Annotated in this window: 53 protein-coding genes and 1 pseudogene (2 of these 54 running past the window's edge); 26 read left to right on the top strand and 28 right to left on the bottom strand. The window is 68.2% G+C overall.

Annotated features, from left to right (window positions below):
- From OG300_RS25555 to OG300_RS25535, 5 genes are all read left to right on the top strand, one after another.
- Positions 1–337: the 3' portion of a TetR family transcriptional regulator gene (locus OG300_RS25555; RefSeq protein ID WP_405485574.1), read on the top strand. It extends 299 nt beyond the left edge of the window; only the last 337 of its 636 coding nucleotides appear in the window; its start codon lies off the left edge, out of view; the stop codon is at positions 335–337.
- Positions 338–370: 33 nt separating this feature from the next.
- Complete coding sequence (locus OG300_RS25550; RefSeq protein ID WP_405485573.1) at positions 371–1,306, top strand: ATP-binding cassette domain-containing protein; 936 nt, start codon at positions 371–373, stop codon at positions 1,304–1,306.
- Positions 1,303–2,964 (top strand): ABC transporter permease, encoded by a 1,662-nt coding sequence (locus OG300_RS25545; RefSeq protein ID WP_405485572.1) that lies wholly within the window; start codon positions 1,303–1,305, stop codon positions 2,962–2,964. The genes OG300_RS25550 and OG300_RS25545 overlap by 4 nt, the downstream gene beginning before the upstream one ends.
- A gap of 201 nt (positions 2,965–3,165) precedes the next feature.
- Complete coding sequence (locus tag OG300_RS25540; RefSeq protein ID WP_405485571.1) at positions 3,166–3,381, top strand: hypothetical protein; 216 nt, start codon at positions 3,166–3,168, stop codon at positions 3,379–3,381.
- Between the two features lie 61 nt (positions 3,382–3,442).
- The gene (locus OG300_RS25535; protein WP_405485570.1) at positions 3,443–3,898 is read left to right on the top strand and encodes a hypothetical protein; all 456 of its coding nucleotides are present in this window, start codon (positions 3,443–3,445) and stop codon (positions 3,896–3,898) included.
- 28 nt (positions 3,899–3,926) lie between these two features.
- Here OG300_RS25535 and OG300_RS25530 read toward each other — a convergent pair whose 3' ends face one another.
- Both OG300_RS25530 and glgC read right to left on the bottom strand, forming a co-directional pair.
- Positions 3,927–5,111: a hypothetical protein gene (locus OG300_RS25530; protein WP_405485569.1), complete on the bottom strand. Its 1,185-nt coding sequence runs from the start codon at positions 5,109–5,111 to the stop codon at positions 3,927–3,929.
- A gap of 96 nt (positions 5,112–5,207) precedes the next feature.
- Positions 5,208–6,422: a glucose-1-phosphate adenylyltransferase gene (gene glgC, locus OG300_RS25525; RefSeq protein WP_405485568.1), complete on the bottom strand. Its 1,215-nt coding sequence runs from the start codon at positions 6,420–6,422 to the stop codon at positions 5,208–5,210.
- Between the two features lie 202 nt (positions 6,423–6,624).
- Here glgC and glgA point away from each other — a divergent pair, with 202 nt between their 5' ends.
- The gene (gene glgA / locus OG300_RS25520) at positions 6,625–7,794 is read left to right on the top strand and encodes a glycogen synthase (RefSeq protein ID WP_405498673.1); all 1,170 of its coding nucleotides are present in this window, start codon (positions 6,625–6,627) and stop codon (positions 7,792–7,794) included.
- Between the two features lie 13 nt (positions 7,795–7,807).
- Here glgA and OG300_RS25515 read toward each other — a convergent pair whose 3' ends face one another.
- Positions 7,808–8,308: a GNAT family N-acetyltransferase gene (locus OG300_RS25515; protein WP_405485567.1), complete on the bottom strand. Its 501-nt coding sequence runs from the start codon at positions 8,306–8,308 to the stop codon at positions 7,808–7,810.
- Positions 8,309–8,377: 69 nt separating this feature from the next.
- On the opposite strand from OG300_RS25515, the gene OG300_RS25510 reads away from it, so the two are divergent.
- Complete coding sequence (locus OG300_RS25510) at positions 8,378–9,274, top strand: LysR family transcriptional regulator (RefSeq protein ID WP_405485566.1); 897 nt, start codon at positions 8,378–8,380, stop codon at positions 9,272–9,274.
- 21 nt (positions 9,275–9,295) lie between these two features.
- Here the strand turns inward: OG300_RS25510 and OG300_RS25505 are convergent, their stop codons facing one another.
- The 9 genes and pseudogenes from OG300_RS25505 to OG300_RS25465 all read right to left on the bottom strand — a co-directional run bounded on the left by OG300_RS25505 (position 9,296) and on the right by OG300_RS25465 (position 17,774).
- On the bottom strand, positions 9,296–10,555 hold the full coding sequence (locus OG300_RS25505) for a methyltransferase domain-containing protein (RefSeq protein WP_405485565.1): 1,260 nt from the start codon (positions 10,553–10,555) through the stop codon (positions 9,296–9,298).
- 14 nt (positions 10,556–10,569) lie between these two features.
- Positions 10,570–10,737 (bottom strand): DUF3117 domain-containing protein, encoded by a 168-nt coding sequence (locus OG300_RS25500; protein ID WP_083869218.1) that lies wholly within the window; start codon positions 10,735–10,737, stop codon positions 10,570–10,572.
- A gap of 165 nt (positions 10,738–10,902) precedes the next feature.
- Positions 10,903–11,475: a DNA-3-methyladenine glycosylase I gene (locus tag OG300_RS25495; protein WP_405485564.1), complete on the bottom strand. Its 573-nt coding sequence runs from the start codon at positions 11,473–11,475 to the stop codon at positions 10,903–10,905.
- Between the two features lie 205 nt (positions 11,476–11,680).
- Positions 11,681–11,954 (bottom strand): annotated as a pseudogene (locus OG300_RS25490) (DivIVA domain-containing protein); the annotation flags it as partial.
- Positions 11,955–12,053: 99 nt separating this feature from the next.
- Positions 12,054–13,190 carry an Mrp/NBP35 family ATP-binding protein gene (locus tag OG300_RS25485; protein ID WP_405485563.1) on the bottom strand — a complete coding sequence of 379 codons (1,137 nt, stop codon included), beginning with the start codon at positions 13,188–13,190 and terminating at the stop codon, positions 12,054–12,056.
- A gap of 30 nt (positions 13,191–13,220) precedes the next feature.
- Complete coding sequence (locus tag OG300_RS25480; protein ID WP_405498672.1) at positions 13,221–14,087, bottom strand: lytic murein transglycosylase; 867 nt, start codon at positions 14,085–14,087, stop codon at positions 13,221–13,223.
- Between the two features lie 176 nt (positions 14,088–14,263).
- Positions 14,264–15,709, bottom strand: coding sequence for a lytic murein transglycosylase (locus tag OG300_RS25475; RefSeq protein ID WP_405485562.1), 1,446 nt, complete (start codon positions 15,707–15,709; stop codon positions 14,264–14,266).
- 155 nt (positions 15,710–15,864) lie between these two features.
- Positions 15,865–16,440, bottom strand: coding sequence for a DUF1003 domain-containing protein (locus OG300_RS25470; protein ID WP_405498671.1), 576 nt, complete (start codon positions 16,438–16,440; stop codon positions 15,865–15,867).
- Positions 16,441–16,448: 8 nt separating this feature from the next.
- Positions 16,449–17,774, bottom strand: coding sequence for a magnesium transporter MgtE N-terminal domain-containing protein (locus tag OG300_RS25465; RefSeq protein WP_405485561.1), 1,326 nt, complete (start codon positions 17,772–17,774; stop codon positions 16,449–16,451).
- A gap of 84 nt (positions 17,775–17,858) precedes the next feature.
- On the opposite strand from OG300_RS25465, the gene OG300_RS25460 reads away from it, so the two are divergent.
- Genes OG300_RS25460 through OG300_RS25450 form a run of 3 tightly spaced genes read left to right on the top strand, consistent with a single transcriptional unit; the run spans position 17,859 to position 19,917 of the window.
- Positions 17,859–18,785 carry an HpcH/HpaI aldolase/citrate lyase family protein gene (locus tag OG300_RS25460; RefSeq protein ID WP_405485560.1) on the top strand — a complete coding sequence of 309 codons (927 nt, stop codon included), beginning with the start codon at positions 17,859–17,861 and terminating at the stop codon, positions 18,783–18,785.
- Positions 18,786–18,845: 60 nt separating this feature from the next.
- The gene (locus tag OG300_RS25455; RefSeq protein WP_405485559.1) at positions 18,846–19,337 is read left to right on the top strand and encodes a general stress protein; all 492 of its coding nucleotides are present in this window, start codon (positions 18,846–18,848) and stop codon (positions 19,335–19,337) included.
- A gap of 4 nt (positions 19,338–19,341) precedes the next feature.
- Entirely contained in the window at positions 19,342–19,917 is a 576-nt protein-coding gene (locus tag OG300_RS25450; RefSeq protein ID WP_405485558.1) for a suppressor of fused domain protein, read from the top strand.
- A 33-nt stretch (positions 19,918–19,950) separates the two neighbouring features.
- Here the strand turns inward: OG300_RS25450 and corA are convergent, their stop codons facing one another.
- Entirely contained in the window at positions 19,951–21,021 is a 1,071-nt protein-coding gene (gene corA, locus OG300_RS25445; RefSeq protein WP_405498670.1) for a magnesium/cobalt transporter CorA, read from the bottom strand.
- Between the two features lie 70 nt (positions 21,022–21,091).
- Between corA and OG300_RS25440 the strand changes: the two genes are divergently transcribed.
- The 4 genes from OG300_RS25440 (at position 21,092) to OG300_RS25425 (ending at position 25,569) form a co-directional block, all read left to right on the top strand.
- A complete protein-coding gene (locus OG300_RS25440; RefSeq protein WP_405485557.1) occupies positions 21,092–21,946 on the top strand; it encodes a PHP domain-containing protein in 855 nt (284 codons plus the stop codon).
- Positions 21,947–21,987: 41 nt separating this feature from the next.
- A complete protein-coding gene (locus OG300_RS25435) occupies positions 21,988–22,209 on the top strand; it encodes a hypothetical protein (protein ID WP_405485556.1) in 222 nt (73 codons plus the stop codon).
- Between the two features lie 51 nt (positions 22,210–22,260).
- Entirely contained in the window at positions 22,261–23,814 is a 1,554-nt protein-coding gene (locus OG300_RS25430) for an FAD-binding protein (protein WP_405485555.1), read from the top strand.
- Between the two features lie 537 nt (positions 23,815–24,351).
- A complete protein-coding gene (locus tag OG300_RS25425; RefSeq protein ID WP_405485554.1) occupies positions 24,352–25,569 on the top strand; it encodes an NADP-dependent malic enzyme in 1,218 nt (405 codons plus the stop codon).
- An 84-nt stretch (positions 25,570–25,653) separates the two neighbouring features.
- Here the strand turns inward: OG300_RS25425 and OG300_RS25420 are convergent, their stop codons facing one another.
- Positions 25,654–26,535, bottom strand: coding sequence for a sterol desaturase family protein (locus OG300_RS25420; protein WP_405485553.1), 882 nt, complete (start codon positions 26,533–26,535; stop codon positions 25,654–25,656).
- Between the two features lie 140 nt (positions 26,536–26,675).
- Here OG300_RS25420 and OG300_RS25415 point away from each other — a divergent pair, with 140 nt between their 5' ends.
- Both OG300_RS25415 and OG300_RS25410 read left to right on the top strand, forming a co-directional pair.
- Positions 26,676–27,839: a sensor histidine kinase gene (locus OG300_RS25415; protein ID WP_405485552.1), complete on the top strand. Its 1,164-nt coding sequence runs from the start codon at positions 26,676–26,678 to the stop codon at positions 27,837–27,839.
- Positions 27,836–28,486, top strand: coding sequence for a response regulator (locus OG300_RS25410; RefSeq protein ID WP_405485551.1), 651 nt, complete (start codon positions 27,836–27,838; stop codon positions 28,484–28,486). Before OG300_RS25415 ends, OG300_RS25410 begins: the two co-directional genes overlap by 4 nt.
- Positions 28,487–28,688: 202 nt before the next feature.
- On the opposite strand, the gene OG300_RS25405 is transcribed toward OG300_RS25410, so the two are convergent.
- From OG300_RS25405 to OG300_RS25375, 7 genes are all read right to left on the bottom strand, one after another.
- Complete coding sequence (locus OG300_RS25405) at positions 28,689–29,021, bottom strand: hemophore-related protein (protein ID WP_405485550.1); 333 nt, start codon at positions 29,019–29,021, stop codon at positions 28,689–28,691.
- A 150-nt stretch (positions 29,022–29,171) separates the two neighbouring features.
- On the bottom strand, positions 29,172–30,548 hold the full coding sequence (locus OG300_RS25400; RefSeq protein ID WP_405485549.1) for a sensor histidine kinase: 1,377 nt from the start codon (positions 30,546–30,548) through the stop codon (positions 29,172–29,174).
- Positions 30,545–31,216: a response regulator transcription factor gene (locus tag OG300_RS25395; protein ID WP_405485548.1), complete on the bottom strand. Its 672-nt coding sequence runs from the start codon at positions 31,214–31,216 to the stop codon at positions 30,545–30,547. The genes OG300_RS25400 and OG300_RS25395 overlap by 4 nt, the downstream gene beginning before the upstream one ends.
- 4 nt (positions 31,217–31,220) lie before the next feature.
- Positions 31,221–31,922, bottom strand: a complete 702-nt coding sequence (locus OG300_RS25390; protein ID WP_405485547.1) for an ABC transporter permease — start codon at positions 31,920–31,922, stop codon at positions 31,221–31,223.
- Positions 31,919–32,638: an ABC transporter permease gene (locus OG300_RS25385; RefSeq protein WP_405485546.1), complete on the bottom strand. Its 720-nt coding sequence runs from the start codon at positions 32,636–32,638 to the stop codon at positions 31,919–31,921. Before OG300_RS25385 ends, OG300_RS25390 begins: the two co-directional genes overlap by 4 nt.
- Positions 32,635–33,780, bottom strand: a complete 1,146-nt coding sequence (locus OG300_RS25380) for an ABC transporter ATP-binding protein (protein WP_405485545.1) — start codon at positions 33,778–33,780, stop codon at positions 32,635–32,637. Before OG300_RS25380 ends, OG300_RS25385 begins: the two co-directional genes overlap by 4 nt.
- A 15-nt stretch (positions 33,781–33,795) precedes the next feature.
- Complete coding sequence (locus OG300_RS25375; RefSeq protein WP_405498669.1) at positions 33,796–34,692, bottom strand: ABC transporter substrate-binding protein; 897 nt, start codon at positions 34,690–34,692, stop codon at positions 33,796–33,798.
- 304 nt (positions 34,693–34,996) lie between these two features.
- Between OG300_RS25375 and OG300_RS25370 the strand changes: the two genes are divergently transcribed.
- The 3 genes from OG300_RS25370 (at position 34,997) to OG300_RS25360 (ending at position 38,175) form a co-directional block, all read left to right on the top strand.
- The gene (locus OG300_RS25370; protein WP_405485544.1) at positions 34,997–35,938 is read left to right on the top strand and encodes a glycine betaine ABC transporter substrate-binding protein; all 942 of its coding nucleotides are present in this window, start codon (positions 34,997–34,999) and stop codon (positions 35,936–35,938) included.
- Positions 35,939–36,098: 160 nt separating this feature from the next.
- On the top strand, positions 36,099–36,611 hold the full coding sequence (locus OG300_RS25365; protein ID WP_405485543.1) for a hypothetical protein: 513 nt from the start codon (positions 36,099–36,101) through the stop codon (positions 36,609–36,611).
- Between the two features lies 1 nt (position 36,612).
- Positions 36,613–38,175: an MFS transporter gene (locus tag OG300_RS25360; protein ID WP_405485542.1), complete on the top strand. Its 1,563-nt coding sequence runs from the start codon at positions 36,613–36,615 to the stop codon at positions 38,173–38,175.
- Between the two features lie 34 nt (positions 38,176–38,209).
- Here OG300_RS25360 and OG300_RS25355 read toward each other — a convergent pair whose 3' ends face one another.
- Together OG300_RS25355 and OG300_RS25350 are read right to left on the bottom strand one after the other, a co-directional pair.
- On the bottom strand, positions 38,210–38,878 hold the full coding sequence (locus OG300_RS25355; RefSeq protein WP_405485541.1) for a phosphoribosylanthranilate isomerase: 669 nt from the start codon (positions 38,876–38,878) through the stop codon (positions 38,210–38,212).
- A 50-nt stretch (positions 38,879–38,928) separates the two neighbouring features.
- Entirely contained in the window at positions 38,929–39,582 is a 654-nt protein-coding gene (locus tag OG300_RS25350) for a TetR/AcrR family transcriptional regulator (RefSeq protein ID WP_405485540.1), read from the bottom strand.
- A gap of 87 nt (positions 39,583–39,669) precedes the next feature.
- Between OG300_RS25350 and OG300_RS25345 the strand changes: the two genes are divergently transcribed.
- The 4 genes from OG300_RS25345 (at position 39,670) to OG300_RS25330 (ending at position 44,890) form a co-directional block, all read left to right on the top strand.
- Positions 39,670–41,190 (top strand): flavin-containing monooxygenase, encoded by a 1,521-nt coding sequence (locus tag OG300_RS25345; protein WP_405485539.1) that lies wholly within the window; start codon positions 39,670–39,672, stop codon positions 41,188–41,190.
- A gap of 37 nt (positions 41,191–41,227) precedes the next feature.
- A complete protein-coding gene (locus OG300_RS25340) occupies positions 41,228–42,058 on the top strand; it encodes an SDR family NAD(P)-dependent oxidoreductase (RefSeq protein ID WP_405485538.1) in 831 nt (276 codons plus the stop codon).
- 11 nt (positions 42,059–42,069) lie between these two features.
- On the top strand, positions 42,070–42,984 hold the full coding sequence (locus OG300_RS25335; RefSeq protein ID WP_405485537.1) for an alpha/beta hydrolase: 915 nt from the start codon (positions 42,070–42,072) through the stop codon (positions 42,982–42,984).
- Between the two features lie 112 nt (positions 42,985–43,096).
- The gene (locus tag OG300_RS25330; protein WP_405485536.1) at positions 43,097–44,890 is read left to right on the top strand and encodes an AMP-dependent synthetase/ligase; all 1,794 of its coding nucleotides are present in this window, start codon (positions 43,097–43,099) and stop codon (positions 44,888–44,890) included.
- Positions 44,891–44,942: 52 nt separating this feature from the next.
- On the opposite strand, the gene OG300_RS25325 is transcribed toward OG300_RS25330, so the two are convergent.
- Positions 44,943–45,833, bottom strand: a complete 891-nt coding sequence (locus OG300_RS25325) for a LysR family transcriptional regulator (protein WP_405485535.1) — start codon at positions 45,831–45,833, stop codon at positions 44,943–44,945.
- A 78-nt stretch (positions 45,834–45,911) separates the two neighbouring features.
- Between OG300_RS25325 and OG300_RS25320 the strand changes: the two genes are divergently transcribed.
- From OG300_RS25320 to OG300_RS25310, 3 genes are all read left to right on the top strand, one after another.
- A complete protein-coding gene (locus OG300_RS25320; protein ID WP_405485534.1) occupies positions 45,912–47,309 on the top strand; it encodes an MFS transporter in 1,398 nt (465 codons plus the stop codon).
- 79 nt (positions 47,310–47,388) lie between these two features.
- Positions 47,389–49,050: a molybdopterin-dependent oxidoreductase gene (locus OG300_RS25315; RefSeq protein WP_405485533.1), complete on the top strand. Its 1,662-nt coding sequence runs from the start codon at positions 47,389–47,391 to the stop codon at positions 49,048–49,050.
- A gap of 169 nt (positions 49,051–49,219) precedes the next feature.
- The gene (locus tag OG300_RS25310; protein WP_405485532.1) at positions 49,220–49,840 is read left to right on the top strand and encodes a Uma2 family endonuclease; all 621 of its coding nucleotides are present in this window, start codon (positions 49,220–49,222) and stop codon (positions 49,838–49,840) included.
- 82 nt (positions 49,841–49,922) lie between these two features.
- On the opposite strand, the gene OG300_RS25305 is transcribed toward OG300_RS25310, so the two are convergent.
- The 4 genes from OG300_RS25305 to OG300_RS25290 all read right to left on the bottom strand — a co-directional run.
- Positions 49,923–51,419: a DHA2 family efflux MFS transporter permease subunit gene (locus OG300_RS25305; protein ID WP_405485531.1), complete on the bottom strand. Its 1,497-nt coding sequence runs from the start codon at positions 51,417–51,419 to the stop codon at positions 49,923–49,925.
- Between the two features lie 12 nt (positions 51,420–51,431).
- On the bottom strand, positions 51,432–52,121 hold the full coding sequence (locus tag OG300_RS25300; protein ID WP_405485530.1) for a PadR family transcriptional regulator: 690 nt from the start codon (positions 52,119–52,121) through the stop codon (positions 51,432–51,434).
- Between the two features lie 175 nt (positions 52,122–52,296).
- A complete protein-coding gene (locus tag OG300_RS25295) occupies positions 52,297–53,730 on the bottom strand; it encodes an FUSC family protein (RefSeq protein ID WP_405485529.1) in 1,434 nt (477 codons plus the stop codon).
- Between the two features lie 121 nt (positions 53,731–53,851).
- A protein-coding gene (locus tag OG300_RS25290; protein WP_405485528.1) for a multifunctional oxoglutarate decarboxylase/oxoglutarate dehydrogenase thiamine pyrophosphate-binding subunit/dihydrolipoyllysine-residue succinyltransferase subunit crosses the window boundary here: on the bottom strand, positions 53,852–57,308 show its 3' portion. Its footprint extends 299 nt past the window's final position; the window shows 3,457 of its 3,756 coding nt (coding positions 300–3,756); the start codon falls outside the window, past its right edge — the gene reads right to left on this strand; it ends in the stop codon at positions 53,852–53,854.

The following is a 57,308-nucleotide window of genomic DNA, read 5'->3' as shown; positions in this document are numbered from 1 at the left end:
GCGCAGCTTCCAGGCGGGCGGCGCCCTGATGAAGACCTTCTTCGAACACATGGTGACCGACACCGAGCAGTACCTGCGGGCGGGCATCGAAGGCGGGAGCATCAAGCCGCTGCGTGACGTGCCCGCCACCGCGCGCTACATCGCCACCAACAACGGCGGCGGCATGATGATGTTCCTGCAGCTCTACGCCACCGAGCACGCCGGGCCCACCGACTTCCGCAAGGCCCTGCGCGACTATGCCGAGAGCATGATGCTGCCCGCGCTGGAGCTCTACACCAACGGCCTGCTCACCGACTCCACCGCGCTCGACGCGGTGATCGCTCACTCCGAGCAATAACCCATCAACGTCGTTTTCCTCCAAGGAGATTCGATGAACGTCCCTGCCGCCCCGGCTATCCAGGTCCGGGATCTGCACAAGAACTTCGGGCAGGTGCACGCCCTCGACGGCCTCGACCTCGAGGTCGCCGAGGGGGAGGTGCACGGCTTCCTCGGACCCAACGGGGCCGGGAAGTCCACCACCATCCGCGTGCTGCTGGGCATCCTGTCGCGCAGCTCCGGCGACGCCGTGGTGCTGGGCCGTGACCCGTGGTCCGACGCGGTCGCCCTGCATCGCGACATCGCTTATGTGCCAGGCGATGTCACGCTGTGGCCGGCACTGTCCGGCGGCGAGACCATCGACCTGCTGGCGCGCATGCGCGGCGGCGTCGATCAGGCTCGGCGCGCGGATCTGATCCGGCGCTTCGAGCTCGACCCGAGCAAGAAGGCGCGCACCTACTCCAAGGGCAATCGGCAGAAGGTCGCACTGGTGTCGGCGTTCTCGTCGAACGCGCGACTGCTGCTGCTCGACGAGCCGACCTCCGGCCTGGATCCGCTGATGGAGCAGGTATTCGCGGAGTGCGTGGGGGAGGCGTCGGCGCGCGGGGTGACCGTGCTGCTGTCCAGCCACATCCTGTCCGAGGTGGAGAAGCTGTGCCAGCGGGTCACCATCATCCGGGCGGGCAGGACCGTCGAGACCGGGACGCTGGCCGAGATGCGGCACCTGTCGCGCACCTCGATCACCGCCGAGATGACCTCCAGCCCAGGGGATCTCAGCCGGATCGCCGGGGTGGAAGACATCAGTGTCGAGGGCAACACGCTGCACTGCCAGGTGGACAGTGAACACCTCGGCGAGCTCATCCGGGTGCTCGGCGACGCGGGGGTGCGCAGCCTGATCAGTCAGCCGCCCACTCTGGAAGAGCTGTTCCTGCGCCACTATTCGCTCGACGGCGCGACCGCTGAGCACGCACCGGAGCGGGTGTCGAAATGACCGCCGCCACCGTCACCGCACCACGCGCCTTCGAATCACCCCTGCGGGCAGCGGATTTCACCGGCACCGGGCAGATGCTGCGGCTGACGCTGCGACGCGACCGGTTGGTGCTGCCGCTGTGGATCCTGCTGCTGTCACTGCCACTGGGCAGCGTCTACATCAAGAGCATCGAGAAGCTCTACCACACGCCCGCCGACCTGCGGAGTCTCGCCGACAGCATCCTGGCCAGCCCGGCGCAGCTGGCCATGTACGGGCCGGTCTACAACACGACCAGCCTTGGCGCGGTGGGCATCTGGAAGGCCGGGATGTTCCACACCATCATCGGCATCGCCACGGTTCTCACCGTCATCCGGCACACCCGCGCCGAGGAGGAGACCGGACGCAGTGAGCTGGTGGCCGCCACCCGGGTGGGCCGCTTCGCCGGACTGACCGCCGCGCTCATCGTCGCCTACGGTGGGGCACTGGCCACCGGGTTGATCGGATTCCTCAGTCTGGCAGGGACTTCCGTGCCGCGCGGCGGGTCGTTGGCCTTCGGGCTGGCGCTGGCCGGATCGGGTGTGGTGTTCGCCTCGGTCGCGGCGGTCACGGCGCAGCTGTCGAGCAGTGCGCGGGTCGCGCGCGGCATCGCCTTCGCGGTGCTCGGGCTGACCTACACGCTGCGCGCCATCGGGGACGTGCGCTCCGGGGCCGGGCCCACCAGCCCGCTCACCTGGCTCTCGCCACAGGGTTGGTCCTTGCAGGTGCGGCCGTACGCGGGCGACCATTTCGCGGTGCTGCTGCTGCACGTCGGCGCGACGGTGCTGCTGACCGCGGTCGCGTATTACCTACTGGCGCACCGGGATATCGGGGCCGGGCTGATCGCGGAACGCCCCGGCGCGCTCGCCGCGGGGCCCGCGCTGAGTGGTCCGTTCGGACTGGCGTTGCGGTTGCAGCGTGGCACGCTGCTGGCCTGGACCGTGGGCATCGGACTCTACGGCCTGCTGATCGGCAGCGTGGTGCACGGCATCGGCGACGAGCTGGGCAGCAGCCAGACCATCCGGGATCTGATCACCCGCATGGGCGGTTCGGATTCGCTGGAGAAGTCGCTGATCAGTTACGCCTTCACCATGGTCGCGCTGGGTGCGGCCGCCTACTCGGTGTCGGCGGTGCTGCGGCTGCATTCGGAGGAGAGCAGCTCGCGGGCGGAGACCGTGCTCACCGGCGCGGTGTCGCGAACCCGCTGGGCCGCTTCGCATCTGGTGTTCGGACTGTTCGGGCCGGTGCTGGCGCTCGGGGTCGCGGGCCTCGCGGGCGGGCTGGTCTACGGGCGCGCCGCCGGAGATATCGGCGGCAAGCTCGGGCAGTGCCTGGCCGCGGCGCTGGTGCAGTTGCCCGCCGTCTGGGTGTTCACCGCCCTCGCGCTGCTGCTGTTCGGTGCGCTGCCGCGCTGGGCCACCCTGGCCTGGGGTGTGCTGACCGCCGGGGTCGCGGTGCTGCTGCTCGGCTCGCTGTCCGGTGTCCCGCAATGGTTCCGGGATCTCGATCCGTTCGAGCACGCACCCAAGGTGCCGGGCGCGGAGTTCACCGCCACGCCGCTGATCGTGTTGCTCATCCTGGACGTGGTTCTTCTCACCGTGGGGCTCATGGCTTTCCGGCGACGGGATCTGCGCTCCGCCTAGAGTCACCTGCCCGCGAACGGCCGCACCGCATCTCGACGGTGTGGCCGTTCGCCGCGTGCGGGGCCAGCGAATCGGTGGTTGCCTGTGCCACCGCCGAATTCGGGCCGCGCGGGCAGCGCAGGGGCAGTGCGCAGGCCTGGATTCCGTTGGCGCGGGGGTGGTACCACAGAGCGGAGAGAAGATTTCAAGGAGGTGGGGACGATGGAGGGACTCGCACTCGGGATCCATCTGCCGCCCGGATGGCTGTGGCCGGCCCTGGTTTTCTTCGGGGCCATCCTTTTCATGGCGCTGCTGGTATTGCTGCTGATCAGCGGGGCGCGGTTCGACGATCGGTCGGCGAACTACGTACCCACCACGACCAGCACCTGCGAACCGTTCTGCGGTGCGCGCCACGAAGCGCCGATTGTTCCGAACTGAGGTTTCCGCGCCGCGCTCGCGGATACTCCACGGGAATACCTTCCACGAACGAGGTTCTCCCATGGGGCAGCAGGCTCCGGCCGTGATCGGCCTGTACTTCCACGACGCGGGGCAGTGGCGGCGGATCGCCGAGTTCCGGCTGTCGGCCCAGGGGCACGCCACCTTCCGGGTCGTCGATCCCGTCGAGGGACTGGTCGCCCGGGTCTGGTACTACCAGGGCGTCGACGTGCTCGGGGAAGACCGCACCGTACTGCCCGAGGACGGGCCCGCCTTCCTGCGAGCCCTGCTGCAGCCGTTCGGTTTTCGCGACTACTGGTTCCGTGACGACAGCGCGCCGCGCAGCACCTTCACCCGCACCGGCCACGCGCCGCGGGCGGCGGAGGTGGCGATCGAGTTCGCATCCGACGAGAAGGTCTGGGCGGCAGCCGAACCCGGCCACGAATGCACCCCGGCGCGCGACGGCGACCGGCGGCCCGCGGCCTGGCAGCTGCTGGACTCGGACCGCCTGCGCTTCTGACCCCTACAGGGCGTTGCCCTTCTGACCCTTACAGGGCGTTGGCCAGCAGCGCGTACTGCGCGGCCGCCTTCGACTGCGCGTCGGAGACACTGGTGCCGTCCACGACGGCTACATACTGCTTGTAGCCGACATAGCAGCGACTCGGCGCACTGTCCGAATCACGATGCACGCAGGTGGTATCCGGCACCTTGTCCAGCGCGGCGGAACTGTTCTCACCCAGCGTCTTGATCATGCCCGCCGCGAAATCCTTGCCCGCCTGGGCATCTCGCACCCGGAACACGAAATTGCCGTCGGCGATGGCGATCTCGGTCAATCCGGTGTTCGCCACCAGTTGCACCCGGTCGGCCATCTTGTCGGCCACCAGCACCAGCCAGTTGGCGGGATAGAGCGCGAAATCGTCCTGATCGGGGGTCTTGTGGTCCCGGTCGGCGACCAGCGTGCGGGCCAGCAGCCGATCTGGATCGACCGGCAACTGCGCGATCTGATCGGCCGGGGTCTCACCGAACGCGTCCAGCTGCGGCACCTCGGCGTCGAGGGCCTTCTTGGCCCACGACAGCAGATCCGGCTGACTGGCGGTCGGCCGCGAAATGAACAGGGAGATCACGAAATCCTTGTGCGGCATGGCCAAACCGATATTCGGAACGCCCGGCCGCCAATGGCTGAACGCATCGGGATAGTCCGGCAGCGACAGCTTCTGATTGACGTTCAACGCCACATTGAAATCGGCGTCCTCCAGCTCGCGGGCCGCCAGCTTTGCATTGTCGGCCGAGGAGAAACGCAGCACCCGCACCGTGACATCGGTGCCGTTCGGATCCGGATTGCCGTTGACCTGTGCGCGATCCGAGCCGCCCGCCGCATAGCCGGTGAGATAGCCGCGATTGTCGAGCACCGGTTTCGCGGCCGCCGCCAGATGCCCGTAATTGATGACATCCGTGGAGTCCGCCATCACCAGCGCCGCGAAACTGATGTCCAGGCTGGAGTCGATCTTCACCGACGGCACCACGGCGGCGGCCATCCGCATGCCCTCGAGGGCGTTGCCGCTGCCATTGGCATTGCGGTCGTAGGTGTAGCGGTCGACCGGGTAGGACCCGGTGTCCAAGGTGCGGACGTCGATCTCGCCGGGGATCGCGGTCCCCGATTTCCCGCAGCCCGCCACCAGCGCGGTCACGGCGAGACAGCTGATGGCGAAGACGATCCGTGCCGGGCGCCCCATGACGCTCCCTCCCGCGCAGCCGTCAGCGGCGGCGCTCCACTCACAGATTTTCGCTACCGGCGACAGTCGCTGTCCACTCCTACGGGTGTCGAAAGATCACACCCAGATGCCCTTGCCGACGGTCACCACACCCCCATTGCTGACCGCGAAGCGCTCCCGATCCCGCTCCCGGTCCACGCCGATGATCTCGCCCTCCGACACCACCACGTTCTTGTCCAGGATGGCGTGGCGCACCACCGCGCCGCGGCCGATCCGCGCACCCGGCATCAGTACGCTGCCCTCCACCGTGGCGCCGTCCTCCACCACCACGTTCGAGAACAGCACCGAATTGCGGACCGTCGCCGCCGACAGGATGCTGCCCGCGCCCACGATCGACTCCTGCGCCAGCCCGCCACGGCCGAACTTGGCGGGCGGAAGATTCTCGGCCGCACCACGAATCGGCCAGTGCCGGTTGTAGAGGTCGAACACCGGATCCACCGACACCAGATCCATGTGCGCCTCGTAGAAGGCGTCCAGGGTGCCGACATCACGCCAGTAGCCGCGGCTGCGTTCGGTCGCGCCCGGCACCACATTGGTCGAGAAGTCGTACACCGAGGCCGCCGCGGAACGCACCAGGCCGGGGATGATGTCGCCGCCCATATCGTGGTCGGAGTCGTTGTCGTCGGCGTCCGCGCGGATGGCGTCCACCAGCACCTTGGTAGTGAACACGTAGTTGCCCATCGAGGCGTAGGTGACGTTCGGGTCGTCCGGGGTGCCCGGCGGATGCGCGGGCTTCTCCAGAAAGCCGGTGATGCGGCCGGATTCGTCGGAATCGATGCAGCCGAAGGCGCTCGCGCTGCTGCGCGGCACCCGGATGCCCGCCACCGTCACCCCGGCCCCGGACTCGATGTGCGCCTGCACCATCTGCTCCGGATCCATCCGGTACACGTGGTCCGCGCCGAACACCACGATGTACTCGGGGTCCTCGTCGTAGATCAGGTTGAGCGACTGCATGATCGCGTCGGCGCTGCCGGTGTACCAGCGCGGGCCCAGCCGCTGCTGCGCGGGCACCGGCGTGATGTATTCGCCGCCGAATCCGGACAGCCGCCAGGTCTGCGAGATGTGCCGGTCCAGCGAGTGCGACTTGTACTGGGTGAGCACGCAGATCCGCAGGTAACCGGCGTTCACCAGATTCGACAGCACGAAGTCGATGAGCCGGTAGGCGCCCCCGAACGGGACCGCGGGCTTGGCCCGATCCTTGGTGAGTGGGAACAGGCGCTTGCCCTCGCCACCGGCGAGCACGATCCCGAGTACGTGCGGCTGGCTCCTCACACCACTGAAACTACCGGTTGAAAACCAACCCTGAATGTCCAGCGCGTGCAGTGTCGCCGGCGTGGCCAACCGAAGTTCGTCGGCGTGGCACCCGGAGTGTCGTCGGCGTGGCGCGCGCGGCGGCGAAATGGGCGATTGGTGGGCACGCGTCCGAACGTCTAGTTTGGGACCCGTGAGCTACCGCGCGGAGGGCGCTCGCGGACTGCGAGTAGCCATGATGACCCGCGAATACCCGCCCGAGGTGTACGGCGGGGCGGGCGTACATGTCACCGAACTGGTTGCGCGACTACGCGAGATCTGCGACGTCACCGTGCACTGCATGGGTGTGTCGCGCACCGACGCCGTCGTGCACCAACCCGACCCGATGCTGTACGCCGCCAACTCGGCGCTACAGATGATGTCGGCCCAGCTGCGCATGGCCGACGCCGCCAGCTTCGCCGATGTGGCGCACTCGCACACCTGGTACACCGGGCTGGCCGGGCACCTGGCCGCCACCCTCTACGGCATTCCGCATGTGCTGACCGCGCATTCGCTGGAACCGCGACGGCCGTGGAAGGCCGAACAGCTCGGCGGCGGCTACCGGCTCTCGTCCTGGTCCGAGCACAACGCCATGATCAACGCCGATGCCGTCATCGCGGTGAGCGAGGGCATGCGCGCCGACGTGCTGGCCGCCTACCCCGACATCGACCCCGCGAAAGTGCACGTCGTGCACAACGGAGTCGACGCGCAGGTCTGGCATCCCGGTGGTCCGGCCCTCGGCTCCCGCGATGTGCTGACCGAACTCGGTGTCGCCGTCGACCGGCCCATCGCCGCCTTCGTCGGCCGCATCACCCGGCAGAAGGGCGTCACGCATCTGCTCGCGGCCGCCCGGCACCTCGACCCCGACATCCAGCTGGTGCTGCTGGCCGGGGCCGCCGACACCCCCGCCATGGAGGCCGAGGTGGCGGCCGCGGTGCGCACCCTGCGCACCGAACGCGACGGCGTCTTCTGGATCAAGGAGATGCTGCCCACCGAACTGGTACGCCAGGTACTCGCCGCCGCAACGGTTTTCGTGTGCCCGTCGGTGTACGAACCGCTGGGCATCGTGAACCTGGAGGCCATGGCCTGCGGGACCGCGGTGGTGGCCTCCGATGTCGGCGGCATTCCGGAGGTGGTCCTCGACGGGGTGACCGGCAGGCTCGTCCACTACGACGAGACCGCGCCCACCGTCTACGAGCGCGCCCTGGCCCGCGCCATCAATCTCGTTGCGGCGGACCCGGTCACGGCCGCCGCGATGGGTACCGCCGGTCGCGACCGGGCGATCGGTGAGTTCGACTGGGATCAGGTGGCGGCGCGCACCGCGGCCGTCTACGACCTGGTGCGCAAGCAGTAGCCGGGCCGCCGGGTCAGGCGGTCAGGTCGTAGCGCATGAACACGTCGGCGCGGTCGTACGGGCTGGGCGGCAGGTCGCTCGGCGGGACATGGGTGAAACCCATCGCCTCGTAGAGGTGCACGGCACTGGCCAGCTGCGAATTGCTGGCCAGGAACAGTGAATTCGCACCCTGCGCACGGGCGTGATCGAGGGCGGCGCGCAGCACCACCCGGCCGATGCCACGGCCCCGAACCCGCGGCGTGACAGCCATTTTGGAGACCTCGTAGGCGCCGTCACCCTCGGCGACCAGCGCGACACAGCCGACGGCCTCGCCGTGCAGCCGCGCGATCAGCACCTGACCGCCGTCGTCCAGAATGCGCCGCGGGTTGTCGAGGGTGACCAGATCGGCGGGCTCGACGGTGAAGAACGCCTCGATCCACTCCAGGTTCAGCGACTTGAAGGCGCGGGCGTCGTCGGCGGTGGTCATCGGGGCGACCACGATCGCGTCGAGGTCGGAATCGGTCTGCTGGGGCACACCGAAAGCATGCCGGTGCGCGACTCATAACGTCCAATACTTGATAGGTGTGATTGATAGGCTGAACTTATGGTCAATGGGGTGGAACTGCGGCACCTGCGCTACTTCCTCGCCGTCGCCGACGAACTGCACTTCGGGCGCGCCGCCGCCCGGCTGCACATCGCCCAGCCCGCCCTGACCCAGCAGATCCAACGCCTCGAAACCCTGCTCGGCGCACGGCTTCTCGACCGCACCTCCCGCACCGTCGCCCTCACCCCGGCGGGACTGGTGCTGCGCGACCGTGCCGTCGCACTGCTCGGGCACGCCGACCGCGACCTCGCCGAGGTCACCCGGATCGGACAGGGCAGCCAGGGCACGCTGCACCTCGGCTTCGTCCCGTCCGTGCTGCCCCTCGAACCACTGCGCGGGGTGCGCGAATTCCGCGATCGCTTCCCGCTGGTGCAGGTGGATCTGATCGAGGGTTTCACCAGCCACCTGATGGAACGCCTCGCCCACGGCACCCTCGACATGGCCATCGTCCGCGACCCGGACCCGCAACCCGGCACCAGCCTGGTCCCGCTCGTCACCGAACCCTTCGTCGCGGTGCTGCCCGCCGACCATCCGCGTGCGGGACAGCAAGCGGTCTCCGGTGGCGATCTCGCCGGGGAGCCGTTCGTCTTCTTCCCACCGGCCGCGGGCGCGCTCGCCTACGAGAAGAACCTGGCCCCGCTGCTGGAATCGGGGCACCGCCCGCGCGTGGTCCAGGAGGCCACCAACTGGACGATCATCCTCTACCTGGTGGCGGCGGGCCTCGGCGTCACCGTCGCACCGCGCAGCGCCTCCTTCACCGCTCCCGCCTCGGCCCGCATCCTGCCGCTGTCCGGAACCGACGCGGCCACCACCATCTACCTGGCGACCCGTACCGGCGACGAGCGGCCGATGATGCGAAACCTGGCCGAGCTCTTGCCGAATCGTGCCCACCCGTAGTCGGCCGCGGCCGGAGCGGAGCTAGCGCAGTCGGTAGGTGGAGATGGTGACCGAGGCGGTGACCGCCATCGGATCGGGAAGGGCCGCAATCAGTTCCGCTCGATCCGCGGCGGCGTGATGCGCCGACGGACCCATGCCGGTCACCTCCGCCACCTCGGCGGGGCTCAGCGACATCGAGTACTCCACCAGTCGCTGGTCGATCTGCTCGAAGCGGTCCCCGAGCGACTCCGTCAGCCGATCCTGTTTCGCCGCATCCACACTCACCATGCCCAGCGGCCCGATGAGTTCGCCCAGATGCCGGGGCGTCGGCGTCACCACGAAGAACCGCCCCCGCGCGGTCAGCACCCGTGCCACCTCCGCCGCATTGCGCGGCGCGAATACCGACAGCACCGCGTCGACGCTGTCGTCGCACACCGGCAACCCCCGCCAGGCGTCCGCCAGCACCGACCCGGCCCGTACATGTGCCCTTGCCGCCCGCCGTGCCGCCGCCTTGGACACGTCCAGCGCGACACCGCGCGCCTCCGGCACCGCGTCCAGCACTGCCGCCAGGTAGTACCCCGTCCCCGCACCGACTTCCAGCACCGAGGCATCCTGTGAATCGGGCCGGGGCGGTCGAGTTTCCGAGTCGTGGGTGGCAGCCGGGACGGGCGCGGCTTCGAATACTGCTGTGGCAGAGCCGGACAGCAGGGTCGCGCTCAGCCGACCGGCCGAGGCCCGGGTCGTCGTCGCGCCCGGGTGGGTGAGGCCCGCGTTCGGGTGCGGGCGCGTCCGCCTCGAAGCGTCAGGTCGCACAGTGGAGGGACGAGTGGGGGATTCGATGACGAGGTCGGGCGTGTCGGCGAGGGTCGTCGCGACCGTGGCGGCCAGGGCGGTCGCGATCGGGGCGAAATGGCCTGCGGATTGGAAGGCGGCTCGGGCGTCGAGCATGGCCGGGGTGTCGCCGGTCATCTTGGTGGACGCGCCGGTGAGCAGGCTGACATAGCCCTGCTTGGCCAGGTCGAAGCTGTGGCCGTGTGGGCAGCGCAGGGTTCGGCCGGGCGAATCGGCTGCCGGGGCGTCGGCGACGGGAGCCGTGAGGGCGTGGCCGCACTGTGGGCAGGCCAGCAGGTCGACGCAGGCGCTGAGCCGCTCCGCGGGGGAGGGCTCGGCCGCGCCGATGTGTTCAGCAGTGCCGCAGGTGGAGAGGCCTTCGCCCCCGCGCCTCCGCGATTCCGGAAGCCGGACCCCGGAGGGGGATTCGGTAGCGGAACCTCGGAGACGCGACCCAGGGTTACGGGGCAAGTCCGGGCTACCTACTAGCTGGTGACTTTGACCAGTTCGTCACCGAGCGCCGCGGCTTCATCCGGCGTGAGCTCGACGACCAGACGCCCGCCACCCTCGAGTGGAACCCGCATGACGATTCCACGCCCTTCCTTGGTTGCCTCGAGGGGACCGTCCCCGGTGCGGGGCTTCATGGCCGCCATCCTCTGCTCCCTCCAGATCTGCGCGGTCTACTGCGCACTTTCATGGAACTCCAGTTGTCACCAACCAGGCAGCCCGCCGGTATGTGGCGGGCTACACCAAGCCCATTCTTCCCTATCGGAGATCGGGGCGGGTACCTGAGTTCCAAAAACCGACCGTCGTGGCGTTCAGTGAGTACTTACATTCACCCAGCAATCGGCGAGGTGATCGTCTACCATCCCCGTCGCCTGCATGAGTGCGTACGCAGTCGTGGGACCCACGAATTTGAACCCTCGGCGCTTGAGTTCTTTTGCGAGAGCGGTGGATTCGGCCGTGACGGCGGGCACATCACTCAGCTGGCGAGGCCGTTTCCGGGGGGCCGGGGCAAAGCTCCACAGCAGCGTGTCGAGGCTCTCACCCAGATCCCGGGCAACCCTCGCATTGTGGACGGCGGCCTCGATTTTGGCGCGGTTGCGAACAATGCCGGTATCGGCCATCAGTCGTTCCACATCGGCCGCGCCGAACTCGGCCACCTGTTCGATCGCGAAGCCGCCGAATGCCGCCCGGAAGGCGGGGCGCTTGCGCAAAATGGTGATCCACGCCAGACCGGACTGAAACGCCTCGAGACACACGCGTTCGAATAGCGCGTCGTCACCGTGCAGCGCGCGACCCCACTCCTGGTCGTGGTAATCCCGATAAAGCTGTGAACCCTCCGCCCAGCCGCATCGGATCAGCTCGTCGGAATTCGATTCCGTGGTCACCGCGCACCCGGCTCATCGGCCGGTGTGGCGACCGCGGCCGCCGTGGGGTCACCGGGCAGCACCTGGGGTAGTGGAGTGTCGCCCGCGTCGCCGGTGACGCGCCGCGGCTGCGGGTGGTCGCCGTACACCGTCGCGAGTGGGCTGTGGACGGGGGTCTCCGGCGTCGCCGCGGCACTGTCGAGGGTGTTCTCGGGGCCACCGCCGACCCGGGCCAGCTGTCCCTCGAGCTCGTCGATCCGGGCGGCCAGCCGGGTCAGCGCCCAGTCCACCTCGCCCGCCTTGTAGCCGCGCACCACCTGCTGGAACCGCAGCGCCCGCACATCCCGGCCGCTGATGCCCACCGTGGGAAGCACGGTGGCCGTGGTGCCCTCGGGCAGCGGCCCCAACTCCTCCGACCGTCCGAAGATCGCGCTGGCAACCAGGAACAGCAGGGCGGCAACCAGTCCGACGATCAACACGTACAACAGCATCGTGAGCATGCCCCCGAGCTTAGGTGGCAGCGCCCGCTGCCACACCCGTCCCCCCGGCGGATTTCAGCCCTCGAATCCGGTACTCCCGCAAAGGGTCCTCGAACTCGGTCAGAGGTGCCGGGTGGTGTCGATGTTGAGGGACATGCCCGCGAGGCCGCGGCGGCGGACGGCGAGCTTGTCGGAGATTTCCAGGAGGGCCTTGCCGGAGGCGCTCTCCGGGGCGCGCAGCACGATGGGGGTGCCCTCGTCGCCCGCCTCGCGCAGCTGCTGCTCGATCGGGATCTGGCCCAGCAGCGGCACATTCGCACCGATGGCGCGGGTCAGGTTGTCGGCGACGGTCTGGCCGCCGCCGCTGCCGTAGAGGTCCATGCGCGAGCCGTCGGGCAGATCCAGCCACGACATGTTCTCGATGACGCCCGCGATGCGCTGCCGGGTCTGCAGGGCGATGGAGCCCGCGCGCTCGGCGACCTCGGCGGCGGCCAGCTGCGGGGTGGTGACGACCAGGATCTCCGCGTTGGGGATCAGCTGGGCCAGCGAGATGGCGACGTCGCCGGTGCCGGGCGGCAGGTCCAGCAGCAGGATGTCGAGGTCGCCCCAGAAGACGTCGGCCAGGAACTGCTGCAGCGCGCGGTGCAGCATCGGGCCGCGCCACACCACGGGGGTGTTGCCCTGGGTGAACATGGAGATCGAGATGACCTTCACGTCGTGCGCGATCGGCGGCATGATCATCCGCTCGACCTGGGTGGGGCGCTGGTCGGTGCCGAGCATGCGCGGCACCGAGTGGCCGTAGATGTCGGCGTCGAGGACACCGACCGACAGGCCCTTGGCGGCCATGGCGGCCGCGAGATTCACGGTGACGGAAGACTTTCCGACACCGCCCTTGCCGGAGGCGACCGCGTAGACGCGGGTCAGCGAGCCCGGCTGGGCGAAGGGGATGACGGGTTCGGCCGCATCACCGCGCAGCTTCTTGCGCAGTTCGGTGCGCTGCTCGTCGTTCATCACGTCGAGTTCGACGGTGATGGCTCCGGCGCCGGCCACATCGGCCACGGCCTTGCTGACTCGCTCCTGGATGGCGGTGCGCATCGGGCAGGCCGAGGTCGTCAGGTAGATGACCACGTGGACACTGCTGTCCGGGCCGATCTCGACGCTCTTCACCATGCCCAGCTCGGTGATCGGTTTCCGGATCTCCGGGTCGTCCACCTTCGCGAGCGCGCCCCGCACATCCGATTCCGTTACCACTGGCATGGGGCAAGTCTAGGAGTGCGCGGTGACGGGTCAGATGCGGGGGAGGGCGGCGGCCCTGGGAGAGACGCCGGATCCGTAGCCGGTCTCCCACGCCATCACGTTGGCGACGTAGGCCATGGAGTTGTTGTAGCGCAGGATCGCCCGCGTCTGCTGGGCCGGATCGCGCATGTCGAGGCCGCCGGAGCAGAGGTATTTGCCGGCGGTGAGCGCGGCGTCGTAGAGGTTCTGCGGATCGGCGATGCCGTCGCCGTTGCCGTCGGCGGCGTACTTGCGCCAGGTCTCCGGCAGGAACTGCATGGGCCCGACGGCGCGGCGGTAACTGCCGGACAGGCCGTCGAGATCGCCGCCGTCGGAGGTGGCGACCACGTTGTTGCCGTAGAGGCTGCCGTCGAGGATCGGGCCGTAGACCGGTTCGAGGGGGTTGCCCTGCTCGTCGGCCTTGCCGTAGGCGTGGGTGGATTCGACCCGCCCGATGCCCGCCAGCAGGGACCACGATATGCCGCAGCTCGGATTCTCCACGCCCAGAATGCGTTCCGCGTTCTGGTAGGCGTCCATGGCGATGCCGGGGACGCCGAGCGGGCCGTTGGGGCGGGCCGACGGTACGCGCCCTTCGGGCAGGGCCACCGTCTTCACGACCGGCGGGCCAACGGGCGCAACCTGTTTGGCTTCGCGGAGCATCGGTTCCGGAGCGGTCGCGCGTGGTGCCGCGTCCGCCTGGGGTAGGTGCTCGGCGCCGTTGTTCGAAAACTGTTGCTGGACAGTGTCTGCGAGCTTGTCGGTGAGGTGACCCCCGCCGGCTCCGGTAACTGTGGCCAGACCTGCGGGCACCAGCCCGGTTAATGCGATGACCGATCCTCGTCGAACTTTAGGGACCGGGGGTTTACGGTGACGACCCACTGTGTGGTGACCCTCCATTGTCATCGGCTGAGACCGGGGAGACGCAACGGAGTCCACGGTACCTCATCCGAGACCTTTCCGTTACCCCTTTGTAACCATCTCTCAGGTTTCGACGAAGGGGCAGGTAGAACGCGAGTTGCGCGGCGGCACCGCGAAACTCGCGAACTGCGCAATCGTTACGGAACGGGCGCCGGGGCCGGAGCCGGAAGCGGAATCGTGATGCCGAACGGCAGCGTGATACCGGGCGCCGGAGTGGTTGTCTGAGCCGCGTCCGGGGTCTGCTCGGCGGGCGCGACGGCCGCCGGTTCCGGGGTCTTGGTCGGCGTGACAGTTTGCTGATCCGGCGTTTGCTGAGCGGCCGCCAGATCCGGCTGCTGCGGCGCGTTCTGATCCGGCTGGGCCGCCGGCGTATTGCAGGTCGCGGCGGCCGGTTCCGGGGTGATCGGCTTGCCGTCGGGACCGAACTTCACCTCGACCTGGCTCGGCTGCTTGCCGTCCGCCTTGTCGGCGTCGTCGGGCACGACATTGCCGGGCTCGCCGTCCGGCTTCACGTCCGGCTTGGGCATCGGCGCCGGAACCGCCACCTGCTCACAGGGATTCGCGGGCTGCGCGGGCGCGGGGCAGAAGATGCCGCACGGGATCGGCGGCAGACCCGGAATGGTGATCATCACCTGGGTCGGCGTCGGCTGCGTGGTGGTGGTGGTCGGCGCGGTGGTCTCCGGCGTGGTGGAGGCCGGGATATTGGTGGAGGCCACCGTGATGTCCGGGCCGCTGACCGGAGAGTAGTTGTTGGGCACCAGATCCGGCGAGATCGTCACCGCCTGCGGGGCGCCGCCGGTCCGGTAGGCGTTGGCCCAGCTCAGCACATTGGCGGCGTAGGTCGTCGAATTGTTGTAGCGCAGTACGGCGCGCAGCTGCTGCTGCGAGTCGGCCAGATCCAGTCCGCCCGAGCAGAGGTACTTGCCCGCGGCCAGTGCCGCGTCGAAAACGTTGTTGGGGTCCGGGGTTCCGCTGCCCTTGCCGTTGGCGGCGTACACCGACCAGGTGCTGGGCAGGAACTGCATCGGCCCGACGGCGCGCACGTAGCTGCCGTCGGTGGCCTTGATGACCTCGTTGCCCGCGAGGGTGCCGTCCAGCGACGGACCGTAGATCGGCGAGACGGTGGTGCCCGCCGCGTCGGTGTGGCCGTTGTCGGCGTGGTTGGACTCGATGCGGCCGATACCGGCCAGCAGATACCACGGCAGATGGCAGTTCGGTTCCGAAGACTGCAGTGCCAGTTCGGCATTGCGGTAGGCGGCCAGCACGATCTCGGGAATGCCGAGCACGCCGCTGCCGCCGGGCAGCGCCACATCGTGCAGCGGAACGGTGCCGCCGAAGAGCGGCGAACCGTCCGCGGGCGGTGTCATTGCGCTGAGTTTGCGGGGAGCTTCCGGGGCCGCCGGGACCAGGCCGACCGACGGCACCGAGGCCGCGTCCGCGGTGTTCGCGGTCCCCGCGGTGCTGGCGGCGGCGGCCGCGAGCAGCGCGTCCGGCGCGGCCTGTGGAGCCGTGTTGTGGACTGTGACGTTGGTGGTCGAACCGGCTGTGACCAGGCCCGCTATCAACAGCGCCGACGCGGTCACCGGTGCAGATATTCTTTTCGCCACCACACAATCCCCTCAGTCGTGCGACCGAACCCCGTGTCGACACTCATACTGCGGCGGTGTCTGGGTCGGTCACTCGGAACAACGTGATCCAGGTTACCCATCGGTCAGCTTCTTGGGTATAACTTCTCGGGTCAGTCGCTGTCTTTTTGTGCCGAAATCGGAATCTCCGGGGTCTTACGATCGGTACTCTTCTTTGCTTTCTTCACCGCGACGACCTCACCGGCGACAGCGACTTTCTCCAATCTGAGCAGGGATTCCTTGATGTCGTCCAGCTCCCGGCGCACGTAGTCGCGCGTGGCGACCTCGCCGACCGCCAGGCGCAGCGCGGCCAGTTCGCGGGCCAGAAATTCGGTATCAGCTTTCGTCTGGGCCGCTCGGGTCCGGTCCTCCTCGAGCGAGACCCGGTCGCGATTGTCCTGCCGGTTCTGGGCCAGCAGGATCAGCGGCGCGGCGTACGCGGCCTGGGTGGAGAACGCCAGATTCAGCAGGATGAAGGGGTACGGGTCCCACTGCAGGCTGATGGCGAAGACATTGAGCAGGATCCAGACCACCACGATGCCGGTCTGAATGATGAGGTAGCGGCCGGTGCCCAGGAAGCGGGCCACCTGCTCGCTGCCACGTGCCATCGCTTCCGGATCCCACTCGAGCCCGCGGAAGCGGGATTCGACCGGAGTCTCCATACGCTGACGGGCACTGAGCTTTTCCATCCGATCGCTCATCCGCGGCCACCGGTCCCCTCGATAATCGGCACGCCGTGCACGTCGTGCTGGTCTTCGTCCTGCTCGCGCCAGTCCTCGGGCAGTAGATGGTCGAGCACATCGTCGACGGTGACAGCGCCCAGCAAATGATTCTCCGCGTCCACCACCGGTCCGCACACCAGGTTGTAGGTGGCGAAGTAGCGGGTCACGGCGGTGAGCGGGGCCTCGGGCCGCAGCTGCACCAGGTCGGTGTCCACGATGCCGCCGACCAGGTTGGCGGGCGGCTCGCGCAGCAGCTGCTGGAAGTGCACGCAGCCCAGGTAGCGGCCGGTGGGGGTGGAGGTCGGCGGGCGCACCACGAAGGCCATCGAGCCCAGTGCCGGGGTGAGCTCCGGATCGCGGATGCGGGCCAGCGCCTCGGCGACCGTGGTGGAGGCGGTGAGCACGATGGGTTTCGGGGTCATCAGACCACCGGCGGTGTAGGGCGCGTGCTCGAGCAGACGGCGGACCGGTTCGGAGTCCTCCGGATCCATCAGCGCCAGTAGGGATTCCGCTTCCCCGGCGGGCAGTTCGCCCAGCAGGTCGGCGGCGTCGTCGGGGTCCATGGCCTCGAGCAGGTCGGCGGCGCGTTCCACGCCGAGCTGCTCGAGGAGTTCGACCTGATCGTTCTCGGGCAGCTCCTGCACCACGTCGGCGAGGCGTTCGTCGTCGAAGGCGGCGGCGACTTCGATGCGCCGTTTGCGCGGCAGGTCGCGCAGTATGTGCGCGACGTCGGCGGGCCGCATGCCCTCGAACTGCTCGAGCAGCTGGGTGACGTCCTGACCGGGCAGGTTGAGTTCGGTCTGGGTGAGGCCGTGCACCTGCGACCAGTTGACGACGTGCACCGCGCCGCGCCGCCCGAATCCGACGCCGAGGCGGCGGCGTTCGCGCACCGCGACCCGCGAGACCACCCAGTCGCGGGTGCGGCCCTGCTCGATGCCGAGGTCGACCACCACCACGTCGACGCCCGCCAGTTGCGGCAGTTCCGGATCGGCCACCTGCACGGTGGAGTCGAGAACCTGTGCGACGGCCAGCAACTCGCCGGGGCGTTGCTCGAAGCGCCGCACGCTGATGGTGCCGGTGGTCAGGGTCAGCGCGCCCGGCTCGATCGCCTGGACGCGCAGCATTGGAACGAAAATCCTTTTCCTGGTAGACAATTCGACCAGCACACCCAGGATTCTGGGTTGTTGCCGGTCATAACGTATAGAGATCACGATGTCGCGGACGCGGCCGATAGACTCGCCGTCCGGTCCCAGTACCACCAAGCCCGCCAGCCGGGCGGCGAAAACCTTCGTCGCTGCCATATTCGGTAAGGCTAGTGGGTCGAGCGCGTCCGAAATGTCGCGCCACGTGTAGGAGTGAGCCATGACATCACGAAGGAGTGCGCTGTGACCTCTCGCCGATCGGTGCTGGCTGTGCCCGGCAGCAACCCGAAGATGATCGAGAAGGCCAAGGGACTGCCCGCCGACGAGGTGTTCCTGGATCTCGAGGACGCGGTCGCGCCGGTCGCCAAGGCGGCGGCCCGGGCCAATATCGTGGCCGCGCTGAACTCCGACGGCTGGGGTGCGCAGATTCGCGTTGTGCGGGTCAACGATTGGAGCACCCAGTACACCTACGCCGATGTCATCACGGTGGTGGAGGGCGCGGGCACCAACCTGGACGCCATCCTGCTGCCGAAGGTGATCGACGCGGGGCAGGTGCGGGCCCTGGATCTGCTGCTGACGCAGTTGGAGAAGGCGAACGGACTTCCGGTGGGCGGCATCGATATCGAGCCGCAGATCGAGAACGCGTTGGGGCTGCGCAATATCGACGCCATCGCCACCGCGAGCCCGCGGGTGCGAACCCTGGTGTTCGGTCCCGCCGACTTCATGGCCTCGATCAACATGCGCACCCTGGTGGTGGGCGAACAGCCCGAGGGCTACCAGCCGGGTGACGCTTATCACCACATCTATATGACGATCCTGCTCGCCGCGCGCGCCCACGGCCTGCAGGCCATCGACGGCCCGTACCTGGCGGTGCGCGATATCGACGGCTTCCGCCGCAATGCCGCGCGCACGGCCGCACTGGGTTTCGACGGCAAGTGGGTGCTGCACCCGGATCAGATCACCGCCTGCAACGAGATCTTCAGCCCACGTCAGGCCGATTACGACCGCGCCGAGGAGATCCTGGACGCCTATGCCTTCCACACATCTGCTGAGGGCGGCGCTCGCGGCGCGGTGATGCTGGGCGAGGAGATGATCGACGAGGCCAGCGCCAAGATGGCCCAGGTGATGGCCGAGAAGGGCCGCGCCGCGGGCATGGTACGAAACGCGTAATTATCCGAAATGCGGCAGGGCGTACCCCCGTCCGACAACGCGAAATAGCATGATGGACCTATGACGAATCCCATGGGGAACGCGAACCGGAACCGTCCGGGCCTCCCGACGCCGCCTTCGGGCTGGCCGATCGGTTCGTACCCGACCTACGCGGAGGCGCAGCGCGCGGTCGACTACCTGGCAGACAACGCGTTCCCCGTCGAGGGCGTGACCATCGTCGGTGTCGACCTGATGCAGGTCGAGCGCGTGCTGTACCGGCTGACCTGGGGCAAAGTCATTGGCGGCGGCATGGTTTCGGGCGCCTGGCTGGGCCTGTTCCTGGGTCTGCTGCTGAGCATGTTCACCTCCGGCGGCGCCATCGGCCCGCTGGTGGTCGGCCTGGTCGGCGGCATCATCTTCGGATTGATCTCCGCGACGATCCCGTACGCGGCCACCCGCGGCCAGCGTGACTTCGCCTCCACCATGCAGTTGGTGGCGGGCCGCTACGACGTGCTGTGCGATCCCAAGACCGCCGAGCAGGCGCGGGATCTGCTCGCCAGGCTGGCCATCTAGATCCATGGATGTCTTGGACAGGGTTCGGGCCGGAGCGCTCGGACATTTCGGTGTGCAGACCGCGGACGCGGCGTCGGTGACGTTCCTGGGTTTGGAGCCCATCGACATCCTGCGCGTCCCGGATGGCGAGCTGGTGCACTACGTGACGCTGGGTGGCTCCCGGCATCCGATGACCGATCCGACCGCGGCACTGGCGGATCCGGTGCGCGGTCCGCGAGCGGAACTGGTGCTGACGCTGCGCGGCGGCGCGGGCGCGGGTTCGGGTCTGACCCGGACGCTGGGCGTGCTGGTGGCCGCGCCATCGGTGGAAGGTGTTGTGCTGCAACCGGATGCGCTGCTGGATCTGAGCGAACCGCTGTGGGCCGACGCCCCGTTCACCGCGGTGCTGCTGGGGGAGAGCGGGATCGCCGAGGTGGTGTTGCCCGAACCCGCTGAGCCGGTGCGGTTCCTGGCGGCGGTGCCGATCACCGCGACCGAGGCGGCGTGGGTGCGGATCCGCGGCGCGAGCGCACTGCGGGACGCCTGGGCCGAGGCCGATATCGATGTGCGGGATCCGGGCCGTTCGGCCGCCTCGCTCTGACGAATTCGACGGTCGCCGAACGACTTTCGAGACTCAGAGCCAGTTGTTGCGATGGAAGTTGGCGTACAGCAACCCGCACAGCGCCACCATCACCACGATGACGATGGGATACCCGTAGGTCCACGAGAGTTCCGGCATGTGTTCGAAATTCATGCCGTAGACGCCCGCGATCATGGTCGGCACCGCGGCCATGGCGGCCCACGCGGAGATCTTGCGCATATCGGTGTTCTGCTGAACGCTGACCTTCGCGAGCGCGGCATTGATGAGGGCGCTGAGTGATTCGTTGAAATCGAGGATCTGCTCGGTGACCGCGGTGTGATGGTCGGTGACGTCGCGCAGGTAGCGGCGGATCTCCTTGGGCAGCGGCAGCGAGGTGTCGTGGGTGAGCAGCTGCAGCGGCAGCCCCAGCGGCTTGACCGCCCGGCGTAGTTCCACCACTTCACGTTTCAGCTGATAGATGGCCTCGATCTGGAGTTTGTTGGCGGGGGTGAAGACCGCCTCCTCCATGGCGTCCACGTCCTCCTCGATGGCGGCGGTGACGCTCACGTAGGTGTCGACGACGCGGTCGGCGATGGCGTGCAGCACCGCGCCGGGCCCGAGGGCGAGCTGGGCCGGGTCGGCCTCGAGTTCCTTGCGCACCCCGGCCAGTCCGGTGTGGTCGCCGTGCCGGACGGTGATCACGAAGTCGGGGCCGAGGAAGATCATGATCTCGCCGGTGTCGACGATCTCGCTGACCGAATTCAGTTCGTGCTCATGGTATTTCACCGTGCGCAGCACCAGGATCAGTACGTCGTCGTAGCGTTCCAGCTTGGGTCGCTGATGTGCCTGCACCGCGTCCTCGGCGGCCAGCGAGTGCAGCCCGAAGGTGCGGGCGACGTCGTCCATCAGCTCCTTGCCGGGTTCGAGCAGCCCGACCCAGACGAAGCCGTTGTGTCGTTCGCGGACCTCGGTGAGCGCGTTGCGGTACGTGCACTGGTCGTAGAGCCGTCGCCCGTCGGCGTAGAGGGCGCAGTCGACGATCGATCCCGCGGGCAGGGTGGGCTTCGCGGCGGGCGGGCGGTCACCGGCGCGTCCGGGCCAGTGGAACGACGGCAGCGGCGGAATCGAGGACACGGACCGATGCTAGCCGTCCCGGCCGGTCTGCTCCGGGTGTGGCGCAGGCAATATAGAGCTCGTGCGCATTGATCTCCACACCCATTCCTCCGCTTCCGACGGCACGGACACCCCGGCCGAACTCATCGGTAAGGCGGCCGCCGCCGGTCTCGACGTCGTGGCGTTGACCGACCACGACACCACCTCCGGCTGGGCCGAGGCGGTGGACGCCCTGCCGCCGGGCCTGACGCTGGTGCGCGGCATGGAGATGTCGTGCGTGGGGCTGGGGGAGGACGGCTATCCGGTGCCGGTGCACCTGCTGGCCTACCTGTTCGATCCGGCCGACGAGTCGTTCGCGCTGGAGCGGGAGCGGCTGCGTGCGGAGCGCGTGGTGCGGCTGCGGGCGATGGCCGAGCAGATGGCGGCCGACGGCCTGCCCATCGATCCGGAGGCGGTGATGGCCTCGGTGGGTCCGTCGGCGGGCCGTCCGCATCTGGCGCGGGCGCTGGTGAGTGCCGGGGTGGTGCCGTCGGTGGACGCGGCGTTCGAGGATCTGCTCGCTCCGCACGGCCGCTACTACGTCGAGAAGGCCGACACGCCGTTGCGGCGTGCGGTGCAGATGGTGGCGGCGGCGGGCGGGGTGAGCGTGGTGGCGCACGCGCGGGCGCGCAAGCGTGGCCGGTTGCTGTCGCTGGACTACATTCGCGAGCTGTCGGAGCTGGGTCTGGGCGGCCTCGAGATCGACCATCCCGATCACAGTGCCGAGGACATCGGAGTGCTGCGCGGGCTGGCCGGTGAACTCGGTCTGATCACGACCGGTTCGTCGGATTATCACGGTGCGAACAAGACCATTCGACTCGGTGAATTCACCACCGAACCAAGCCAATTCGAGGAAATTGTGGGCAAAGCGAGTGGGGTGCCGGTGGTCACCGCATGAGGGCGGTCCGGGGTCTGAGTGGACTCGTCGCGGGCGGCACGGTGGTGCTGGCGATCACGGTCGCCGGTACCGCGATCGTGGGTGCTCGGCGGGGTTTTCCGGGTCCCGGTTGGGCCGATGTGGCGTGGCATGTGAGTGCCGCGGTGCTGGTCGTGCTGGCTCAAATTTATTCGGATAATCGTCAGGGTTTTACCGCCTTTTTCGGGTCTCTGGTTGTTTTTCTCGTTGCCGGATGTCTGCTGTGGACACAGTGGTGGAATTGAAATACGCATAACGGTTGCGAGTAGTTGAACTGTCGTCGAACATTTGACGATATGACCGAATTCGACGCGGATGTGCTGGTGCTGGGTGGTGGCCCAGCGGGAGCCTGGGCGGCGCTTGCCGCGGCCGCGGCGGGTGCCCGGGTACTGCTGGTGGACAAGGCCCGGTGCGGCTCAAGTGGGCCGACCGCCCGCGGTGGCGTCACGCTGTGGAACATTCCGGCGGGTGAGGCGCGTGACGCGGCCGTGCGGCAGAACTTCGAGCACAGCGGCGGGCTGGGCGACCAGGAGTGGATGTACCGGGTTCTCGACGAGACCCACCGGCGGGTCGGGCAGCTGGTGCACGGCGGCGTCCGATTCCAGGGCGAGCAGGCCGGGCGCCCCGCCCGGGTGTACCTGGACGGGGCCAAATACCTGGGCAGATTGCGCCGCAGCATGATCATCGCGGGCATTCGCATCCTCGACCACCATCCGGCGCTGCAGTTGATCACCGACGCCGACGGGACCGTTTCCGGCGCGTCCGGCATCGCGCTGCAGGGCGAGTTCCGGGCCTGGACCGCCCGGGCCCGCGCGGTGGTGCTGGCGACGGGCGGGTGCGCGTTCCTCTCCGGCGGGGCCGGGACCGATGTGGACACCGGCGACGGCCTGCTGATGGGGGCCGAGGCCGGGGCCGAACTCTCCGGCATGGAGTTCTCCAACGCGTACTCGCTGGCGCCCTCGCTCGAGTCGCCGCAGCTCGGCGGCCGCCGGGTGACCACTACCTTCGCCGGTGAGCAGGCCATGCACTTCGCCACCCTCTACGACGAGTCCCGCTCGGTGCTGTGGGGCAGCGGATGCGGTTCGCGGACACAGGCTTTCGCCGCCATGGCGGATGGCCGCCGGGTGTACGCGGCCTTCGACGAGCTACCCGAGGCGTTGCGCGCCGAACTGCTGCGCCACGGCCCGCAGCGCACCGAACGGGTGCCGCTGTGCGCGGTGCTGCAGGGCACGGTGCGCGGTACCGGCGGCCTGCGATTGACCGGACTCGATTGCGCCACCACGGTTCCCGGCCTCTACGGTGCGGGCGACGTCACCACCCGGGAACCGGTCACCGGCGCGGTCAGCGGATTCGGCGGGCAGAACGGGGCCTGGTCGATTTCCTCCGGGGTGTGGGCGGGTGCGGGCGCGGCCGGTTTCGCGGCGGCGCGCCGCAAGCTGGGCAAGGCGCGTCCGGTGCCCGGTGTCGGGCTCGCGGACAAGGCGCGTATCGATCCGCGCGCGGTGGTCGGGTTGGTGCAGGAGCACACGCTGCCGTTGCGGCGCAGCTACTGGCGCAGCGAGGGCAGCCTGCGCGACAGTATCGGCGAACTCGACGGCATGTGGCCGGGAGCCGAATTCGATCTCGGCGGTAAGGGCGCGGACCGCATGCGTGCCCGGCAGGCGGCGGCGCTGCTGGCGGTGGCGCGCTGGACCAAGTATTCGGCGCTGGCCCGGGCCGAGACCAGGGGAATGCACCGCCGCACGGATCATCCGGGCGTGGGCAATGATTGGCGGGTGCGACTGGTTTCGGGCGGGCTGAAATCGGTGTGGGTGCGTCCCGAGGCGGCGGTGGAGACGGCTCCCGCCTAGGCGGCGGGTGACTGCCCGGCGGTAGCTCGTGACGGCTGCCGGGCCGTAGCTCACAGTGCCGCTTGCCAATCCGGCATGACAGCTCACCGCGTCCGTTGCGACCGTGTTGTGACAGTTCACCTCGAGCAGGTTCCGACCAGCGAGTTCCCGTTCATCCGGACGTGATTCGACTCGCCTACGCTTCAACGATGGTGAGGCGACGCGACGGCCCCGAGGGGTGATTTGGCAGGCCGTCGCAGCACCTGGCAGAATGGGTCGATCCTCGGTCGCAGCCACCGCCCGGCCCGGGACGCACTCGGTGATCACGGACCCCGGACTTGTGGGTTCCCAGAACTCACCCCGTCTGTATCGCCCGGACACACCCCTCCGGTTCTCGCTCGACGATCTATGCCGCGACACGCAACCCGCAATGCCGTAATACTTTGGGTGCGCAACGCAGTGCGGCGAAAAGATATATGAGCACCGAAACCATCAATTCAGCTATTACCGAACGGTAACCGTCAAGCGGTTGAGTCCGAACCGATCAGGAGTGAAATCGTGTCACCCGTGACTGAAGCAGTGAATGCCACCACGGCCCCCGCGTCCAATGGCGCGAATCTGGCCGACATCACCACGGAAGAAATTTACGCCGGACACCTTGGCGGCAAGCTGTCGGTCGCACTCACTGCGCCCCTGGAGACGCAGCGCGATCTGTCCATCGCCTACACCCCGGGCGTCGCGCAGGTCTGCCGCGGCATCCACAAGGACGAGACCCTCGCCAAGACCTACACCTGGGCCGAGCGCCTGGTCGTGGTGGTCTCCGACGGCACCGCCGTGCTGGGCCTGGGCGATATCGGCCCGCGCGCCTCGCTGCCGGTGATGGAGGGCAAGGCGGCGCTGTTCAAGAAGTTCGCCGGTCTGGACTCGATCCCGATCGTGTTGGACACCAAGGACGTCGACAAGATCGTCGAGACGCTGATCCTGCTGCGCCCGAGCTTCGGCGCGGTCAACCTGGAGGACATCTCCGCGCCGCGCTGCTTCGAGATCGAGAAGCGCGTCATCGAGGCCCTCGACTGCCCGGTCATGCACGACGACCAGCACGGCACCGCGATCGTGGTGCTGGCCGCCCTCAAGGGTGCGGCCGCGGTGCAGGGTCGTGACATGTCGGCGCTGAAGGTCGTGGTGTCGGGTGCCGGCGCGGCCGGTGTCGCGTGCACCGACATCCTGCTGGCCGCAGGCGTTTCCGACATCGTCGTGCTGGACTCGAAGGGCATCGTCAGCCAGGATCGCGGCGACCTGAACTCGGTGAAGGCCGATCTCGCGCAGCGTTCCAACCCGCGCAACGTGACCGGCGGACCGGCCGAGGCGCTCGCGGGCGCGGACGTGTTCCTGGGTCTGTCGGCGGGCACCATCGCCGAGGAGCTCATCGCCTCCATGGCGCCGGAGTCCATCGTGTTCGCGATGTCCAACCCGGACCCGGAGATTCACCCCGAGGTGGCTGCCAAGTACGCCGCCATCGTGGCGACCGGCCGCAGCGACTTCCCGAACCAGATCAACAATGTGCTGGCCTTCCCCGGCGTGTTCAAGGGCGCGCTGGATGTCGGCGCGCGGCGCATCACCGAGGGCATGAAGGTGGCCGCGGCGGAGGCGATCTTCAATGTGGTCGCCGGCGAGCTGTCGGTCGACAAGATCATCCCGAGCCCGCTGGACCCGCGGGTGGCCCCGGCGGTCGCCGAGGCCGTGGGCGCTGCCGCGCGTGCCGAGGGTGTGGCCTGAGTCGTGATCGGCACCGCCTGCTGGCGGGCTGAACCGGAAAAGGCGCTCGGTCCTCGGACCGAGCGCCTTTTTTCTTGTTTCGAATCAGGCTGCGGCCGGAGTTTTTTCGAGCTCGGGGCGCACCGGATTCTCACTCCATCCGGGTGGGCCGAAGATATATCCGATTCGCCCGCGCCAGGAGTTCGCCGAACGCACATCACGAAACAGTGAGACAAGTTCCGTGTAATTCACCTTGATCGGATTGTCGGTCCCGATGTTCTTGGTGAGCCCGTAGCGGATGGGTTCGGTTTCCGCGGCGAAGCTGCCGAACATGCGATCCCAGATGATCAGCACGCCACCGTAATTGGTGTCCAGGTAGGGCTGATTGGAGCCGTGGTGCACCCGGTGGTGGGCCGGGGTGTTGAACAGGAATTCCAGTGGCCGCCACAGGGTCCGCACCCGCTGGGTGTGGATCGGGAACTGGTAGAGCAGTCCGATCGACTGCAGTAGGAAGATCATCCACGCCGGGAAGCCCAGCAGCGCCGCGGGCACCCAGCACAGGCCGCGCACGATATTGGCCAGCGGATGCGCCCACGGCAGCCGAATCGCGGTGGAGAAATTGAAGAACCGGCTGGAGTGGTGGACGCTGTGCGAGGTCCACAGCAGCCGCACCCGGTGATCGGCGCGATGCGCCCAGTAGTAGCAGAAATCGGTGACGATCAACCCCGCCACCCACACCCACCAGTGGCCCGCCGACAGGTGCCAGGGCACGAAGTGTGCGACCAGTACCACCGCTGAGAACGGGATCACCTGCGCCAGAATCGGTTTCGCGACGCGGCCGATCACGAAGGTGGCGATGTTGGATGCCGAGTCGACAGTGCTCATGCCGTTGGCCGGGCGATCCGGATCGCGCCGGTTCTCGATCCACTCGATCAGCATGAGCAGGCCGAATGCCGGGAGGGCGTAGAGAAACAGGTCCGCGTTCATCGGTGCGCTCCTGCGGAGAACTCGTGCGTTGCTGGCATGTCTTCGACGCTAGTTACGCGGGGGCGGCGTGGCGTCGCGCCGCCGGGGGATTTCGCGTCCCCCACACGGGGGATCGGCCCTCGGCGCGGTACCGTGCGGCCATGAAGGAGACCAGGTCGCTGGCCCGGCAGTCGCTGCTGGTGGCCACCGTGGCCGCGATTCTGGACGGCGCGCAGATGGTGATGTGCGGGGCGTTCGGCGTCGCGCCGGTGCTGGCGACCGTGCTGGCCGTGGCCACGGTGGCCGCGGATCTGGCGCTGGCGGCTCCGGCCGCGACGGCGGCGGCGGTCGCGGTGGCGCAGGTGGTGGTGAAGGTGGCGCTGGCGGTGTTCACCCACCACTACGGGGTGTCGACGCGGGTGTTCGATGTCGGGTTCCTGGTGGCCGGGTATCAGGCGGGCGCGTGGCTCAGCGGCACGGTGTCGGTGCTGACGCTGGCTTTGCTGGCCGGTGGCTCGATGGCGGTGAACGTGATCGCGCAGTCCGGCACCGTCTCGCTGCCGCGGATGTTCGTCTTCTCGCTCGGCGCGGGCGCGGTGCCGTGGCTGGTCGGGCGCTACACGGCGGCGCGCGGGGCCTACATCGCGGAGCTGGAGCAGCGGGAACGATTGCGGCAGCAGGAGCATCGGGCCGCGCTGGACCGGGCGCTGGTCGACGAGCGGGAGGCCATCGCCCGGGATCTGCACGATGTGATCTCACATCATGTGAGCGCCATCGGGATTCATGCCGGGGTGGCGCGAATGGCGTTGTCGCGCAGTGACGCCGAGGCGGCCTCGCGGTCGGTGACGGCGGTCGAGTCGAGCAGCCGGGCGGCCATGGTGGATCTGCGCCGTCAGCTGGATCTGCTGCACGGGCGTGACGAGGCGGGGGAGCGGCAGCCCGGGCTGGCCGATATCGAGGATCTGGTGTGCCGGGTCCGGGAGGCGGGATCCGATCTGCGCGTGCGGATTTCGGGTGAGCCGCCGGTGCTGCCGGAGTCGCTGGACGTGATGCTCTACCGCGTGGTGCAGGAGCTGCTCACCAATGCGCTGCGGCACGGCCGCAATCCGGCGGAGTTGGAGATCGGCTATCACGCCGGGCGGGTGGAGCTCCGCGAGACCAATCCGGTGCTGTCGGTGCAGCCGCCCGGCGACGGGGGCGTGCATCGTGGACTCGACGGTATCCGCCGTCGGGTCGAATTGTTCGACGGCACCGTGCACTACGGTGTCGAGCCCGGCGAGAACCGCTGGGAAATCCTGGTTTCCGTCCCGATCGGAGCGGCATGAGCATCACCATCCTGATCGCCGACGACCACACCGTGTTCCGTTCCGGCCTGCGGGCCGTGGTGGACGCGCACCCCGATCTGGAGTGCGTGGCGGAGGTGGGCGACGGTCGCGCCGCCATCGAGGCGGCCGCGCGCACCCGCCCCGATGTGGCGATCCTCGACGTGCGCATGCCGAAGCTGGACGGGCTGGCCGCCACCGAGGCCATCGTCGCGGCGGGCGGCACCCGCGTGCTGGTGCTCACCACCTACGACAGCGAAAACAACCTGCACCGTGCGCTTTCCGCCGGCGCCAGCGGGTTCCTGCTCAAGAGTCTGCCGCCGGAGGAACTGGTGGCCGCGATCCGGGTGGCGGTGCGGGGCGACGCGGTCATCGACCCGTCCATGACTCGCCGCCTTGCCGCCCGCTTGGTCACCGGCATCGCGCCACCGGTCGAGTCTCCGGAACTGACACAGCTCACCGCACGCGAGCGTGAGGTGCTGCTATTGGTGGCGGATGCCCGCAGCAACAGTGAGATCGCCTCCGCGCTGGGGGTGGGCGAGGAGACTGTGAAGACCCACGTCTCCCGGGTGCTCGCGAAACTCGGTGTCCGAGACCGCATCCACGCCGTCGTTTACGCCCACGAGCACGGTCTGGTTCGCGGCAGCTGACACTGGCGTCGCCATGCCGAACATGCACTGGCATGCGCGGATGCTCACCTCCCGCGCGCGAATCATCCTGAGCCGAGCGGTATTCAGCTTGTGCTGCTCACCTCTTGCCGTTGTGGGCGCGGTGGAGAGGCCGACGCGTCAGCAGGGCTTGCGGACGCGCGAAGGCCCGGCCGAGTGGGCCGGGCCTTCGCTGCGCGGGCTGCTACTTCTGGCGACCGCACGCCTTGTGGTAGTCGATGACCGACTGTCGTGCGGCCCGCAGGTCCTGCGCCTCCTGGCGGTTGGCCTGCCGCCACGACTTCAGTTCGGCGCGGCGCTGATCCTTCGGCAGCGCCTTCACCTTGGCCAGTTCGGCGGCGACGTCGGGGTGCCCGGCCAGGTAGGCGGCGACCTTCGGGGCCGCGTCGGCGCGGGCGGCGGCGATCCCGGCCGGACCGCACTGCGGGGTGTCGGCGGAGGCCGTGCCGGGCACCGCGAGGGCGATCAGGGTGACGCCGGCGGCGCCGACCAGGGTCGCGGCGAGGGTGCGTTTCATGCTCACTCCAGGTTCGGGTCGTCGTTGATTCCCCATCGAATCTGCCCGTGAATCCTGAAGCTGCCCTGAAGACCGGACCTTCTTCAGCCGATCTTCAGCTACGTGCCCGCAATCGGGGTGGTGTGGGCGGACTTTGCGATCGCTGCCTGGTCAGCGCGGAATCGGTGCGGTCAGCGCGTCGGGTGTTCCCAGCGGCAGGCGTAGCACGAAGACCGCGCCCGGTTGATCGGAAGGTGGTGCGGCGCAGTACAGGTCGCCGCCGTGGGCACGGGCCAGGCCGCGGGCGATGGACAGGCCGAGGCCGGAGCCATCCGGGCGGTGGTCGCGGGCGGTGTCGAGGCGGACCAGGCGGTCGAAGACGCGTTCGCGGTCCGATTCGGGGATGCCCGGCCCGGTGTCGGAGACGGTCAGGTCGGCTCCGGTCGGGCCGGTGGCGATGTGCACGCTGATCGCGCCGTGCTCCTTCATGGCCTGGGCGGCGTTGGAGATCAGGTTGGTGAGGATCTGGGTGACGCGTCCGGGGTCGGCGCTCACGGTGACCGGGTCGCCGGTGAGCCGGAAGTCGATGTCGGGGTGCAGCATTCGCATGCGGTCGAGCTGGGTGGCGGCCAGGGCGCGCAGGTCGACGGTTTCGTGGCGCAGGTGCAGTCCGGCGTCGATGCGGGCCAGGTCGAGGAGGTCGTCGACGAGGCGTCCGGCGCGCTGGGTTTCGCGGACCAGGAGCAGCAGCATGCGCTGGCGTTCCTCCGGGTCGGCGTCGGCGGGTTGCTGGAACACGGCCTCGGCCAGTGAGCGGACGCCGGTGATGGGGGTGCGCAGTTCGTGGGCGGCGTCACCGACGAAGGAGCGGATGCGCTGTTCGGAGGCGCGGGCGCGGGCCTCGGCGGCGGCGGTGTCGCGCAGTGCGCCCTCGAGGGTGTCCAGCATTTCGTCGAAAGCGGCTGCGGTGCGGCCCAATTCGGTGTCGGTGCGGGCGGGTTCGAGGCGGCGTCCGAGGTGTCCGTGGGCGATGTCGCGGGCCAGCCGGGTCATGGTGTCGAGGGGTTGCAGAGCGCGCCGGATGCCGAACCACAGGCCGATCACGATGACGGTGATGGCGGTCGCGGTGGCCAGCGTGAGCAGGATGCCCAGCCGGTTCTGTACGCGCGCCAGCAGCGGGGTGTCGATCTGCAGGGTGAGCCGGGCGTCGTTGGCGGTGCCGGGGCCGGTCAGCCGGATGGTGCGGTTCTTGGTGCTGGAGTCCTCGGCGACGCGTTTGGCGAGGCTGCCGTAGGTGTGGCCGTCGGTGAGCACGAGCCGGGCGCGCACCGAGTGGGTGTCGACGCGCGCGATCAGATCTTCCGGGGCGACGCCCTGCTGGGCGAGGGTGCGGGCCAGTTGCGCGCGATCGGTGAGCACGGTGTTCTCGCTGCGGGTGAGCACCAGCGCGAACAGGCTGTGCACGATCACCGCCACCAGCACCAGTGTGACGCCGGAAACCGCTGCGGCGGTGAGGGTTACCCGGCCGCGCAGCGACAGTGTCTTCACCGGGGGACTCGCAGCGAGTAGCCGAGGCCGCGCACGGTGTGCACCACGCGTTCGCCGTGTTCCTCGAGTTTGCGGCGCAGTGCGCTCACGTGCACCTCGACCAGGTTGGGGTCATAGTCCTCGTATCCCCAGACGGCGGTGAGGATCTGGGTCTTGGTGACCACCCGGTCGCGTTGCGCGGCCAGGTAGGCGAGGAGTTTGAATTCGGTGGCGGTGAGGGTGAGTTCGGCTCCCGCGCGGCGGGCGGCTCCGGCCTCCACGTCCACTTCCAGATCACCGATCATGATGCGGCTCTGCAGTTTCCCCATCCGCCGCAACAGTGCGTCGACGCGGGCCACCAGTTCGGTGAGGTCGAACGGTTTCACCACGTAGTCGTCGGATCCGGCGCGCAGCCCGCGCACCCGGTCCTCGACGCCGTCGCGCGCGGTGAGCATGACCACCCCCGCCGTGGATCTGGCCCGCACCGACTCGAGTAGCGCGAACCCGTCGCGACCGGGCAGCGTGACATCGAGGACCACCACGTCGGGCCGGAACTGGGCCAGGTCCTGTTCCAGCAGCCCGCCGTCGCCGCGGCCCAGCACATCGTGTCCGGCCGAGGTCAGCCCGGCGCTGACCGCCGCTCGAATGGCTTCGGCGTCCTCGATGACCAGAATGCGTCCCGCTAGCACCCGGTCATTCTGCGACCTTCCGCTGTGAATCTGCTGCGAGTCGCCGCAATCGGCCCGTACCCGGGGCGGACAGATACACGGCGAAGGCGAGCAGCCCGTCCAGTGTGAGCGCCAGCGCCGCCACCAGGATCGCGCCGACGAGGACTTTGTCGTAGTGGTAGAGGCTGATGCCGTCGAAGATGTACCGGCCCAGCCCACCGAGGTTCACGTAGGCGGCGATGGTGGCGGTAGCGACCACCTGGAGCGTGGCCGCGCGCAGACCGGTGAGCAGCACTGGCAGTGCGTTGGGCAGTTCGACACCGAACAACACCCGCGACTCGCTCATCCCCATGGCGCGCGAGGCATCGACGACGGTTGGATCCACATTGGCGATACCCGCGTAGGTGCCCGCCAGCAGCGGCGGAATCCCGACGGTCAGCAGCGCGAGCAGCGGCGGCAGCAGTCCCAGCCCGAGCAACAGCACCACGAACGTCAGCACACCCAGCGTCGGCAGCGCGCGCATGGCGTTCGCGAATCCGACGATGAGCGCCGACCCCCGCCGAGAGTGCCCGATCATCAGCCCGATCGGCACCGCGACCACGGCCGACATCCCCACGGCCAGCAGGCTGTACCAAAGATGCTGCAACAGCCGCTGCCCGATCCCGCCGGTCCCACCCCAGTTCGCACCTGTGGTGAGGAAATGCCAGGCGTCAACGAAAAGGCTCATCCCGCAGCACCTTTCGCCGCATCGGGGGCATCGGGTGCGCCGACGACGCGCGTCTTACGCCGCCCCCACCCGGACCGTCCGCCCCCGGCCCGCAACCACGGCGTCGCGAATCTCCCCAGCACATAAAGCAATCGGTCCACCACCAGTGCCAACACCAACACCACGATGATCCCCGCGACAATCTCGTCCGGATAGTCCCGCTGATACCCCTGCGTGAACAACTTCCCCAGCCCCCCGACCCCGATCAGCGCACCCACGGTCACCATCGAAATATTGGTGACCGCGACAACCCGCAGATTGGCGACGAAAACCGGTAGCGCAAGCGGGAAGTCGACAGTCAACGTCCGCCGCCACCGCGTATACCCGATGGCGTCAGCCGCATCGAGCGTGTCAGCGGGCACCGAATCCAACGCGGCAGGCACGGCGGTGATCAACAGCGCCACCGAGTAGATCGTCAACGCGATAACCACATTCAACTCATCGATCACCCCGATCCCCAACAGCGGCGGCAGAATAACGAACAACGCCAACGACGGAATCGTGTAAGCCACACTGGCCACCACCGTCGTGATCCGCCGCAACCACCGCGCCCGATGCGCCACCGCCCCCACCGGCACCGCGATCACCAACCCCAGCAGCAGTGGCAGCAGCGCCAGATACAGATGCACCCGCGCATACCCGGCGATCTCGTCGAAGTTGTCGAGGAGATACCTCACCGGGACTCCTCGAAGAAGGTGCGGTTGCGTTCGGTGTCCTCGTGGGTGCGCTGGCGGTGGAGTTGTTCCAAGACGTCGCGGGCGTAGATCGCGCCTCGGGCGGCTCCGGAATCGGTTACCGCCACGCCTATTTCGGAGGGGGAGGAGATGGCGGCGTCGAGGGCCTGGCGGAGGTCGCCGCCGGGTGGGAAGAGGGAGCCGCCTGCGGCGACGCTTTCGGAGAGGGGGTGGCCGGCTCGGATGCCTTCGACGCCGGTGGTGTCTATCCAGCCGATGGGGATTTTGGCGTTGTCCACGACGAGACGCCATTCGCCCTTGTTCAGGCGGATTTCGGGGAGTTCTTCGACGGTGACGGTGGGGAGGTCGTGTAGGGGGACGGTTTCGGCGGTGCGGAAGGAGAGTTCGCGGTAGCCGCGGTCTCGGCCTACGAAGCCGGCTACGAAATCTGTTGCGGGCTGGGAGAGTACGCGTTGGGGTTCGTCGTATTGCTGGAGGTGGCCGCCGGGGCCGAAGACGGCGATGTGGTCGCCGAGTTTGATGGCTTCGTCGATGTCGTGGGTGACGAAGACGATGGTTTTGTGGAGTTCGGATTGCAGGCGGAGCATTTCGGCTTGCAGTTCGGTGCGGACCACCGGGTCGACGGCGCTGAAGGGTTCGTCCATCAGGAGGATGGGCGGGTCGGCGGCCAGGGCGCGGGCGACGCCGACGCGCTGTTGCTGGCCGCCGGACAGTTGTGCCGGATAGCGTTGGGCCAGTGCGCGATCCAGGCCGACGCGGTCCATCACCTCGAGGGCTTCGCGGCGGGCGGCGCGGCGGGTCGCACCGCGCAGTACCGGGACGGTGGCGACATTGTCGACCACGGTGCGGTGCGGCAGCAGGCCCGCGTTCTGGATGACGTAGCCGATGCCCAGTCGTAGTTTCACCGGGTCGGTTCGTGAAATGTCTTGGCCACCAATGCTTATGGTGCCGGTGGTGGGGCCGAGCATGCGGTTGATCATGCGCATGCTGGTGGTCTTGCCGCAGCCGGAGGGGCCGACGAACACGGTGAACGACCCGGATTCGATGTTCAGGTCGAGGTGGTGGACGGCGGTGGTGCCGTCCGGGTACGTCTTGCTGACGCCGGAGAATTCGATGTCGGACACCGTGTCGCGCTCCTTCTAGCCGATCGACTTGTCGAGGCCCTGCGCGGTCACCCACGCCTTGGCGGCCGCGGCGGGCTCGGTCTTGGCGGTGCCGGAGACCGCGGTGTTGAGCGAGATCAGTTCGGCGGTGGTGAGTTTCGCCGAGACCGCGTCCAGCACCTTGAGCAGCTTGTCGCTCTTCTTGGCGGTGTTGAACAGCGGCACCACGTTCTGCGCCGGGAAGTTGTGCTTGGGATCCTGCAGCACCACCAGGTTGTTGGCGGCGATGGCGGGGGAGGTGGTGAAGATGTCGGCCGCGGTGACCTGGCCCTCGGTCAGCGCGCGCACGGTGGCGGGGCCGCCGCCGTCGGCGATCGGCACGAAGTTGGCGGTCGAGATGTCCAGGCCGTAGTTCTTCTTCAGGCCGGGCAGGCCGCCGGGCCGCTCCGAGAATTCAGCGGGCGCGGCCAGTTTCACCTCGGCGGCGTGCGGGGCCAGGTCGGCGATGGTCTTCAGGTTCCACTTGTCGGCGGTGGCCTTGGTGACGACGACGGCGTCGGAGTCCTCGCCGGGGGCGGGGGTGCCGATGCCGAGCTGGTCGCCGAGCGCCTTGGTGAGTGCGGCGTTCACGTCGTCGGGGGAGGAGGCGGTGGCCGACTTGTCCAGGTACTGCAGCAGATTGCCGGTGTAATCGGGGATCACACCGATCTCGCACTTCTTCAGCGCGGGCACGTAGGCTTCGCGGCTGCCGATGTTCAGCTTGGTGTCGATCTGGAATCCGTTGGCGCGCAACGCTTCCGCGTACACATCGGCGACCGTCTCAGATTCGGGGAAGTTGGCGGATCCGACGGTCAGCTTGCCGGTGTCGCCACCGCAGTCACCGCCGCTGCTCAGCGGGTCGGATTTGCTGCCGCCACAGGCGGACAGTGCCATGGCGGCCGCGAGGGCCACCGAGGCGGCGAGGATCCTGAAGACGGTTTTGGCGGTGCGCCTGCCGTCGGCGCGCGTGGTGATTAGTGAATGCACTGTCGTCCTTCCGAGCCGGGTTGCCTGCGGCGGCGGGGTGCGAGTACCACCCCGAAACAGACCTAACTGTCCATATTGCCCGCTCTGTTCCCGCAACGTTGGCTACCCGGGGTCGGTTTTCGGTGCGCGGCGTGATCGGGAACACAACCGATATGCCGCGCCAGTGGGTCGGTTTCGCATTTCGGCGCGGTGGCGCGGCAGACTGAGCGGCGTGTTCGGCACAGACAATCCCCCGCGGCGTCCGTGGACGCTCCGCCTGCTGTCCTCGGCGCTGGTCCTCACCGCGGTCGCGGCCGTCGCGGGTTGCGGCGGCAAGGACAGCGGTCCGGTATTGACCGTCGGCGCGGGCGATTCGGCCGAGTCGATGATGATCGCCGAGATCTACGCGGGCGCGCTGTCGCGAACCGGGATTCGCGCGCAGACCCGGGAGCGGATGGGGGAGCGCAAGGAGCTGCTCGCCGCGCTGGACGCCGACACCGTCGTGGCGTTCGGTGACGTCACCGGTGACCTGCTCACCGCGCTCGACCCGACCGCCATCGCCACCAAACCGGACGCGGTGAACAGCGCGCTCAATGGCGCTCTCCCCGAAGGGGTCGTGGTCGCGGATCCCGCGGACGGCACCGATCTGCGCCTCACCGTGGTAGCCGCCACCAGCCGCCCCGCCGACTTCCCCACCTCCCTGAAGGATCTGGGCTCCCGCTGCGCCGAGCTGACGGTCGGCATCACCACCGGACCGCCCTTGGACGCGCTGCGCGCGCCCCTCGACCCGCAACGCGATGTGATCGAACCGCTGAACACCGTCTACCACTGCGACATCGCGCACCCGGTCACCTTCACCAGCGACGCCGACCTGCGAAAAGCCCTGTCCGAAGGCGAAATCCAGCTGGCCGTCCTGGCCGGCCCGCCCGCCTTCCTCACCGATGGCGGCGCCGACCTCACGCCCCTCGCCGACCCCGACTACGCCTTCCGCGCCGCCAACGTCCTTCCCGTCCTGCGCAAGGCGGCTCTCAACGACGAGCAGCTGCGCAAGCTGAACTATGTGGGGGGCGAACTCACCACCACCGATCTCGCCGACATGATCCGTCAGGTCCGCGACAGCGGTGCGATCCCCGCAAACCTCGCCCGCAACTGGCTCGACGCCCACTCCCTCTGACTCGTCCCCGGACGCCGCTGGATTCGCTCGCGAATTGCCGTCCGTCACGGTCGAATTGCGGTACGCCGTGGGCGCTCGAATCCGTGCCCGCCGGTCGGTCCGGGCGCGTAACCTGGGCTTCTGATCATCATGCCGGTCTGTCGTCAAGGGAGGACGGGGCATGTCGAATCGTATTCCCGTCACGAAATCCGGGCTTTCACTCACGAAATCCATTGCGGTGTGCGCGCTCGCGGCGGGGCTGCTGGCCGCCTGCGGCGTGTCGGGTAAGGAAGCTCCGGTCGGTCATCCGGTCACCGCCGCCCCGAGTACCGACAACACGCTGACGCAGGTCGTCACCGACGTCTATCAACGCTTCTTCGACGGCAACACCACCGCCGACCAGAAGATCGCGGCGCTGGAGAACGGGCAGGCCTTCGCCGATACCATTCGGGCACAGGCGGATTCGCCGATCGCCAAGGGCAGCAAGGCGACCGTGTCGAGTGTGACGTCCGCCGACGCCACCCACGCGAACGTCGTCTACACCATCTCGCTCAACGGCACCGCCGCCCTGCCCGACCAGTCGGGGACCGCGGTGAAGGCCGACGGGACCTGGAAGGTGTCGCAGGCCTCGTTCTGCGCGCTGCTGAGTCTCGAGATGCAGGGCAAACCGCCCGCACCCTGTTCCGCGAGTTGACATGAGCGCCACCGGGATCACGGCCGGTGCGGTGCGGCGGCCGGGCATCGCCTTGGCCACGGTCACCGCGGTGCTGTTCGTGACCTTCCTCGACACCACCGTCGTCAGCGTCACACTGGGCGCTGTGCAATCGGATCTGCACGCGGGCGTGGTGTCGCTGCAATGGGTGGTGAACGCGTACACGCTGGTGTTCGCGAGCCTGATGCTGACCGCCGGATCGCTCGGCGATCGGTGGGGGCGCAAACGCGTGATGATCGCCGGGCTGGCGGTTTTCGCCGCGGGCTCGGTGGTTTCGGCGCTGGCGGGCAGCGTCGCGGTGCTCATCGCCGGCCGCGCCATCATGGGGCTGGGTGCGGCCGCCTCGGAGCCGGGAACGCTGTCGGTGATTCGGCACGTGTTCCCGGACCGGGGTGAACGCGCCCGCGCGCTCGGGGCGTGGGCGGCGGTCTCCGGTCTGGCGCTCGCCCTCGGCCCGGTGCTGGGCGGCGTGCTGGTGGGCGCGTACGGCTGGCGGTCGGTGTTCTGGTTCAACCTGATCGTCGGTGTGATCGTGCTGGCCGCCGCGCTGCGCTACGTACCGGAATCCGCTGACCCGCAACCGGGTCCGGTGGATCTGATCGGATTCCTTTCCGGCTCGGCGTTTCTCGCCTGCGTCATCTACGCGGGCATCTCCGGCGAGGAGATCGGCTACGGAACCGCCTCGGTGGTGAGCCTTTTTGTGGTGGGCGCCATCGCCCTGGTGGTCTTCCTGATCGCCGAAACCCGTGCCCGCAACCCCATGTTCGACTTCCACTACCTCAAACGCCCCATGGTGCGCAGCGCGCTGATCGTGGCGTTCGCCGTCTACTTCGGCGTCTTCTCGATCTTCTTCTTCACCGCCCTGTACCTGCAAGAGGTGTCAGGCTATTCGGGCTGGCGCACCGCCGCGGTTTTCGCCCCCATGGCGATAGCCATCATCCTGGGCGCACTGTTCGCAGGCTTCTGGGTGGCCCTGCGCGGTTCCCGCACCCCCATGATCACCGGCTGCGTACTGGGCGCGGCAGGCATCCTGCTGACCCGCCAAGTCCTAGGCGTCACACCGCATTTCGTCCCCCTGACCCTGGCTCTCACCCTGGCCGGTCTCGGCTTCGGCATCGCCGTGGTCCCTCTGACCTCCGCCGTCCTGTCCGGCGTCCCGGCCGAACACTCCGGCATGGCGGCCGCCGCCACCAACACCATGCGCCAGGTAGGCGCGGTAGTCGGCGTCGCAGCCCTCGGCTCCCTGGTGAATTCGTTCCTCAACGCCGACCTGAAAGACCGCCTCGACCAACTGGGCATCCCCCCGAACTTCCAATCGATAGTCATCGACGCCATAGAAACCGGAAAGGTCCCCACCGGCGGCGACTCCTCCGCCTCCGCCGCCTACGGCCCGATAGTCGACCACGTGATAACGGCGACCTATGCCGCCTTCCACCGCGGCCTTGAAGTGGCCCTGCTGGTTTCAGCGATCATGATCATCGCCGCCGCGCTCATCACGGCCGTCTCCTCCCGCGGCGACCACTCCGGCTACGAGTTCGAGACCTAGTCGAATCGGCTGCCACCGAGGACGAATGCGGCAGCTATCGAAGCCATGAAACCTGTTGTGCCGCAGTGACGAAGGATGCGCACGCGGCTGGATCCTTGTCGCCCGTGGGGGTCTCGACTCCGCTGTTCACGTCGACCGCGTACGGGTGCACCGTCGCGATCGCCTCGGCGACGTTGGCCGGGTTCAGGCCGCCTGCGAGGATCACCGGGCGGGCGAGGTCGGTGAGGGCTTTCACGATGGTGGCGCTGATCGACCAGTCGTGGGTTTCGCCGGTGCCGCCCAGGCGGGTGGCGGTGCGTGAATCCAGGAGTACGGCATCGCAATTCGCGGCCGCGGCGCGGGCGGCGTCGATCGATTCGGGGCCGGTGACGTGGACGGCCTGGACGATGCGGCGGCCGCCGGCGGTGTCGCGGACCTGGCGGACGGTGGCGGGGGTGACGAGGCCGTGTATCTGGATGGTGTCGGCGCCGATCAACTCCGCGACGCGGACGATGTCGGCTGCTTCCTCGAGGTGCGTCACCAGTACGCGGCTCACGAAAGGTGGGGCGAGGGCGGCGAGTTGGCGGGCTCGGGAGCCGGTGAGCGCGTCCTCGCTGAAATGTGTGACACCGCAGATGAATCCGACGGCGTCGGCGCCGGCCTCGACCGCGGTGCGCAGGTCGGACTCGGAGCGGATTCCGCAGAGCTTGGCGCGCACCGTCATGCCGGGCAGATTAGTCGCGGTCGCCGCTGGATGGCTGCTCGACGCGAAAGTCAGGGCCGGAGTGCCTCGGCCAGAGTCTGATTGAGTGCGATCGCCAGGCCCGCCAGGGCGCCGACGAGCATGTCGACCAGGTCGGTTCGGGTGATGGGTTCCTCGCGTAGCCAGGTGAGGGTGGTTTCCTCGACGAAGGCGATCCAGCCGCGGACGGCCAGGGCGAGGCTGGGGATGTCCTCGGCGTCCGGGGGGAGGGGGGCGGCGGTGAGGATGCGGTCGACCTGGGCGCGGCGGTGAGCGTCGACCATGGCGACGAGTTCGGGGCTGGCGCTGGCGGGGCCGCGCAGCAGGGCCAGGTAGGAGGTGCGGTTCTCGGTGACGTAGTCGACGTAGCGTTCCAGCGAGTCGCGCAGCATGTCGTAGGTGCCGAGGGTGGGGTCGGGTGCCGTGCGTTCCAGTAGCTGCGAATTGGCGTGCTGGATGATCGCCAGGTGGAAATCGCCCTTGGTGGGGAAGTAGTGGAACAGCAGGCCGCGGGAGATGCCCGCCTGCTTGGCGATCTCCCCGATCGAGACGTCTTCCAGGGCGCGTTCGCGCAGCATGCGCGCACCCAGTGTGATCAACTGCTGGCGGCGGTCCTCGGGGCTCAGGCGCACGCGTTTGACGGCCTCGTCGCCGGAGCGCGTCCGGGCGTTCGATTTGCTGCTCACGCTGCGCTCCTTGGTCACCGGTCCAACCCTACTGAACACGAGTCAATAGTATTGACTCGCGCTCAATAAGACCCTACTCTCGCGTATATGAGTCGCAAGGTTACAGACAAGGCTGTCGGCAACCGCCCTGCCCGGCATTCCCACGTCATCATCGTCGGCAGCGGATTCTCGGGCCTCGGCCTGGCCATTCGCCTGAGCCAGCAGGGCGTCGAGGACTTCCTGGTGCTCGAACGCGGCGGCGATGTCGGCGGCACCTGGCGCGACAACACCTACCCCGGCGCGGCCTGCGACGTCCCCTCGCAGCTCTACTCGTTCTCCTTCGCGCTCAACCCGGAATGGTCGCGCTCGTTCTCCAAGCAGCCGGAGATCCAGCGCTACATCCAGGGCGTCGCCGACAAGTACGGCGTCCGCGACAAGCACATCTTCGATTGCGAGATGACCGGCGCGCGCTGGAACGACGCCGACGCCCGCTGGGAGATCCAGACCAGCCAAGGCGCCTTCACCGCCGACATCCTGGTCTCCGCCGTCGGCGCGCTGTGCGAGCCGAACCTCCCGGATATCAAGGGCATCAACGACTTCCAGGGTGAGATCTTCCACTCCGCCCGCTGGAACCACGACTCCGATCTCGCGGGCAAGCGCGTCGCCGTCATCGGCACCGGCGCCTCCGCCATCCAGATCGTCCCGGCCATCGCCGAGCAGGTCGAGCACCTCGACGTCTACCAGCGCACCGCCCCCTGGCTGCTGCCGCGCGGCGACCGCGAGTACTTCGCCCCGGAGAAGCTGGCGCTCAAGAAGATTCCCGCGCTGCGCAGCCTCTACCGCGCCGGGATCTACGCCGTCCGCGAATCCCAGGTGATCGGCCTGGCCAAGTTCCCGCCCGCCATGCTGCTGCTCGAGGGCATCGCCCGCGCCAAGCTGTTCGCCGAGGTCCGCGATCCGGAACTGCGCCGCAAGGTGACCCCGGACTTCCGCATCGGCTGCAAGCGCATGCTCATCTCCAACGAGTACTACCCGGCGGTGAGCCGCGACAATGTCGACGTCGTCACCGACGGCATCAAGGAGATCCGCCCGGGCTCCGTCATCACCAAGGACGGCACCGAGCGCGAGGTCGACGCCATCATCGTCGCCACCGGCTTCCACGTCACCGACTCACCGGTCTACGAGACCGTCACCGGACGCGACGGCCGCACGCTCGCAGAGGTTTTCGACGCCATCGGCCAGCAGGGCTACAAGGGCTCGGCCATCCACAACTACCCCAACCTGTTCTTCATGCTGGGCCCGAACGTCGGCCTGGGCCACACCTCGATGGTGTTCATGATCGAATCGCAGATCAACTACATCTCCGACGCCGTCGCGCAGTTCGACAAGCGAGGCCTGCGCACCGTCGAGGTCCGCCAGGACGTGCAGGACGAGTACAACGCCGAGTTGCAGCGCAAGCTGCGGGGCGCGGTGTGGAGCACCGGCGGCTGCGCCTCCTGGTACCTCGACAAGCACGGCAACAACACCACACTGTGGCCGGACTTCACCTTCCGATTCCGTAGTCTGCTCGAGAAATTCGACACCGACGCCTACGAGACCACCACCGAGCCTGTCGCACAGGCTGTTTGATCCACCCCTCCTTCCGAGACAACCGAAAGCGGTAATCGTGAGCAACGATGCTTACTTCAAGGACAAGGTCTGTGTGATCACCGGCGCGGGCTCCGGCATCGGCCGGGCGCTGGCCGAGAACCTGGCCAAGCGCGGCGCGAAGCTGGCGCTCTCCGACATCGACACCGAGGGCCTCGCCGAAACCGTCGCCCGCTGCGAAAAGCTCGGCGCCCAGGTGAAATCCGATCGGCTCAATGTCGCCGAGCGGGAAGCCGTGCTGCTCTACGCCGACGAGGTCAAGAAGCACTTCGGCAAGGTCAACCAGATCTACAACAACGCCGGTATCGCCCACCACGGCGACGTCGTCGACACCGCGTTCAAGGACATCGAACGCATCATGGACGTCGACTTCTGGGGTGTCGTCAACGGCACCAAGGCCTTCCTGCCGTACCTGATCGAATCCGGTTCGGGCCACGTGGTGAACATCTCCAGCCTGTTCGGCCTGATCGCCGTCCCCGGCCAGAGTGCCTACAACGCCGCCAAGTTCGCGGTCCGCGGCTTCACCGAGGCGCTGCGCCAGGAAATGCTGATGAGTGGCGACCCGGTCAAGGTGACCTGCGTGCACCCCGGCGGCATCAAGACCGCCGTCGCCCGCAACGCCACCGTCTCCGAGGGCCTGGACCAGAAGAACCTGGCCGCGCTCTTCGACAGCAAGCTGGCCATGCACACCCCGGAGATGGCCGCGCAGACCATCACCGAGGCCGTCGGCAAGGGCCACGGCCGGGTGCTGATCGGCTGGGAGGCAAAGGCTCTCGACCTGTTCGTCCGCACCACCGCCTCGTACTACCAGCGCATCGCCGCGGTCGTGCAGAAGCGCGTCCTGCCGTAAGGGATCCCGCAATGCCCGATCTGACACTGCCGCTGCCGGTCATCCGCGCCGCCCTGAATCCGGTCTTCCGGATCATGCTCAATCACCGTCTGCCGTTCAGTGTGCAACGCGCGCTGATGGATTGGGGTTCGGTGGCGCAGCGCGCGCCACGCGGCACCCACGTCGAACGGGTCCGCCTCGGCGGCCGCCCGGCCGAACGCGTCACCGTCGGGCCGGTGTCCGACAGCGCCACCGTGCTGTACCTGCACGGTGGCGGCTACACCGTCGGCTCGCCGACCACGCACCGCTCGCTGGCCGCCTACCTGGCCCGCGAAACCGGTTGCCCGGTGCAGGTTCTCGACTACCGGCTGGCTCCGGAGCATCCGTTCCCGGCCGCCCTCGACGACGCCGAGGCGGCCTTCCTGGAACTGGTGTCCTTCGGGTACCGGCCGGATCGCATTGCGGTGTCCGGTGATTCGGCCGGTGGCGGGCTCTCGCTCGCCCTGGCCGAACGGCTGCGGGATGTGCACGGCATGACCCCGGCCGCGCTCGGCCTGATCGCGCCGTGGACCGATCCCAACGAAATCCCCACGCGCAACCGGGATCTCGTCATCAACAAGCCGTGGTCGCGGGCCTGTGCCGCCGCCTACCTCGGCGACGGTGACGGCTCCGACACCGGTTACGCACCGCTGCTCGGCGACCTGCGCGGGCTGCCCGACACCTACGTGCAGGCCGACGTCGACGAACTGCTGCACGACCAGTGCACGCGGCTGGTCGCCGAACTGCGCGCGGCCGGAGTGCGCACCGAGTACACCGAGACCGAAGGTCTCTGGCACGTCTCACAGTTACAGGCCGCACTGGCGAGTCCCGCCGCCCGTATCACCAGAGAACTCGGGGAGTTTCTGCGGCAGGCGCTTCGACCTGCGCAAACCCGATCCATAGGATAGAGGCAGAACCCCGCGGCGGATCGTCCGAGAACAGGTTCGGACGGTCCGCCGTGGGTTATCTGTGAGCGTGGCGTAAATTACCCGCCAGTAAACCCACTGTGGAAGGGCAGCGATGCGAGAGTTCGAAGTCCCGGCTACCTACACCATCCCGGAAAACGCCAATATGTCCGACGGCGCCTTCCGGCATGCGGAGCAGACGCCCGACCTGGTCGTCTTCAACACCCCGGATGGTAAGGGCGGTTGGAACGACGTCACGGCAACCCAGTTCGCGAAGGCCGTGACCGATGTGGCCAAGGGACTGGTCGCCTCCGGCGTCGAGCTCGGTGACCGCGTCGCCATCATGGCCGCCACCAGCTACGAGTGGGTTGTCCTCGACTTCGCCATCTGGGCCGCGGGCGGCTGCACCGTCGCCATCTTCGACAGCTCCTCCGCCGAGCAGGTGCGCTGGATCCTCTCGGACTCCGCCACCAAGCTGATCGTGGTGCAGAACGACAAGCATCGCGCCACCGTCGCGGAAATCGAAGGCGGACTGGGCGAGCTGAAGGAGACCCTGCGCATCGACGAGGACGCCATCGGCACCCTCGTCGCGCGTGGCACCGACCTCGACGACAGCGTCGTGCACGAGCGTCGCGCCCAGGTCAAGGCGTCCTCGCCCGCGACCCTCATCTACACCTCCGGTACCACCGGCCGCCCCAAGGGCGTCATGCTCTCGCATGCCAACCTGTACGCGGAGTCCGCCGCCGACCGTTCGGCCATGAGCGAATTCCTGCGCCCCGGCCGCAAGTCGCTGCTGTTCCTGCCGCTGGCCCACGTGTTCGCCCGCGCGGTCGCGCTCGCCGCCTTCGACGCCGGTGTCACCGTCGCGCACTCCGCCGACTGGTCCACGCTGGTCGAGCAGTTCGGCGCGTACAAGCCGAACTTCATCCTCTCGGTGCCGCGGGTGTTCGAGAAGGTGTTCAACGGCGCCAAGCAGAAGGCGCACGACGGCGGCAAGGGCAAGATCTTCGACTACGCCACCGAGATCGCCATCAAGTACAGCGAATCGCTGCAGACCGGCGGCCCCGGCATCGTGCTCAAGTTGCAGCACACCGTGTTCGACAAGCTGGTGTTCTCCAAGCTGCGTGAGGCCATGGGCGGCGAGTGCGAGTCCGCCGTCTCCGGCGGCGGCCCGCTGGGCGCGCGCCTGGGCCACTACTTCCGCGGCGCGGGCGTCACCATCTACGAGGGCTACGGCCTCACCGAATCCACCGCCGCCGTCAGCGTGAACACCCCCAAGTTCATCAAGGTCGGCTCGGTCGGCCGCCCGCTGCCCGGCCACGCCGCGAAGGTCGCCGAGGACGGCGAACTGCTCATCCGCGGCCCGGTCGTGTTCGGCGGCTACTGGAACAACCCGGAGGCCAGCGCCGACGCCTTCGACGCCGACGGCTGGTTCAAGACCGGTGACCTCGGCGCGATCGATGAGAACGGCTTCATCGCCATCACCGGCCGCAAGAAGGAAATCCTGGTCACCGCGGGCGGCAAGAACGTCTCCCCGACCATGCTCGAGGATTCGCTGCGCCAGAGCCCGCTGATCAGCCAGGTCATGGTCGTCGGCGACGGCCAGCCCTTCATCGGCGCGCTCATCACCCTCGACCAGGAGACCCTGCCGGGCTGGATGGCGCGCAACGGGATTCCCGCCGAGACCCCGATCGAGCACGTCATCGAGAACCCGGCCCTGGTCGCCGAGATCAACGAGGCCGTCGCCGCCACCAACAAGCTGGTGTCGCACGCCGAGGCGATCAAGAAGATCCGCATCCTGCCGGTCGACTGGACCCAGGAGGGCGGCGAGCTCACCCCGAAGCTGTCGCTCAAGCGCAACGTCGTCATGAAGGAGTATGCGGCCGACGTGGACGCGATCTACTCCTGATCCACCGCTCGAACAGCCTGGGGCCCACGGTTTTCGTGGGCCCCAGGCTTTTTCAGTCCTCCGAGACGCGTTCGCGGGCGAAGCTCGCGGCCGCCAGTTCGCGAAAACGCCTGGCGGCCAACGAAAGATAGGCGTCCTCGCGCCACGCCAGATGCAGGGTGCGACGACAGTAGACCTCGTCGAGACGCAGCCAGGCCACCGGCGGACCGGGATAGTCGCGCGCCAGGCCGGGAAGCAGACCGACGCCGAGCCCGGTCGCGATCAGAGCGCGCACCGCCGACGGGTCGTCACCCTCGCACACGATCACGGGCCGCAATCCCGCGCGTGCGAAGACCTTGTCGAGCACGGTGCGCTGCCAGTATTCGGGCGAGGTCGTGATGAACGGTTCGTCCGCGAGTTCGCCGACCGTGACCCGCTCGCGGCCCGCGAACCGGTGATCAGGCGAAACCGCCAGCAGCACTTCCTCGTCCAGTAGCTCCTGATGGACCAGACCGGGCGCGTCCGGCGGATAGGAGATCACCCCGAGGTCGATCTCACCGGCGATCAGGCGAGCGGTCACCTCGGCCGTGGTCCCGGAGCACAGCTGCACGCGCGCACCGGGATACGCCCGCACGAAGTCCTTGATCGCGTGCTGGAGGATCTTCAGGTTCTCCGCGCCGATCAGCGCCGCACCCTGCTCGAGCCCGGCCAGATCGGCCACTTCCCGCCGGGCGCCCTCCAGTTCGTCCAGAGCCCGCTCCACCCGCGTGAGGAATGCCGCGCCGAACCGGTTCAGCCGCAGCCGCCGCCCCTGACGATCGAAAAGCGGTACACCCAGCTCGTTTTCGAGCCGGGTGATGGTGCGACTCAGCGACGGCTGCGCTACCCGCAGCTCCGCCGCGACCCGGCTGATGTTCTCGGTGCGCGCCACCATCCGGAAATAGCTCAGCTGCAGCAGATCCATGCTCATACCTCCAAAGGCATGACGGTATAGCTATTTTGGTCGTGGAAGGTATCAGCGGGCAGTCCTACCGTTCGAGACATGACCGCGATACAAGTCTCCGCCGGGCCCGAATCCGCCACTGCCACAGCGAATCCCTGGATCACACTGGTGGCCGTCACCGGCGGCCAATTCCTGGCCGTGCTGTCCACCACGGTGATCAGCGTGGCGCTGCCGACCATCGCCCGCGACCTGCACGCGGATGCCACGGCTGCCGAATGGATCGTCAACGCCTACGTGCTGGTCTACGCCAGCCTGCTGATGCTCACCGGCGGGCTCGGTGACCGCTACGGCCGCAAGGGCGTCTTCCTGCTCGGCATGGCGACCTTCGCGCTCGGCGCGCTGATCGGCGGGCTGGCCACCAGCATTCCGATGCTGTTGGCGGGCCGCGTCATTCAGGGCCTCGGCCCCGCCCTGCTGGTGCCGACCAGCCTCGCCGTGGTGCGCGCCGCCTTCCCCGACGAGCGGAAGCGGGCGGTCGCCATCGGGGCCTGGTCGACCTCCTCCGGCTTGGCCCTGGCGGTGGGCCCGATCCTCGGCGGCCTCGTCGTCACCGGTCTCGGCTGGCGCTGGGTGCTGCTGCTGAACGTGCCGCTGGTGCTGGTGTTCGCCACCATCGCCGCGCTCATCGTCCCGCGTCAGCCACGCACCGCGACCACCGGCCGATTCGACTGGCAGGGCGCGGTGCTGACCACGCTGTCGGTGGCCGCGCTGTCCTACGGATTGACCGAAGGCCGACAAGAGGGCTGGACCTCCCCGCTGATCCTGGCCGCCTTCGGCCTGGCCCTCGCCGCCGCGATCGCATTCGTGAGCTGGGAACGGCGACACAGTGATCCGCTGGTCGACCTCGCCCTCTTCGGTCATCGCGGCTTCACCGCGGCCAACCTGGCCGGTGCCGTCGCCTTCTTCGCCTTCGTCGGACTGGTCGTCTACCTGAGCGCGTATTTCCAACTGGTGCAGGGGCATTCGGCCATTCGGACCGGACTCGACGTCTGCGCCATCGGCATCGCGTTCGCTGCGGCGACCCCCATCTCCGGCCGCCTGGTCGCCCGCGTCGGCGCGCGGCCGCCCATGGTCACCGGTCTCGCCCTCGCCGGTTCCGCGATCCTGGGCCTGTTGAGCATGAACCGCACCACCGGCCTGGCCGGACTCTGGTGGCTGCTCGCCCTCGGCGGCTTCGGCCTCGGTCTGTGCCTGACCCCGATGACCGCGACCGTGCTCGCCGCCGTCGCACCGCACCGCGCCGGAATGGCCTCCTCGGTACACAACGCGCTACGACAACTCGGCCAGGTCCTCGGCGTCGCCGTCCTGGGCACCCTCGTCTACACCGGTCCGCTCCCGAGCATCACCGGACTGCACCACGCCTTCCTGGTTGCAGGCGGCGGTCTGCTGACCATGGCCGCCATCGCCGCCGTCGCATTGCGGACACCGGCGCGCTGAGCACTCTCACAGGTGCGCGTCACTGTTCTGTAATTGTTCGGGCGGGTTCGGGGCGGCGGGTGCGCAGTAGGGTCGGGATGTGACCGAGCGTGGATTGCGGATGGCCGGTGGGATCGTCGCCGGTGGGGTCACGCTGGGCGTGGCCGAGGTAGTGTCGCTGCTGGTCAGCCCCGACAGCACGCCGTTGCAGGCGGTGGGGGGATGGATCGTCGATCACACGCCGGACGGGTTTCGGGAATGGGTGATCGGGCTCGTCGGGACCAATGACAAGACGCTGCTGTTCGTTTGTATGGGGGTGGCGGCGGTCGCGTTGGCGGCCACCGCCGGAGTGCTCGAGCGGAGTCGGCGGCCATTGGGGTCGGTGCTGTTCGGCGTGTTCGGGGTGCTGTCGTTGCTGGCGGCCGTGGGTCGACCGGCCGCTTCGTGGACGTGGGCATTTCCGGCGATTCTTGGTGGGGTCGCGGGAATTCTGTTGCTGCGCAGCCTGATCGAGCGGATCGAACGGTTCGAGGACATGGCGGCGGTGTCGAGTGCGGGGGAGCGGGACTCGGCCCTCGCCGGGGCGGTTGCCGGTGGTTCGACATCGGGAGGGACCTCCGGATCGGGGCGGACGCCGGGTTCCGGTGTGGCGCTGGGGGAATCGTCGCCGTTGACGCCCGCCGAACTGGCGGTGGAGCGGCGGCAGGTGATGCGGGGGATCTTCATCGCGGGTGGGATCGCGGTGGTCGGCGGGGTGGCGGCGCGGATCGTCGGATTGCGGTCGCGGAGTGTGTCGGCCGAGCGGGCCGAGGTGCAGTTGCCGACGCCGAGCGTTCCCGCTCCGGTATCGGAACCCGGTGCGGATCTTTCGATTCCGGGCATCTCGCCCTACATGACCGCGAACGACGACTTCTATCGGATCGACACCGCGCTCAGCGTGCCGCAGGTCAGCAAGGACACCTGGTCGTTGCGGATCCACGGGATGGTGGATCGCGAAATCACCTTGAAATACGCCGATCTCGCGGCCCGCGCGCCCATCGAGCGGCTCGTGACACTGACCTGCGTCTCGAATCCGGTGGGCGGGGACCTGATCGGCAACGCGCGCTGGCTGGGGTATCGCCTGGACGAGTTGCTCGCCGCGGCCGGACCGCATCCGGACGCGGACATGGTGCTCTCGCGCAGCATCGACGGATTCACCGCGGGCAGTCCGCTGTCGGTGGTGATGGACGGCCGCGACGCCATGCTGGCCGTCGGCATGAACGGGGAGGCGCTGCCCACCGCGCACGGGTATCCGGCGCGGCTGGTGGTGCCGGGGCTGTACGGATACGTCTCCGCGACCAAATGGGTGACCGAGATCGAACTCACCAGATTCGATAAGGCGCAAGCGTTCTGGACCGAACGCGGCTGGTCGGAGAGGGGGCCGATCAAGACCGAATGCCGGATCGACACGCCCCGCGCGCACGGCACCTTCGCGGCGGGCAAGCTGACCGTCGCCGGTGTCGCGTGGGCGCAGCATCGCGGCATCAAGGGGGTGGAGGTGCGGGTGGATCAGGGTGCCTGGCAGCCCGCGCGGCTGGCGGTGGAACCGTCGATCGACACCTGGGTGCAGTGGGCCTTCGACTGGGAGGCAGCCGGTTCCGGGCTGCACACCATCTGGGCGCGCGCCACCGACAACACGGGGGCCACGCAGACCGATCAGCAGCAGGACGTGGTGCCCGACGGTGCGACCGGATATCCGTCTCTCACCGTGCGAATCAGTTGACGCTCCTGCGAATCCACTGATCTCGGGCATCGCGAACCGACTGATCGGTTGCGGCACGCCGGAACGGGCAGGGAAAATTCCGAACGGCCGTTTTGCCGGGGCCCGCGGTTTACGATCGGCGCGGCCAGCCGTCGCCCGATCCACCCCACGCAGGGAGCCGAGGGAACGCATGTCCGGAGTACTCGAATGGGCGCGGGCGGAAAACCTGCAGCCCGAACCGATCACGCTCGACATCTGGAAGAGGTTGCCCCGCGACTTCTGCCGTCTCGTCGAAGTCGTGAACGGTGACGTGGTGCGCGCCGAACCCCCCGCGCTCGCGCACCGCAATGCCGCGCGCCGCCTCGCCGAGATGCTGGAGTCGGCCGCCGAGCTGCACATGAGCCGCTACAACGACGGCTGGCTCTACGTCGGCATCGACCAGGACGTGCTGCTGTGGGAAACCCCGCGCGTCACCATGCGCCGCCCTGACCTCGCGCTGTTCTCCTGCGCCCCGGCCGATGTCGGCTTGCTCGCCGCGCAGCGCGTGAAGATCGCGGTCGAGGTGGTCTCCCCGATCACCGAACGCATCGACACCGCCGACAAGCAGGCCGAGTACGCGCTGGCCGGAATCCCTTGGTACTGGCTGGTTTACCTGGACGGAGACCGGGTCAGCTACATCCAGACCCACGTGCTGGTGCTCGGGCACTACCGGCCGCTGCGGCGGCTGGTCGCGCACATCGGCACCACGGTGGTGGACATGCCGATCGAGATCCACCTCGACTGGACGCGGCTGATCAGCCTCATCCTCTGAGCGAACGACAGCGGCCCCCGTCGTCTGGAGACGACGGGGGCCGTGGTCATTCAGCCTGCGGGACAGGCTGTTTCGCGATACTTCAGTGCGCGCCGATATTCGCCTTCGCCGCATCGTCCTGCTTGTCGCCGGAGGACTTGGCGTGCCCGACGAACATCGCCGAGGCGACCACACCGATCAGCAGGATTCCCGCGGGCAGGTACAGCGACTGACTCAGCGCGGTGCTGAGCTTCTCCAGGATCGGATCCCGCACCACCGCGGGCAGATTGCTCAGGCTCTGCCCGCCGCCGCCCTCGCCGATCGGGCCGCCGGGCAGCCCCTGCGCGGCGATCCGCGCCGAGAGCAGCGCGCTGATCGCGGCCGAACCCAGCACGGAACCCACCTGACGGGTGGTGTTGTAGACACCGGCGCCCGCACCGGCCTGCTGCACCGGCAGACCGTGGGTGGCGGTGGTGGCCAGCGGCGCCCAGATGCAGGCGTTGGCGATACCGGCGATGCCGCCGATCACCATGAACAGCGCGATCGAACCGTCCGGCTTCATCAGCGCGGAGAATCCGAACAGCGTCGCGGAGAACACCGCGAAGCCGACGGTCGGAATCACCCGCGGCGCGACACGATCCGAGATCTTGCCGATGATCGGCGCGAACACGCCGGTCAGAATCGCCATCGGCGCGAACACCAGTGCCGACCGCGTCGGCGACATGCCGTGCACCTGCTGCAGGTAGAAGTAGGTCGGCACGAAGATGCTCGTCACCGATGCGCCCATGGCCGCGATGGCCAGGTTGGAGAACGCGAAGTTGCGGTCCTTGAACAGGCTCAGCGGCACCAGCGGCTCACCGGTATTGCGGGCCTGGTTGACGATGAACAGCCCGAGTACCACCAGACCGGCGATGATCATGGCCCAGATCCAGGCATCCCAGTGGTGGGTGTTGCCCTCCTGGATGCCGAACACCAGCAGGAACATGCCGACCGCCGAGAGCGCCACCCCGACCAGGTCGAACTTGTGCCGGTTGGTGGGCAGCGACGGCACCAGCACGTACGCCGCGATGAACGCGATGATGCCGATCGGCACGTTCACGTAGAAGATCCACTGCCAGCCCTGCCAGTCGACCAGCACGCCGCCCAGGATCGGGCCGACCAGGGTCGCGAGACCGGCGACGCCGCCCCACAGGCCCATGGCCGCGCCGCGCTTGTCCGGCGGGAAGGTGCGGGTGATGACCGCCATGGTCTGCGGCGTCATCAACGCCGCGCCCAGGCCCTGCACCGCGCGCGCCGCGATCAGCATGTTGATGCTGGTCGACTCGGCGCACCACAGCGAGGCGAGGGTGAAGACGACCAGGCCGCCCAGGTAGATGTTCTTGGGGCCGAAGCGATCTCCGAGCCGCCCGGTGACCAGCAGCGGGACCGCGTAGGCCAGCAGGTAGGCCGAGGTCACCCAGATCACCTGGGAGACATCGGCGTTCAGGTCCTTCATGATCGCCGGATTGGCCACCGCGACGATGGTCATGTCCAGCAGGATCATGAAGAACCCGACGACCAGCGCGTATAGCGCGGGCCACGGATTACGTTGTGTGGACATGGATTCGGGTTCCTAACTCGGGGGGTTGGTTCGGACGGCCGCGAGATCGGCCTCGGTGAGGCTGGCGCCCCAGTCGTGGCCGAGGGTGTCCTCGGGTGGATCGCAGCGCATGCCGGTCTCGCCGTCGAAGCGCTCCCATTCGATTTCGCCGTTGTCGAGTTCAGCGACGAAGTCCCGCAGCCAGCGCGCCTCCGCGGAGACGCCGTTGTGCAGGTAGTCGATGACAAGCCAGTACCGCCTGGGGACCTGCCGGTTCACCGTCCACTCGCGCAGAGCCTCGAGTTCGGTGATGCGGCTGTCGAGCCAGGTGAGCCGTTCGCGCAGTACCGCGCTGACTTCGCCCACGGGAAGATTGTGCGCCTCGGCCAGTGCGACCGGAAAAATCGGGTACTCCGAGACCGGTGTCCGCAAGATTTCCGTGATCCGTTCACGCAGGGCCTGACGGCCCGCGCTGCTGATCCGGTAGGTGGTCCGTTCCGGTCGATTACCGGCCCGATCGGTGCCTTCCGCGCGCACCAGCTCCTGCTCCGCGAGACGCGCCACGGCGTGGTAGAGCGAGCCCGGCCTGACTTTGATCAACTCGTCCTCATGGCGGCTGATCAGCAGTTGAAACATCTCGTAGGGGTGCATGGGTCGTTCCTCGAGCAGTGCGAGCACCGCCACCGCCATAGGGGTGAGCGCCGGGATCGCCTGCTTTCCCATCGCGTCCTCCGTTCCCGCCGATCGTCCGATCGCATCGCCGACCGCGGATCATCCGCACCAAATATTCCGTGTGGAATATACGACGCGGAACAGTTGGCGCGCAAGTATCGGAGGACCAGCCTCCGCTAGCGCGGTGACCGTGGGAGGTACGCCGGATGTCGGTACGGCATCGACCTCATGAGCCGGATTCGACGACCTCCGGGGCGGCGGCCCACGCCTCGTCGTCGAAGACCCCGCGCCAGGCAGCGGTGTCCGCGAGCCGTTCCCCGAGCGGAACGGCCTCGGCCGCCGCGAGCAGCCCGTGCCCGCGATGCACCAGATCGATGTGATCGGCCCAGCGCGCGTGCATCCAGCGCGCGTCGTCATGCGCGCAGTCGATGCCCGCGTTCTCGCAGCCCTTCAGATCGAAACGCAGCTTGGCACAGAGCATTCGGCCGTCGGCGTCCATCGGCGCGTCCAGTGCCACGACCACGCGGCGCGCCGTCCCGCGCATGCGCCGGTGCTCCAGCGCCAGTGTGCGCCGCAGGGCATGCGGCGCAACCAGACTCAGGCACAGCACCGCCGCGACGACGCCGATCACCGTCTCCAGCAACCGATCCCGAATCGTCGCCCCCGCCGAGCCGCCGAGAGTGCCTGCGCCACCGGCGAACAGGGCCAGCGGCGTGATGAACAGCACCGCGATCCCGTAGTTCGCCGCCACGAACAGCTCGGTCGCGAACATCAGCGCCGCCACCAGCCCCACCAGCGCATAGCCGGTGAGCCCCAGCTGATACAGCCCCGCGAACGCCACCACGCCCACCGCGGTCCCCGCGAACCGATGGATCGCGCGCGCCCGCCCGCCGATTCGATGCGGACCCTGCGCCAGTACCACCAGCGCGGTGAGCATCGCCCAATACGGATGTAATCCATTCAGCGCCAACGCGATCGCCCCCGCCCCGGCGCACGCCACTCCCACCCGCACCGTGGTGGTCACCGCGTGCGAGTCCGGCGTCCACGACCGTCGCAGCCGCCGCAGGACGGCCGGCTGCCGCGCCGCCCGCGACCGATCCCCGCGCAGCAGATCGATCCCCACGCCGATCCCCGTCACCAGCAGCGCCCCCACCGCACCCAGCCCCGCACATCCCAGAACCACCTCGGGCCGCACGCCGGCTCCGGTAGCCGCGATCGCCCCGGAGGCGGACGTCATGAAGAACAAGGCCCCCGGCGGTCCCACCCTGACCGCGTTGATCACGTACACCGCCGTCATGGCCACCACGGTCAGCATCACCACCGCAACCGTCCCGAGCGAGGCCCGGCCCGCCAGTGCGTGCCCGAGCAGCGCCCCCACTGCCACCCCGCCCAGCAATCCGGCCGCAGCACCGGCGACGGACCCGATCCGCGACCGCACCGGCCGCCCGTCGCCGTACATCACCGCGAACGCCCCGAACGCCGCCAGCATGGCGTACTGCGGATATCCGCCCGCGACCAGCGCGCACGCCGACAACCCGAACGCCGCCGCGGTCCGGACCCCGGATCGCCAGCGGTGCCAGATCGGTCCCAGCCCGAACACCAACGCTCGCAATCGGGTACTCGGCGGCGACTTGGGCAACGCGTAGGGAACCGGACTCATCCACCCATTTCAACACTGCATCGCTACCGCATGGCAACTACCCCGGTGCGCGATCGCCGCCGGAAACGACACGGGGCCGGATCTCGGTGAGAGATCCGGCCCCGCACGGGGATTCGATGGACTAGACGGTCGGGGTGAACGCCTCGTTCACGATTTCCGCCTGCTCCACGGCGTGCACCTTCGACGAACCCGAGGACGGGGCCGACATGGCGCGACGCGAGATGCGGCGCAGCTTGCCGAAACGAGCCGGGAGGATCTCCGGCAGGTTCAGACCGAAGAACGGCCAGGCGCCCTGGTTGGCCGGTTCCTCCTGAACCCAGGCGAGGTCGGAGGCATTGGGGTAGCCCTCGAGCGCCTCGTTCAGGCGGTACTTCGGAATCGGGTACAGCTGCTCGACGCGCACGATGGCGACGTCCTCGCGGTTGTGCTTGTTCTTCTCGGCGACCAACTCGTAGTAGATCTTGCCGGAGGTGAGCAGCACCCGCTTGACCTTGGAACGGTCACCGTTGCCCGACTCGTAGGTCGGCTCCTCGAGGACGGTGCGGAACTTGTTGTCCGTGAAGTCCTCGATCTCCGAGACCACAGCCTTGTTGCGCAGCATGGACTTCGGGGTGAAGACCACCAGCGGGCGGCGGATGCCGTCCAGGGCGTGGCGGCGCAGCAGGTGGAAGTAGTTCGACGGGGTGGACGGAACCGACACCGTCATCGAACCCTCGGCGCACAACTGCAGGAAGCGCTCGATACGACCCGAGGTGTGGTCGGGACCCTGGCCCTCGTGACCGTGCGGGAGCATCAGCACGACCTCGGAGAGCTGACCCCACTTGGCCTCACCGGAGGAGATGAACTCGTCGATGATGGACTGCGCGCCGTTGACGAAGTCACCGAACTGCGCCTCCCACAACACGAGTGCGTCCGGGTTGCCCAGCGAGTAGCCGTACTCGAAGCCGACCGCCGCGTACTCCGACAGCGCGGAATCGTGCACCGCGAACCAGCCCGGGTTCTTGGACCCGATGTTGTGCAGCGGCGTGTACTCCGCACCGGTCTTGCGGTCGATGATCACCGAGTGCCGCTGCGAGAACGTGCCGCGGCGCGAGTCCTGACCGGTCAGGCGAACAGCCTTGCCCTCGTCGATCAGCGTGCCGAAGGCCAGCAACTCGGCCATGGCCCAGTCGACCTTGCCCTCATAGGCCATCTCGCGGCGCTTGTCCATGACCGGCTTGACGCGCGGGTGGACACTGAAGCCCTCCGGCGGGCTGACGAACGCGTCGCCGATCCGCTGCAGCACCGTCTTGTCCACGGAGGTAACGAGATTCGGCGGCAACTGCTGCTCGTCCTCGACCGACTCCGACGGCTCCGGCGGGAACTTCTCCAGCTCGCGCACCTCGTTGAAGATCCGCTCCAACTGCCCCTGGTAGTCGCGCAGGGCGTCTTCGGCTTCCTTCATCGAGATGTCGCCACGGCCGATCAGGCTCTCGGTGTACGCCTTTCGCACCGAGCGCTTGGTGTCGATCACGTCGTACATGCCCGGCTGGGTCATCGACGGGTCGTCGCCCTCGTTGTGGCCGCGACGGCGGTAGCAGATCATGTCGATCACCACGTCGCGGTGGAACTTCTGCCGGTAGTCGACGGCCAGCTTGGCCACCCACACACAGGCTTCCGGGTCGTCACCGTTCACGTGGAAGATCGGCGCGCCGATGAACTTCGCGATGTCCGTGGAGTATTCGGTGGAACGCGAGTACTCGGGAGCCGTGGTGAAACCGATCTGGTTGTTCACCACGATGTGCACGGTGCCACCGGTGCGGTAGCCGCGCAGACCCGACAGGTTCAGCGTCTCGGCCACCACGCCCTGACCGGCGAAGGCCGCGTCACCGTGCAGCATCAGCGGCACGACGGAGAACGAACGGTTCTCCTCGCCGCGAGTGACGAGATCTTCCTTGGTGAGCAGATCCTGCTTGGCGCGCACCAGACCCTCGAGCACCGGGTCGACGGCCTCCAGGTGCGAGGGGTTGGCGGTCAGCGAGACCTCGATCTCGTTGTCGCCGAACATCTGCAGGTAGGTGCCGCGCGCACCGAGGTGGTACTTCACGTCGCCGGAGCCGTGGGTGGCCGCCGGGTTCATGTTGCCCTCGAACTCGGTGAAGATCTTCGAGTACGGCTTGCCGACGATGTTGGCCAGCACGTTGAGGCGACCGCGGTGCGGCATGCCGATGACGACCTCGTCGAGGGCGTACTCGGCGCACTGGTCGATGACGCCGTCCATCATCGGGATGACCGACTCCGCGCCCTCGAGCGAGAAGCGCTTCTGGCCGACGTACTTGGTGGCCAGGAAGGTCTCGAACGCCTCGGCCGCGTTGAGCCGGGACATGATGTACTTCTGTTCGGCCACAGTCGGTTTCGCGTGCTTCTGCTCCACGCGGTCCTGAATCCACTTGAGCTGCTCGGGATCCAGGATGTGGGTGTACTCCACACCCACATGGCGGGCGTAGGCGTCGCGCAGGATGGACAGCACGTCGCGCAGCTTCATGCGCTCCTGGCCGTGGAAGCCCGCGACATTGAATTCGCGGTCCAGGTCCCACAGGGTCAGACCGTGCTGGGTGACATCCAGGTCGGGGTGCGACCGGAACTTGTCCTTCACCAGCCGCAGCGGGTCGGTGTCGGCCATCAGGTGGCCGCGGCTGCGGTAGGCGTTGATCATTTCCTGGACGCGCGTCGACTTGTCGATGCCGCGTTCCTGAATGTCCTTGCGCCAGCGCACCGGCTCGTAGGGGACACCCATGCCGTGGAAGATCTCGTCGTAGAACTCGTCGGAGATCAGCAGGTTGTGGATGGTGCGCAGGAAGTCGCCGGACTCCGCGCCCTGGATGATGCGGTGGTCGTAGGTCGAGGTCAGGGTCATCAGCTTGCCGATGCCCAGATCGGCCAGCTGGCCGTCGCTCATGCCCTGGAATTCGGCCGGGTACTCCATGGCGCCCGCGCCGATGATCGCGCCCTGACCCTGCATGAGCCGCGGCACCGAGTGATTGGTGCCGATGGTGCCCGGGTTGGTGAGCGAGATGGTGACGCCCGAGAAGTCGTCGTTGGTCAGCTTGCCGTCACGCGCGCGCCGGACCACGTCCTCGTAGGCGCTGTGGAACTGCGTGAAGGTGAAGCCCTCGGTGTTCTTGATGGCCGCGACCGCGAGCGCGCGATTGCCGTCCTTGCCCGGAAGGTCGATGGCCAGACCGAGATTGGTGTGCGCCGGGGTGACCGCGTTCGGCTTCCCGTCGATCTCGGCGAAGTGCCGGTTCATGTTCGGGAAGGCCTTGATGGCCTGCACGATCGCGTAACCCAGCAGATGGGTGAAGGAGATCTTGCCACCGCGGGTACGGGCCAGGTGATTGTTGATGACCAGACGGTTGTCGATCATCAGCTTCGCCGGAATGGCACGCACCGAGGTGGCGGTGGGGACGGCCAGCGAGGCCGACATGTTCTTCACCACGGCCGCGGCGGGGCCGCGCAGCACCTTGGTCTCGTCTTCGGCGCTCGGCTTCGGGCCACCGGAGGTGGGGGAGGCATTCGAAGTCGGGGCGGGGGTGGTC

This window comes from Nocardia sp. NBC_00511, assembly GCF_045161165.1.
GTDB lineage: Bacteria > Actinomycetota > Actinomycetes > Mycobacteriales > Mycobacteriaceae > Nocardia.
Note: the sequence above shows the minus strand (reverse complement) of the source record. Positions and strands in the feature narration are given on the sequence as shown.

Excerpts from the sequence above, each read along its gene's own strand:
- OG300_RS25550 (WP_405485573.1), top strand. The coding sequence starts at position 371 with ATGAACGTCCCTGCCGCCCCGGCTATCCAGGTCCGGGATCTGCACAAG.
- OG300_RS25545 (WP_405485572.1), top strand. The coding sequence starts at position 1,303 with ATGACCGCCGCCACCGTCACCGCACCACGCGCCTTCGAATCACCCCTG.
- OG300_RS25540 (WP_405485571.1), top strand. The coding sequence starts at position 3,166 with ATGGAGGGACTCGCACTCGGGATCCATCTGCCGCCCGGATGGCTGTGG.
- OG300_RS25535 (WP_405485570.1), top strand. The coding sequence starts at position 3,443 with ATGGGGCAGCAGGCTCCGGCCGTGATCGGCCTGTACTTCCACGACGCG.
- OG300_RS25530 (WP_405485569.1), bottom strand. The coding sequence starts at position 5,111 with ATGGGGCGCCCGGCACGGATCGTCTTCGCCATCAGCTGTCTCGCCGTG.
- OG300_RS25510 (WP_405485566.1), top strand. The coding sequence starts at position 8,378 with ATGGTCAATGGGGTGGAACTGCGGCACCTGCGCTACTTCCTCGCCGTC.
- OG300_RS25500 (WP_083869218.1), bottom strand. The coding sequence starts at position 10,737 with ATGGCGGCCATGAAGCCCCGCACCGGGGACGGTCCCCTCGAGGCAACC.
- OG300_RS25485 (WP_405485563.1), bottom strand. The coding sequence starts at position 13,190 with ATGCCAGTGGTAACGGAATCGGATGTGCGGGGCGCGCTCGCGAAGGTG.
- OG300_RS25470 (WP_405498671.1), bottom strand. The coding sequence starts at position 16,440 with ATGGAAAAGCTCAGTGCCCGTCAGCGTATGGAGACTCCGGTCGAATCC.
- OG300_RS25465 (WP_405485561.1), bottom strand. The coding sequence starts at position 17,774 with ATGGCAGCGACGAAGGTTTTCGCCGCCCGGCTGGCGGGCTTGGTGGTA.
- OG300_RS25455 (WP_405485559.1), top strand. The coding sequence starts at position 18,846 with ATGACGAATCCCATGGGGAACGCGAACCGGAACCGTCCGGGCCTCCCG.
- OG300_RS25450 (WP_405485558.1), top strand. The coding sequence starts at position 19,342 with ATGGATGTCTTGGACAGGGTTCGGGCCGGAGCGCTCGGACATTTCGGT.
- OG300_RS25430 (WP_405485555.1), top strand. The coding sequence starts at position 22,261 with ATGACCGAATTCGACGCGGATGTGCTGGTGCTGGGTGGTGGCCCAGCG.
- OG300_RS25420 (WP_405485553.1), bottom strand. The coding sequence starts at position 26,535 with ATGAACGCGGACCTGTTTCTCTACGCCCTCCCGGCATTCGGCCTGCTC.
- OG300_RS25415 (WP_405485552.1), top strand. The coding sequence starts at position 26,676 with ATGAAGGAGACCAGGTCGCTGGCCCGGCAGTCGCTGCTGGTGGCCACC.
- OG300_RS25410 (WP_405485551.1), top strand. The coding sequence starts at position 27,836 with ATGAGCATCACCATCCTGATCGCCGACGACCACACCGTGTTCCGTTCC.
- OG300_RS25405 (WP_405485550.1), bottom strand. The coding sequence starts at position 29,021 with ATGAAACGCACCCTCGCCGCGACCCTGGTCGGCGCCGCCGGCGTCACC.
- OG300_RS25390 (WP_405485547.1), bottom strand. The coding sequence starts at position 31,922 with ATGAGCCTTTTCGTTGACGCCTGGCATTTCCTCACCACAGGTGCGAAC.
- OG300_RS25375 (WP_405498669.1), bottom strand. The coding sequence starts at position 34,692 with ATGGCACTGTCCGCCTGTGGCGGCAGCAAATCCGACCCGCTGAGCAGC.
- OG300_RS25365 (WP_405485543.1), top strand. The coding sequence starts at position 36,099 with ATGTCGAATCGTATTCCCGTCACGAAATCCGGGCTTTCACTCACGAAA.
- OG300_RS25360 (WP_405485542.1), top strand. The coding sequence starts at position 36,613 with ATGAGCGCCACCGGGATCACGGCCGGTGCGGTGCGGCGGCCGGGCATC.
- OG300_RS25355 (WP_405485541.1), bottom strand. The coding sequence starts at position 38,878 with ATGACGGTGCGCGCCAAGCTCTGCGGAATCCGCTCCGAGTCCGACCTG.
- OG300_RS25345 (WP_405485539.1), top strand. The coding sequence starts at position 39,670 with ATGAGTCGCAAGGTTACAGACAAGGCTGTCGGCAACCGCCCTGCCCGG.
- OG300_RS25335 (WP_405485537.1), top strand. The coding sequence starts at position 42,070 with ATGCCCGATCTGACACTGCCGCTGCCGGTCATCCGCGCCGCCCTGAAT.
- OG300_RS25330 (WP_405485536.1), top strand. The coding sequence starts at position 43,097 with ATGCGAGAGTTCGAAGTCCCGGCTACCTACACCATCCCGGAAAACGCC.
- OG300_RS25325 (WP_405485535.1), bottom strand. The coding sequence starts at position 45,833 with ATGGATCTGCTGCAGCTGAGCTATTTCCGGATGGTGGCGCGCACCGAG.
- OG300_RS25320 (WP_405485534.1), top strand. The coding sequence starts at position 45,912 with ATGACCGCGATACAAGTCTCCGCCGGGCCCGAATCCGCCACTGCCACA.
- OG300_RS25310 (WP_405485532.1), top strand. The coding sequence starts at position 49,220 with ATGTCCGGAGTACTCGAATGGGCGCGGGCGGAAAACCTGCAGCCCGAA.
- OG300_RS25305 (WP_405485531.1), bottom strand. The coding sequence starts at position 51,419 with ATGTCCACACAACGTAATCCGTGGCCCGCGCTATACGCGCTGGTCGTC.
- OG300_RS25300 (WP_405485530.1), bottom strand. The coding sequence starts at position 52,121 with ATGGGAAAGCAGGCGATCCCGGCGCTCACCCCTATGGCGGTGGCGGTG.
- OG300_RS25295 (WP_405485529.1), bottom strand. The coding sequence starts at position 53,730 with ATGAGTCCGGTTCCCTACGCGTTGCCCAAGTCGCCGCCGAGTACCCGA.